The sequence below is a fragment of the Bradyrhizobium sp. B097 genome (genome assembly GCF_038957035.1).
In the GTDB taxonomy this organism is placed as follows: Bacteria; Pseudomonadota; Alphaproteobacteria; order Rhizobiales; family Xanthobacteraceae; genus Bradyrhizobium.
On sequence record NZ_CP152412.1, the window covers coordinates 2,752,524 to 2,807,966 of the forward strand.

Below are 55,443 nucleotides of genomic sequence, written 5' to 3' on the forward strand. Positions count from 1 at the left end.
TTCGTGCCGTTAGGGATTTGTTTCGTCAGTGTTTCGTCGCACGGTTAAGGGCGCGTTGCCGAGGGCTGTCCCATCCCAAGACATCGCTCCTGGCACGGCGCTTGCTGTCCGAAGGCGTGGTTCGGAATGGAGTGGAAATCATGCCAGCGCCTTCGATCGGCAGCATGCTGGATCAGCAGAAGGGCTTTGGTCCGGGGTTCGATTTTCTCCGCGTTGCGCTCGCGATCTCGGTCGTCGCGGGGCATACGTCCTATGTTGCCACCGGGCGCGGCGACTCCGATTTGACGGGGGTCTTCTGGTTTCCGCAATTTGCCATCCTCGTGATGTTTTTCGCATTGAGCGGATTCCTGATCGCCGCAAGCGGGCTGCGGCTCAGCCTGAAGGAATTCCTGATCAATCGCGGCATGCGGATCATTCCGGCGCTCGCGGTCGAGATCGTGCTGTCGGCGTTGATCCTCGGACCGATCTTCACCACGCTGCCGCTCTGGGACTACTTCACCAGCGCCGGCACCTACAAATATTTCACGAACGTCGTCGGCCTCGTGAACTACACCCTGCCGGGCGTGTTCAGCAGCAATCCCGCGCCGGAGGTCAACAGTTCGCTGTGGACCGTGCCGTTCGAGTATGGCTGCTACGCGGTGATGGCGGTCATCATGACCTTGGGGCTGCTGCGCAGGCCGGCGCTGATCGTGCTCGGCGTCGTCGTCCTGGTCGGCATCGGCTTTGCCGTGCAGATCACCGGGCATGCCGCAACGCCGTCGCAACTGCCTCCGGGCGTCGCCGGCTCGCTGTATGACAAGGTCTTCAGCACGGCGCTGTTCCTCGGGCGCGGCGCGAAACTGCCGGTTGCCTGCCTGCTCGGGATCGCGATCTACCTTTACCGCGACCGCATTCCCTATGACGGGCGCATTCTCGCCGTCTGCTGCGCGCTCTGCGTCGGAGCCGCATCGCTCGGACCGGCCGCCTGGATCACCCAGCCAGTCCTCAATGCCGCCATTGCTCCGGCGCTGGTCTACATCACCGTGTTCCTCGGTGTCTCGAAGCTGCCGCGGCTGCCGCTGTTCTCAAGGGGCGACTATTCCTACGGGATCTATCTGTACGGTTTCCCGATGCAGCAGGTGGTGAAGGTGTGGCTGCCGAACGCGTCGCTGATTGCCCAGTTCGCCGTCGCGCTGGTGCTGATTACGGCGTTCGCGGCATTCTCCTGGCACTGGATCGAGAAGCCGGTCCTGAAGCTGCGCCGCCATTTCTCGTTCGTGGCGCGCAAGCGGCTCGAGCCGGAGGACATGGTCGAGATGCTCGAGGGGACCGGGCCGCTTGCCATCAGCGTCAGCGGCAGCAGCAGCAGGCGATCTTCCTGACGAGCGTCAACAACGTCGCCTGCGCTCAGAGCCGGATGTATCCGGCCAGTCCGTCCCACAGCAGCTTGGCCGCGGTGATGACGAGAATGGCGTAGCAGGCGCGGTACAGCGCGCGCTGGTCGAGGCGTTCGTGCAGCCGCCAACCGGCCCAGACGCCGACCGGCACGGCCGGCACGCAAAGCGCCATCAGCATCCACAGGCTTCCCGACGGTGTGGCGAGCACCAGCCATGGGCCGGCCTTCAGCAAATTGCCGACCGTGAAGAACAGGCTGGTGGTGCCGGCGTAGAGCGCCTTCGACATGCCGAGCGGCAGCAGGTACATCGCAAGCGGCGGCCCGCCTGAATGCGCGACCATCGTGGTAACGCCGGAGGAGAGCCCGGCGAGCGTCGCCTTGATCGTCGAGCGCGGACGCGGCTTGATCTCGCCGCCGCCGATGAACCACAACGCGGCGAACGCCAGCGTCACCACGCCCATCACGATCTCGACGGCATGGCGGTCGAGATCGCGCAGCGCGAAATAGCCGAGAACGATGCCGACCACCAGCGCCGGCAGCAGCATCGCGAGGTCGGCGCGCGACCAGGTGCTCGGGCGCCAGAAACGCAGCGCCGTAAGGTCCATGACGACGAACAATGGCGCAAGCAGCGCGCCGGCCGCAATCGGGTCCATCGCGAGCGAGAGCAGCGGGATGCCGACAATGGCAAAGCCGCCGCCGAACGCGCCCTTCATGAAGGCGATCAGGAACACGCCGGCCAGCGCGACCGCGAGCACGAATGGCGCGGGCAGATCGGCGATGATGGACGTGATCATGGTGTCGTGCCGAGCGTTGTGGTCGTACTCAACATGGCCACGCGCGCATGCACGCGCAATCCAAACATTGCTCTCCGTGCACATTGCTCTCGGTGCAATCGGCCTGCGCGCCTAGCCGGCGCGTATCCTCGGCAGGCCCGACCTGTCGCCGTTGATCACCGCGCGGCGGTCGGTGACGGCGTGATGGAATTGCTCGAGTGTCAGCCCGATCGCCGAGAGATCGCCATCTTCGATCGCGCCGTCGTCGTAGCAATCGAGCGCCTCGCGCAGCAGCGCGTCCGCATCGCTCTGCATTGCCGCGAGCTCCTCCGGCGTCTCGGCGCCGCGCACCCGCGAGATCAGCGTCAGCAGACCGTCGCGATGGGTGATGTAACGCTCGCGCTCGTCGCGCTTCACGTAGTGGCGCAACCAGGCGCCCGCCGTGCCGAGGCCGGAGACCAGCAGGATGCCGCCCCAGATGTAGTCGGAGTATTTTTCGAGGAAGGTGCGCTCCGTACCGTCGATATAGGCGGCCGCGCCCTGATGCGCCGGCAGCGCGGCATCCTTGTCGGTGTCCGGCTTCTCGATCTTGGCCGCCGCCGGCACGTCGCGCGCGACCTGAAGCCGCTGCGTGAACAACTGCCGATCGAGTGCGCCGACGGTTGCCTCGTGCAGCGCATGTTGCGCGATGATGAGGTGATTGACGCCGACGGTCTCGATCTTGTCCTCGGGCCGGGCCGGCGAAGAGGAGAAGATGCTGCCGGCGATTTCCTCGGACTCATAGAGCGGATGCTTCTGCGCGATCGCTTCCGAGACATCGACGGGGAGGAATTTCGGTTCGCCGCGCGCCGCCGCTGTCGCCGCGATCGCGTCCGCCGTGATCTTGCTGTCGAGCGGCCCGACGGTCATGTAGGCGTCGAGCGAGGGATCGCGCGCGAGATCGGCGACCTTGTTGACGGCGAACTGGCTGATCGTGACCTTGTCGGGGTTGATGCCGGACTCGGTCAGGATCACGCGCAGCAGCGTGACGTTGGCCGGGGTGCTGCCGATGACACCGACCTTGTGGCCGGGGAGATCGTCGATGCTCTTGATCTTCGCGGACCGCGGCTTGCCTTTCCCGCCCGACGGTGCCCACAGCACAACGACATTCTTGCGCAGGACCGCAACCGCCTCGGCGCCCGCCGGCAGACTGAGATCGCCGCGCACGACCGCGAGGTCGACCTTGTTCGCGGTGAACAGCGCGATGCTTTCGGCGGCGCCCTGTGTCGTGACCGGCTTCAGCCGCACCGAATTGCCGTCACGCGCAAAGGCCTGCGCGAACGCCTGGATGAGCTTGACGTCGTCACTGCCGGTCGGGCCGACCGCGATCTTCAGCGTCACCGGACGCAGCCCGTAGAACAGCAGGCCTGCGGCGACGGCGAACACGAAGATGCCGGCCGCCAGGATCAGGAGCGAGGAGTTTCGCCGTTTGAGCCTGCGGTGCGTGGTGCCGGGATGTTCACTCTGCTGCTCTGACATCTGGCTGTCATGTTACACGAAAAACCGGCAGTTCGCCGTGAAAAACATCCTAACATTTCGATGACGTCATACGTTTGAAACATCCATGTCAGAACGTCGTGCGAGCAGAATCAAGATTAACGATTTGGGTCTCCTGCGATGCGCATACTCGTTGCGACCGATGCCTGGCATCCGCAAGTCAACGGCGTGGTCCGGACGCTGACGTCGCTTGCGCGTAGCGCCGCGACCCTCGGCGCCGAGATCGAATTCCTCACCCCCGACGGCTTCCGTTCCGTCGGCGTGCCGACCTATCCGGGCCTGCGCATGGCGCTGCCGAACCGCCGCGAGATCGCGCGCCGGATCGAGGAGGCCGCGCCCGAGGCGATCCACATCGCGACCGAAGGACCGATCGGCTGGGCGGTGCGCGGCTATTGCCAGCGCAACAAGCTCGCCTTCACCACCTCCTATACAACGCGCTTCCCGGAATATGTTTCGGTGCGCACCGGAATTCCCGACAGCGTCGGCTATACCGTGCTGCGCCACTTCCACGCGGCCGGATCAATGACGATGGTTGCGACCGACTCGCTGCGCACTGAGCTTGCCGAGCGCGGCTTCCGCAAACTCGGCTTCTGGACCCGCGGCGTCGACACCAAGATCTTCAATCCCGACCAGCCGGCGCTGCTCGACCTGCCGCGGCCGATCTTCATGACCATGGGCCGCGTCGCGGTGGAGAAGAATCTCGACGCCTTCCTGTCGCTGGATCTGCCGGGCTCCAAGGTCGTGGTCGGCGACGGCCCGCAGCGGGCCGCCTTGGAACAGAAATATCCCGGCGCGATTTTCCTCGGCGAGAAGAAGGGCCAGGATCTGACCTCGCACCTCGCCGCAGCCGACGTCTTCGTGTTCCCGAGCCTGACCGACACCTTCGGCGTCGTGCAGCTCGAGGCGCTGGCCTGCGGCACGCCCGTTGCGGCGTTCCCGGTCACCGGCCCGAAGGACGTTATCGCGGATCATCCAATCGGCGCGATCGACAACGATCTGCGCAGCGCCTGCCTGCGCGCGCTGACAATGTCGCGCGCCGACTGCCGCAATTTTGCGTTGGAGCGTTCCTGGGAAAACAGTGCGCGTCAGTTCATCGGCAATCTGGCCACGTTGCAGCCGAGCCGCGCGCCGCGGCCCGCCCGCCGCGTTGCCGGCCGCAGTGCGGTTCCGAATTAACAGCTCAAACGAACGAAAGACGAGAGACTTATCTATGGCTGAAATCATCAAGCTGGGCGCCGACCGTTCCATGGACTTCGACCGCGAAACGGTCGAGCAGGCCTATGACCGCTGGGCGCCGATCTACGACCTCGTGTTCGGCGGCGTGTTCAGCAAGGGCCGGCAGGCTGCGATCCAGGCCACCAACAAGATCGGCGGCCGTGTGCTCGAGGTCGGCGTCGGCACCGGCATCTCGCTGCCGCTCTATAGCCAGAATGTGCGCATCTTCGGCACTGACATCTCCGAGGCGATGCTCGAGAAGGCCAAGAAGCGGGTTGCCGAGCAGGGCCTGAAGAATGTCGAGGGCCTCGCGGTGATGGACGCCGAGAAGCTCGAATTCCCCGACGATTCGTTCGACGTGGTGATGGCGCAGTACGTGCTGTCGGCGGTGCCGAACCCGGAAGCCGCGCTCGACGAATTCGCCCGCGTGGTGCGTCCGGGCGGCGAGCTGATCATCCTGACCCGCGTCAGTGCCGATGCCGGCGTCCGCCGCTTCATCGAGCAGAAGCTGCAGCCGGTGGTCCGCCCGCTCGGGTTCCGGACCGCCGAGTTCGCCTGGTCGCGCTACACCAAGTGGCTGGCCGGCGCGCGCGGCATGGAGCTCGCGGAGCGCCGCCTGATCCCGCCGCTCGGCCACTTCTCGCTGGTCCGCTTCCGCAAGGCGGACGTCGCCAAAGCCGCCTGAGGCGGTTGACCAGCCGGCTCAGCCCGCCGGTCCTCCGGGTGAGGTGGCGCACAGCGCGCCCCTGGCCAGGAGGTTACGATCTCCTTCGCCTTATCCCCGCAAACCTCGCCGGGATGAGGCAAGACCCTTCTCCGGTTGCGTCAAGGCGTCGCTCCGCATTGTCATATGTCATTATGATGATGTCACACGCGATACATCGAATCCCTGTAAATCCTGTCCCGAAAGATGTTGGGGGAACCAATGATCAAGAATTTTCTGCAAGAGCTCCGTACCCAGCGCTGGGATGACCACCGCTTCTACCATCACAGCCGGATCAACCAGAGCCTGCACTTCGTCAGCGCGCTGAGCTTCCTGTTCGCCTATGTGATGCTGTTCTTCGATCCGGTCGTGTCGGCACTGGTCGGCTGGCTGGTCTCGATGACCTCGCGCCAGGCCGGTCACTTCTTCTTCGAGCCGAAGGGGTATGACCACGTCAATCAGGCGACCCACGAGCACAAGGAAGACATCAAGGTCGGCTACAATTTGCAGCGCAAGGTCGTGCTGATGGCGATCTGGGCGCTGTCGCCGATGGTGCTGTACTTCGATCCGACCCTGTTCGGCCTGTTCAAGCCCTGGGTCACGATGGGCGACTTCACCCGTCAGGTGGCGAAGGTCTGGCTCGTGGTTGGCGTCGGCGGTCTCCTGTTCCGCACCATCCACCTGTTCTTCATCCGCGACATCGAGACCGGCCTCGTCTGGATGACCAAGATCGTCACCGACCCCTTCCATGACCTCAAGCTCTATCACAAGGCGCCGCTGTTCCTGATGAAGGGCGAGCTGATCGATCCGGGTCTCGAGAAGCACGTCAGGCACGCCTGATCGTTGCTCCAATATCTTTCCGATATGCGTCATGCCCGGGCTTGTCCCGGGCATCTACGTCTCAGGGGTCTTGTGAAGAGCTTACGCTACGCTGCTGGCCACAACGGGACCGCGCTCCCTCTCCCGCTTGCGGGGAAGGGGTGGGGTGGGGGTGTCGCCGCTTGCGACAATCTTTGTGAGGAGAGAGCCCCCACCCGGATCGCATCGAACGATGCGATCCGACCTCCCCCGCAAGCGGGAGAGGTGAAGGATGGGAAAGAGCGGGGCGAGGGAGCGCGAGAGCAGGGCGTTGCCTCGGCGCCCGAACTTGACGACGATGTAAGCACCGTCATTCCGGGGCGCTCGCGGCAGCGAGCGAACCCGGAATCTCGAGATTCCGGGTTCGATGCTGCGCATCGCCCCGGAATGACGGTCTGCTCAGCGCCCGAACCTCACGGCGACCATCTCTTTCAGGATCTGCCGCTTGATGTTCTTGTTGGTGAGGCCTTCCTTGTGCCACCACCAGGCGTCGCGCTTCATCTTCTCGCATGCCGCGACGAAGCGGTCGGCGACCTCGGCGAAGTCGGCGTCGGTGTAGTTCAGGCTGAAGATCAGCCGGCCGGTGCCGACCCAGCTCAGCGCCAGTCCCTCGGCCCGCAGATAGTATTGCAGCATCCAGTTGTAGCGGGACGGCTCCGTGTAAGAGACCGTCCAGATCGACGAGATGTTGCCGACACGAACCGGCAGGCCTTGTGCTTCGAGGCGGTCGTTGAGCGATTTGGCGCGGCCGGTCCAGGTCTCGTCGAGCCCGTTGTAGATCGAGCGGAAATTCGGGCTGGCGAGCCGGCTCAGAAACTCGTCCATCGCCGTCATCACGTAGGGATGCGAGTTGAAGGTGCCGCGGGCGAAGCAGATGTCGGCCGGCCGGTCGTCACGGAAGCGGCGCATCAAATCCTTGCGGCCGCACACCACGCCGACCGGAAGCCCGCCGGCAAGGCTCTTGCCGTAGGTCGCCATGTCGGCCTTGACGCCGAAATATTCCTGGGCGCCGCCGGCGGCGAGGCGGAAGCCGACGAACACCTCGTCGAAGATCAGCACGATGCCGCGCTCGGTGCAGACCTCGCGCAGCTTCTTCAGCCATTCGCTGTAGGCGGCGCGGTCGTACCTCGAGGAGCGCGAGGAGTCGACCAGCGCGGAATCGCCGGGCGCGTTGCCGTTCGGATGCAGCGCCTGCAGCGGATTGACCAGCACGCAGGCGATGTCCTTGCGGGTGCGCAGCACGTGCAGCGTCTTCTCCGACATGTCGGCGAGCGTGAAGGTCTCGTGCGGCGACACCGGGTTGCCGACGCCGGGCTGCACTTCGCCCCACCAGCCGTGATAGGCACCGGCGAAACGGACCAGATGGGTCCGCTTGGTGTGGTAGCGCGCGAGCCGCACCGCCTGCATCACGGCCTCGGTGCCGGACATGTGGAACGAGACCTCGTCGAGGCCCGAGATATCGCAGAGGCGCTTGACGTTGTCGGCAATGATCGGGTGGTAGGGGCCGAGCACCGGGCCGAGCGCGTGCGCCCGCTTCTCGCCCTCGGCGATGCACTCCTTGTAGAAGTCGTTGCCGAAGATGTTAACGCCGTAGGAGCCGGTCAGGTCGTAGGACACATTGCCGTCGAGGTCGGTGACGGTGACGCCGCTCGAGGCCTCGACGAACGCCGAGGTGCCGAGATGCTCGCGTACCAGGCGACTGTACTGGAACGGCACGCGGTAGGTTTCGGTGAACTGCAGGTCGGAGATCCGCTCCGTCACCTCGGCGGTCAGCGCGCGGCCCTTGGGATAGCGATCCGCGTAGAGGCCGGCGAGGCGGAAGAAGCCGTCCTGGCGCTGCATCGCGACGTCCTTCGGTGCTCCGTCCGAGCGGAAGAAGTCGTCGATGTCGAATTCGTAGTGCGGCACCATGCGCGCCACCATCTTGGACATCTTGGAATGTCCGGTCAGCGAGCGGTGCTTGGCCCGCGACAGCGCGAGGCGGGCCTGAATTTTGGGGAAAGCTGCGGCGGCGCCGGCAAGCGCGGCGGCGGACAGCGAGAGAATCGGAAGGGATGTTTCCATGACAGAAGCGCTAGCCTCGGCACCTAACAAATTCATGACAGTCAAGGGCCTGATCTCGGCATTCACCCAGCAGGAAGACCTCAATTTCCTGCTAACCAACCGGATTCCGCGGGCGGCGATCACCCGCTTCATGGGCTGGTTCTCCAAGGTCGAGAACCCCCTGGTGCGCGACGCCTCGATCGCCTGCTGGAAGCTGTTCTCCGACCTCGATCTGTCCGAGGCGAAGAAGACCGAATTCAAGAGTTTGCACGATTGCTTTACCCGCGAGCTCAAGCCCGGCCTGCGCCCCGCGGCTGCCGATCCCGCCATCATCGCGAGCCCGTCGGATGCGATCATCGGCGCGCATGGGCGGATCGAGGACGGGCAGTTGTTCCAGGTCAAGGGCGCGCCTTACTCGCTGCTCGATCTGGTTGGCGATCCCGCGCTGGTGGAGCAGCACAGGAACGGCCGCTTCGTCACGCTGCGGCTGACCTCGAGCATGTATCACCGCTTCCATGCGCCGTACGATCTTGCGATCGACAAGGTCACGTTCATTCATGGCGACGTCTGGAACGTCAATCCGATCGCGCTGAAGCGGATCGAGCGGCTGTTCTGCAAGAACGAGCGCGCGGTGCTGCGCGCGAAGCTTCCAACCGGCGAGGCGCTGACACTGGTTCCGGTCGCCGCCATCCTGGTGGCGAGCCTCCGCCTGCATTTCCTCGACGTCACGCTGAACGCGCAGTCGCGCGGCCCGGTGGATTTCCCCTGTGACGCGCATGTCAAGAAGGGCGACGAACTCGGCTGGTTCGAGCACGGCTCGACCATCATCGTGCTCGCGCCCGGCAATTTCGAATTCTGCGACAATGTCGCGGAGGGAACGCGGATCAAATGCGGCGAGCCGCTGTTGAAAAAGCCTACGAACTGATCTCGCTGTTTCCTGCGCGCCATTCTTTGGGCACGATCTGCTCGGAAAACCGGTTTCCACTTTTCCGGATCATGCTTTAAGATACGCGGGATCGTCGCGACGATCCTAAATCGCAAACCTGATGGACACGAGATGGCGCGGACGCCTGTTCTGGCGGCGGGAGGCATTGTGCTGCGGCGGGACGCACCGCAGTGCTTCGCCGTCGTGCGCCTGCGCAAGCGCAATGAGTGGGTGCTGCCCAAGGGCAAGCTCGACGATGGCGAGACGCCGCGCGCGGCCGCCGAGCGCGAGGTGCTGGAGGAAACCGGCCACGACGTCGAGGTGCACGAATTCCTCGGCACGCTGGTCTATGATTCAGGCGGCCGTTCCAAGGTGGTGCATTACTGGCGCATGGATGCCGGCGGCAAGCCGGTGCGCGCGTTGATGAGCGACGTCAGAGAAGTCGACTGGCTGCCGCTCGATGAAGCGCTCGATCGCCTGTCGCGCGGCTATGAACGTGCGTTCCTGGAGAATGTCGGCCCGATCGCGTTGCAGGCCGCGGCGAACGCCGAGCGCGAGCGGCGCGCGCGTGCGCGGGCCGCCGCTGCAGAGCGACGACGCGTGCAGCTTGCCGAAGACGAGCCGGTCGCTGGCGCGCCGGTGGTCATCGATACGCCTGCAAACCCTGAAGCTCCCGCTGGCGCAGAGATACCGGCGGTCGCTGAAGCGTCCGTGGGCACTGAAGTGACCGTGGATGCCGAGATGCCCGTCGTCGTCGACGCGCCGGCGCCCGCTGAGGTGCCGGTCATGGCGGAGATGTCCGATATTGCGGGGGCGCCGGCGGCGGATGCATCCGAAAAATCGCCGTCATCCGCGCGCCAAATCGCGCCCGTTGCCACGGCCGTGCAGCCTATCCCGCGCAAGAACCTGATCGAGCGCGTACGTGACTGGCTGCGCCGCGCGGCCTGATCACCCGCACATCTGACGTCGCGCGGTCGGCTGCCAGGCGTCGATGTCGCGCTGCAAGGCAAGACATTCGGCAACGCGCTTGGGCGAACCCAATTCATTTGCCAGAAGCTGTGCCGCGTGAACTTCGGCCGCGGCGCCGCGAACGTCGCCGCGCTCCAGCTCGAGCCTGGAAATCTGCAGCCTCAGCCGCACGATCTGGACCCGCCCTTCGATGCTGGACCACAGCTGGCGGGCGAGATGGAGATGTCGCATGGCTGCTTCATGGTCCTGCCGGGAAAGCGCGAGGATCGCCTGCGCTTCGTTGGTGAGCGCGCGGATCGAGGGCATCGGCCAGCGATCCGGACTTCCGGAAAGTTCGCAGATCAATGCCTTGGCCTGGCCGCTCCGATGCGTGTGTGCCGCAACCAGCGCCAGATGTGCGAGCAGGATTCCCCGTCGCTGCAGGGTCCACCAGGTCTTGCCGATCAAGCTGCGTTCGAGGCTCGCATGGGCGGCCTCCGCTTCGCCTCTTGCGAGCAACAACATCGCGCGGCCTGGCTCCGGGCACCAACCCATCGTGTAAGCCCTGTCGTAGGCTTCGAGCGCTGCATCGTCATTGCCGATCGCAGACAGAATGTCGCCCAGCACCCGGTTGGCATCGCCCATCGACCATGGCGCATCGCTGGTCAGGCGCGCGAGCGCGTCTTGAATCCGAGCCAGCGCTTCGTCGAGCGAGCCCCTGATGCCGAGCACCTCGGAGCGATGCAGCTGGCATGAACCTGTCAGTTCCATACCGCTGCTCGAACAGAAATTCTGGTAACTCCGTGTCCACTGGTCGGCCCGTGCCCAATCTCCGAACATCCGGGCTGCCCAGAGAATGTTGCAGTAGAGGCTGCCGCCCATGATCGGATCCAGGTTGGTGCTGGACAGTGCGACCGCGGCGGCATGGTCCTGATCGGCCAGTCCGCCGTGCGTGTCGCCGAGACATAGCCGATAGAAGCCGCGATAGGCCAGGCTCAGAGCTTCGATGTTGAGCGCGTCCTTGTATCTGACGGCGGTGTAGGCCGTGTCGGCCAGCGCAAGTGCCTGTTCCGGCTCGCCATCGAAGGCCGCCAGTTTGGACTTCATCCATAACAGCAGGGCCGTCGTCGGAGGATCATCGAGCCTCGAGGCCCAATCTTCCGCGCGCGCGAGCCAACCTTTTCCGATGGCGGCCTGACCGCTCTCGAAATGCAGGCCCGAGAGCGCGATGGCGTCGACCGCTGCTCCGGCAGCGTCGCCGGCCTCGCTGCGCGCGGCGACCGCGCGAACCAGAATCGGAATCGTTGCCGCGGTCCTGCCGAGGCATTGCAGGGCGAGCGCCCATTGGTGCAAGTCTTCAGCGTTGAGCCGGCCGTCTTCATCCGCGCTCGCGAACAGTGTGGCTGCCTGCAGCCACAATTGCCCTGCGGCCGCGCGTCGGGCAAGGCCGATTGCACCGACGGCGTCATCGACTTGCTTGGGGTCAATGCGTTCCGGCTGCCTGATCTCGGAATCAACGAACAACCGATATCCCTTGCCCGGCAGATTCCGGATCGCGCCCTCCATGCCGCCCTTGCGCAGCGCGGCGCGCAACGAACTCACCGCCCGCTGCAGCGAGTTGTCGGTGACCGTGACGTCCGGCCAGACAGCCTCGAGCAACTCGTCTTTGGAGACGACCCGGTCGCGGTGGTGGACAAGGTAGACCAGCAGATCGAACACACGCGGCTGCAAAGCGACTTCCTGCCGCGCGCACAGCAGCACGCGTCCAGCTTCATCAAGCTCGAACAGTCCAAATGAGAATGCCATGTGTATGGGTCCGGGGGCGCCGGAAAAGGTTCAGACAAAGATCAGACAATGATCAGTCCGCGGTAAGGACAGTCGGCATCGACAGCGCCTATAGCTCATCATGGCCCGAGATCATCGTGGCCGCTGTCCAACAGTCGTAAACTGAGGAGATTTCGATGGAACTCTATGTCATTCGCCGTCCGAGCGCCTGGGCAAACATGGGCGAGCTGGAGCTTGCAGGCGCAACGTCCGCCAGGATCGGCGACGAGCAGATGCCGGACCGCGTCCGCTGGATCCGCAGCTACGTCGTGCATGAGGCAGATGGTCGCATTGGCACTTTCTGCATCTACGAGGCGCGTGACGGTGACTCGATCCGCGATCATGCGCGCTGCGTCGGCATGCCGGGTGAGGAATTCTACAAGGTCGCGACCACAGTGGTGGTGCGTGGCGATCCCATCCAACCGCCCATTGCAGCCGAATGACGCCTGCGAGGCGTCGCATGGCGCATCCCGGCCCAACCATTATCCGGGGCGCCATCACACTTCGATCAAGGGAACGATAATGTCGATTTCATCCATGGAGTCCTTCTACAATCCGGTGCGAAGGCATTTTTTCATTCTGCTTTTGCGCATCCGCCGGATCGTCAATCAGTCGGTCGCAGGGATGCTCGCACGCCGCGAGCGTCAGGCAAATTGCTTGATGTCGCGCGATCTCGGCGGCCGGCGGTCGAAGGGCGCCGGCAACCGCGGCTCTCGGCCGATCATTCGCAGCGCATTGCTCGGGCTGATGATCGCGGGTCTGTCGTCACCCGTGTTCACGCGAGCGGAGGAGCCTGTGGTTCGGGAGCATCATGTAGCTCCGGCGCAGCAGGCGGCCTGGCCTCAGCGCAGTGGGCCCGGCTGCAGGCATCGTTCGGATTGGAGCATTGTTGCCGCGTCCACCATCCCGGTCCTTCTCGACCGTCGCAGCTAGCTCGCAGCACATTGAAGTCATTGCACGACGCCCATTGGCGCAACTCGCGGACATCAGGCGAAGCCAGCAGCTTCGCCGCCGGCCGCGCGACACATTTTTCAAAGGAGATACACATGAACGTTCAGACCAAAATGCCCACCGTCGATCTCGCCGCCGTCAAGGCGCGCCAGCAAGCCGCCTGGAGCTCGGGAGACTACGCGATCGTCGGCACCACGCTTCAGATCGTCGGCGAAACGCTCTGCGAGGCGGTCGACTTGCGCAGCAATCAAATGGTGCTCGACGTCGCCGCCGGCAACGGCAATGCGACGCTGGCCGCGGCGCGGCGTTTTGCCGACGTGGTCTCGACCGATTACGTCGGAGCGTTGCTCGAGCGCGGCCGCGAGCGTGCGGCCGCGGAGCGGCTGCCGGTTACGTTCCAGGAAGCGGACGCGGAGAGGCTGCCGTTTGCGGATGCGAGCTTCGACGTCGTGCTGTCGACTTTCGGTGTCATGTTCACCGCCGACCAGCAGCAGGCGGCGAATGAATTGCGCCGTGTCTGCCGCATCGGCGGCAAGATCGGCCTTGCGAGCTGGACACCGGAGGGTTTCATCGGCCAGCTGTTCAAGACCATCGGCAAATATGTGCCGCCGGCGCCGGGCGTCAAATCTCCCGGGCTATGGGGCACCGAAGCCCATCTCGCCGCCCTGTTCGGCGCGCAGGCCAGGGTTGACGCCAAACGCAGGCACTTCAATTTCCGGTACAGATCGCGCGAGCATTTCCTCGAGATCTTCCGCACCTATTACGGTCCGGTGTTGAAAGCCTTCGGGGCGATCGATGCCGTCAAGCAGCAACTGCTCGCCGCCGACCTGTTCGGCCTGATGGACCAGTTCAATGCCGCCAGGGATGGAACGCTGGTGATCCCCAGCGAATATCTGGAGGCTGTGATCACCAGGCAGGGTTGATCTGCCGCTCGCTGTTCGTCGATTGGAGCGTGGTGCCGGCGTTCTCGCCGGTGCCACGCTCGCGCGTCGGATCGCAGAAGCTCGTCAAAGAAGCTCAGATGAGCATGACATTGCTGCGATCGATCAATTGTGACGCTTGTCCTTGGGCGGCGGCCTCGCGGCGCGCGGCGGCGGCGCGCGCCGTTGCTGGAAGGCGGGGCGTGCCTGCACTGCGGGCCGTTGTACGCCCGGACGCGGACCCGGTGCGTCCTGCTGAATGCCGGGCCGCGCCTGGCCGGGTGCCTGCGGCGCAGGCTGGGCCGCGCCCTGTCGCGGCACGCCTGGCTGACCCGGTTGACCTGGCTGACGCACGCCGCCCGGCGCCGGTGTGCGACCGGGTTGCAGACCGCCTTGACGTGCAGGCGATTGTTGCCCGCCGGGTGACGTCGCGCCGCCTTGGCGCGTGGGGTCTTGGCGCGCAGGTTCTTGGCGCGCAGGCTGTCGCGCAGGCCGTTGTCCGGCTGGCGTCTGGACACCGGGCGTGTGTGGCAGCGTCGTGCCGCCGGGCTGGCCGGGCAGCGCGTGTTGTGCGCCGCCTTGCTGCTGCGTGCCCGGCTGCTGCTGCGAGCCCTGCCGGCCAGGTGTGCCCGGTTGCTTGCCCGGTTGCTGCGGCTGGCCCGGACGGTTCGGCTGGCCGGGCTGCTGCAACTGGTCCGGACGGTTTTGCTGACCCGGCTGCTGCGGCGCATTGCGGTTCTGGCCCGGCAGGCCGTTCTGACGCTGCGGGTTCGGCTGCACCGGCTGGCCACGATTCGGATAGGGCGCGGCCGGATTAGTGCGGCGGAAGTCGGGGTTGGCGCGGCGGAAGTCGCGCTGCTCGGTCACGACCTGACGGCCCAACGTCTGTGCGGAATGTACCGCGCGCACAAAGCCCTGGTCGCGCGTCATCTGTTGCGGCGAGATCGTCAGCGGCACCGCGGCGAAGCGCGCGCCGCCAGTGCCTGGACGAATCGCAAATCCGCTCGCCCCGCGCGTCAGCACGCCGAGCGAGGCGCCGCCGCGGTCGTTGACCTCGATGCGGCCGACATGTCCGTCGGCGTCGGGATAGAGCTTGATGCCGACATTGTTGCTGGTCGCGGTCGCGCCTTCCGGCACTTCGACAAGGCCGGTGGTGCCGCGGATGCCGAGGGTTGCGGTCGGCGTCGAGATCTTCATGTCGCCGGTCTTGGCGACGGCGGCGGCGACGAACGCCGCCGTGCCCTTGGCGACGTTGAACAGCGCGCTGTTCTGCTGGCCGCCGTCCTCGTAGACATAATTGTCGATCGTGATCCTGGCGTTGGCCCGCAGGTTGAAGGTGGTGCCGTCGTTGAAGGTGATGCCGAGCGAGGAGGTCGCGGATGTGGCGACGTCGTCATTGGCAAAAATGTCGTCGCGGATTTGCAACGGCGTCGTGGTGTTGTTGCGCGTGACGGTGGCGGTGCCGGTCAGCGTCGCGACGTTGCCGATCGGCTCGGGCGCGGTGGCCTGCGGCGCGGCGGCCGGAGCGGGTGCAGGCGTGGCAGGCGCTGGCGTTGACGGTGTCGCACTCGGCGCCGGGGCGGCCGAAGGCGCCGGAGCAGGCTGCGCTTGCGCGAGCTGCGTCAGGTCCGGTGCGGCATTGGCCGTTGCATGCCAACCGATCGTGACGCCGGCACCAAGCAGAAGCGCATAAAGGAAGGCGCGGCGCATCACCATCGATTCCCGGGAGGCATTGGGGATCGGCAATTGAGCCGCGTCAGGCTGAATGCCGAATGAACGGTCCTGCCTTGTTGTCATGGCGGCCCCGAACGATCAAGCGCCGCACTCCCGGAAGGAAGCGCGGCGCTTGGTCGTTGTTGGGGTTTTGGTTAGCCGCGCTTGTGGGGAGCGATGTTGAGTGGCTTCGCAGGCTTGGCCGTGGGCGCATAGCTTGCAGGCTGCGCGGCGGTCGCCGGCGGCACGTAGTGGAACACCGCCTTGCAGCCGTCGCTGAGCAGCGCGCGCTGCCGGACCATGCAGGCGGTGACGCGATCGACATCGGGGATTTCCGAGCTGCACAGCCGCATCGCATCGCCAGTGCACATCTGCTGCTGCTCGTCGGTGTAGGCATAGGACGCGGAGGTCAAGAGACCGAGCGTGAACGCGGTTGCCGCCAGCAGTTGGCCGTGACGAAGCGTCGAAGCGGTGAAAGCCATGATGTCCCCCTTGTGGTGAGCGCGCCGTTGCAGCGCGTCGTCGAAGGCATCATGAGGGAGGCTTGGTTTCGGCAATTCTTCGTGCGCACGGCAAAATGGTTTCGTCGCACGCCGGTTTGTTTCGTTAACCACACGCCGACGGGTAACGTCAGCGCCTACGGTGTCGCCGCCGCCGGAGCCCCCTCGAGCGCGAGCACGGCCTCGCGCTGGGCTTCGGGCATGGCGCGGATGCGGCGCCTGGCGGCGAGGCGGATCGCGGCAAATCCGCCGAGGAACACCACGATCTTGCTGACGATGCCGAAGATCGGCATCACGACAGCCCATGTCGTGATCTCGCAGGTCAGCGCGACGAAGGCGTTCACGGCGGCGGAGGTGAACATCAGGGCTGCCCAGGCGTAGCCGACCATGACGGCGACATCGGGCACGACGGTCTGCGCGATCTCGGGCAGATAGCGGTTGAGCCAGCCGGGCTTCAGCATCACGACGCCGACGATTGCGTAGATCACGCTCGGCTTGAACAGCACGAAGCGCGGGTCATTCGTGAGCAAAGTCGCGGTGCCGGCGGTGACCACCAGGAACAGGCTGAGCCATTCCATGGTGTCGATCCGTCTCCGGCGCACCATCTGGATGCCGATCTGCGTGGCGCCGAACGCGATGCCGATACCGACCGAGAGCGCGGTGTTGTGCGTCAGCAGGAACAGAACAAGAAAGACGAGGGTCGATGCCAGGTCGAGGGCCAGCAGCTTTGCCGCGGTCAAAAAGTGCTTCATCGGCCGTCGAACTCCGCTTGCCGTGTTACGCCCTGGCGCGATCCGCGCCTGTGTCGGCACAGCTAGGCAGGTTGTGGGGCCGCAAGCCTATCGATTTCTGAAATCGAGGAGTGAATTCTCACCCCGACCGGGCGATTTCCGCAGCGTCCGTTGTTTGCGCGGCCGTCGCCCGGCGCCGAAACTCGGTCGGCGTCAGCCCGGTGTCCGCCTTGAAGGCGCGGTTGAACGGCGCCAGCGACTGGAACCCGGCATCGAGCGCAATCGTCAGCACCGGCACCTCGGCCTGGCCGGCATCGGCGAGCGCCGCCTTGGCTTCGTCGAGCCGGTAGCGGTTGAGGAAGGCGTTGAAGTTGCGGTGGCCGAGCCCGTCATTGATCAGCGTGCGCAGCCGGTATTCCGGCATGCCGAGCTTGACCGCCAAGACGCCGATGGTCAGCCCCTCCTGCCGGTAGGTCCGCTCGGTCGCCATCAGGTGCTTGAGGTGATTGAGCGCGGCCTGGCGGGAGGCAGGCGGACCGGTATTGGCGAGCGAACGCGCGACCGGTGCCGCCTGGCCGGTTCTGCCGCCAGCAACCGCCGGCTGGCTCTCGGGCGGATCGAACAGCATCATCCAGATCGCGATCAGCGCGAATGCGCCAAGCGCGAGCGCGGCGCTGAGGCTGATCGACCGGGTCGGGATCGCGGCGAGCCCGGCCGCCGCGGCGAACATCATCTGAAGGCCGATGCCGATCAGCAGCGCGATCAGGATCCGGCCGCGTGCCGTCGTCACGGCGGTACGCCATCCCTTCGGAAGTTGCGCGATCCCGAGCACGGCGAAGGCGATCGTCGCCAGCGCCAGGGCGCGGCCGCACGGCCCGGCGAGATCGGGCCAGATCGTCCAGCAATTATGGCTCACAACGCCAAGGCCGGCGAGCAGCGTCCACACCGCCGCATGCCAGGGCCGCAGGGCAAACCGCTCGTCGAACATCGCGCGCGCCCACAGCCAGAAGATCACCGGCGAGCCCATCGCGAAGGCGACGAACGGAGAGCTCCAGCCGAATGACGACGAAGGGAAGAAGGGTGCGGTCGTAATCGCGTAGGCCGCGCCGGCCACGCCCATCGCGGCACCGAGATGCGCGGCGCGATGCACCGCCGCGTAACGCAGCAGCAGCACCGCGCAAACCACCAGGAACAGCGCGACCACCGCGCCGCGGAGACCGAGTTCAAGAGCCGTCATCGCCATCGCAAGCCGCCCGCAGGTTCGATTCAACTTCGACACGGCGGCACGTATAGCGCGTCCGGCGACCGACATGAAGCGACCGCCGGACCGGCAATCACCTGGACACCGCCCCATGCACAAACTCGGTGTCGTCCCTGCGAAAGCAGGGACCCATAACCACCAATGGGCATTGTCGAACGGTCCTGTAACGACAAGTCCCGTTCATCACATCCGCCGCGGCGTATGGGTCCCTGCTTTCGCAGGGACGACGGCTGTGATGAGGTCCGCCAACCGGTTCCTTCTCGGAGATCGAAGGCCTTAGCTGACCCGCTTCCAGGTCTGGCCGCCGCAGAACATGCCGCCGAAGGCGCAGCCCTGCACGCGCATCGCATTCGGGCCCTTCATCGCGATCGTCGAGTCGTAGTTGCGGCCGGAGTCGGGATCGTGGATGCGGCCGCTCCACTTGCTGCCATCGGGCTTCATGTTGATCAGGATACGTTCGTTGGTCTTCTCGGAGTAGCCGCACAGATTGGTGCCGCAGGCTTCGACGCGGACGTTGCCCTTGTTCTCCTCGGTGGCCCAGACGCCGATCGGTCCGGTCGCCGGTGCAGGTGCGAGGGCAACCGGAGCGGCTTGCGGCTGCGGCGCAGGCTGCGCGGTGGCCGAGACCGGTGCAGGCGCAGCGGGCGCGGAGTCAACCGGCGCGGGGGCTGCCGTCGCAATCGTTGCCGGTGGCGCAGGGGGCGGCGGAGGCGGCGGGACAGCGGCAGCGACCGGCGCGGCCGGCTGCGGCGCGGCGGCCTGAACCGGCGCAGCTGCGGGCACAGGCGGCGGCGCGGGCGGCGGTGGGCTCGTCGAGGCGACATCGTCATCGTCGTCGGACTTCGAGCCGAGATTCTTGCTGATGCCGCCGATCGTGCCGCTATAGCCCGGCGCCGAGATGCGGATGCAGGACAGCGCGCTGCAATTGCGCGGCGCCTCGACATGGATGCGCTGGCCGTCGATCTGGAAGGTGATGCCGGTGCCGCCGGCATACGCTGATGTGGTGGCCATCAGCAGCGCGGCGATCGCAACGAGCTTCTTCATCTTAAGTCTCCATGGCGTTGAGCGGGGCTGGATCGATTGGTCCGGACGCTACGTGCCGCCGGCTCCGGTTTCCGTGATGTGCATCACGTTGCGGGGCTGAGCCGAATGGCTCGCCACGGTGACGGAGATCACTGCGCCGCGAGCACGGCGACCTTAAGCGTCATCGGATGTTTTGGAGGCTTCGATGAAGCGCTTCTGCCTGCTCGTCGTGCTGATGCTGTTCACGCCGTTCGCCCATGCCGGTGAGGGCATCTCGTTCTCGGTTGGCGGCCACCGCGTCTATCTGGATTCGATGCGCTGCCGCTCCTTGTCGTGCATCTCGGTCTCAGGCGGCTCCAGGCGCGACGACGGCGGTGACAACGGTCGCACGCTGAAGCCGGTGCGCGCGCCGGCGGCAACAGCAGCGATCCCTGCCACGCCGGCTGCGAGCGTGCTGCCCGCGCCTGTGCCGGCAGCACCTCCCGCGCCTCTGCCAGTCATCGTTTATAAGCCCGCCCCAGTCGCGCCTGCTGCCGCTCCGCCACCGTCAGCACCGTCGCAGCCGCGGGTGATGACGCCGCAGCCACCGCCGGTTGTCGCAGCTCCGCCGCCGGCCGCGGTGCCCGCGGCGCCTGCGCGTCCGGCGCCGCCGGTGATACGTGTCTCGCGCGAGGCCGACGAACCCGACGACGGTCCGATCGGCGACTGGCAGACCGAAACCAACAATCTGGTGCGCATCTGGCTCTGCGGCACGGCGTTGTGCGGCTATGCGCTCGACAGGACCACGCGCGATCTCGGTGAAGTGGTGCTGATCAACATGAAGCCGAAGACGGACGCGCGCTGGAACGGCGGCGTCTACAGCCAGGACAGCGGCAACATCCGTTACGGCACGATCGAGTTGAAGGGCGCCGACAGACTGCGGGTCTCGTCCTGCGCGCTCGGCCGCGTCTACTGCACCGGTGCCGACTGGGTCCGCGTCTCGCACGCACGGCAGCGCGTGATCACGCAGGGCCAGTTCCGGGGCGAGCCGCGCTCCTGAACGCGCAGCTGTCCAATTTGTAACCGGATGCCTTCGAACCGTTTGCCGCCTCGCACGCGACCGATAGAGGTCAACGCTGTCCTCGCAAGCGATGGAGGCAAACATGAAACGCCTGAGCCTGGTCGCGCTGCTGCTCGCCGGCAGCGTCGCCGCCGCCCATGCCGACAGCGACATCTACACCAACATCTTGAAACAGACGCGCGGCGACGACGCCCTGCATGCCGACGCCGCGGTCTGCGATGCAGAATTCGGCGCGCCGCAGAACGGCATGCCGACGTCGCGGCAATACAAGAGCTGCATGCGCGCCCGCGGCTGGCGCTTCAGCCACACCATTCGCGAGCCGCGCCGACGCGACGACGGCTATCCCGACCCTGATAATCCCGGCCTCGTCTGCCACGATTTTACGATCGGCGGCGTCACCGGATCGAGCTGCTCGAATTTTTGAGATGACGACGGGTGTAAGGCACTCCATCACCGTCATCCTGAGGAGGCCGCGCAGTGGCCGTCTCGAAGGATGAACGGCCCGGCTGGTGGCCGTCGACCCTGCGAGACGCGCTTCGCGCTCCTCAGGGTGACGGAATCAGCTATCGCAAGAAAGCAAAGCGCCCGGCGGGGGCGGCCGCCGGGCGCTGAACTCATGGCCTGGTCGAATGCTTTAGAACACGCCGAGAATGATGGCGCCGACGAAGGCGAACGCGATGTACGCGGCCACAATGCTCAGCTTGCTCAGCAGAGGACTCGCGAAATCCATTGGGAAGCTCCCTTGGCTCACAACGTGCCCGCATTAACGCAAAAGCTAGCAAGAGGTTCCTGGCCGAAAAAGTCAGCCTTGCTGCCAAGCTCGATGTTCCCACGCGATGCCGCATTGCGATGCGTGGCTCAAACAGGCGGCGAATCAAGACGTTGAAGCGCCCGCAAATAAATTCCGCGGCGTTGCGGGTTGCGGTCAGGCTGCCGGTTCCGAATACCGTCTGTCATGTCTCAGAAAGATTGTGGTGCTTTGAAACACAATCAAAAGGTCAATAACGATGCCGCAGGATGTCGAACCTCAATGCCTTCTCGACCACAACAATGCGGTGGCGTCGCTCCGCTGCGACGTGATGCGGAGCGTTCGCCACAGTTGATGACACAACGAGAACGATGCGGTCGCGCGAATTGCGCTGCCGGGTTCCGCCGCATGGTTAAAGGCACCTGAAATCAAACAGTCGAAATGCGTTGAAGAGTCTTTAATCAAATTCGCAGAACCTCCGCGCCATGACGCGTGGAGTTCGTTTGTATCTCGTCGGCTCCCTTGTCCTTGTGTCGCTTGCTGGTTGCGGCCGCGGTCTGTTTCAGACTGCCGAGCGCGAACCGTGGCGGGCCGAGGCTGAGGCCGCATGCCTGAAATCAGGCGCGGTCAAGGAAGGCCCGGACCTCGTCCGCATCGATCCGATTTCCGGCCCCGGCGTCTGCGGCGCCGAGTTTCCGCTCAAGGTCGCCGCGCTCGGCGAAGCCAGTTCGGCTTACGGATTTGCCGACGACAGCCTGCGTCCGCCGGCGTCGGTCGGCAACCAGCCACGTTGGCCGATCAATCGTCAGCCGAGCCCGCCGCCCGCGCAGGCGCCGTACTCCGAACAGGCCGTCGGGCAGCCGAACTATGGCAGCCAACCGAACGGACCGGTGTCGCTGTCGGCGCCCGGCGTCCCGCCGCAGCAGGGCGAGATCGACCTGCCGCCGGACGGCTCGCCCGATGCCAGCGGCGAGCGACCTTATTATCCTGGCCTGCGCAGTAATCCGCAGCGCGAGGGCGCGACCGCGCCTTATTCACCTGCGCCGTATTCGCAGCAACCGCCAGGCGCGCCACCGCCGCCACGGCTCGGTCCGTCGGGCGGCAATCCGGTGATGACGGTCGGCCCGGTTGCAGTGAAGCCTGCCGCAACGCTGGCGTGTCCGATCGTCTCGGTGCTGGAGCGCTGGCTTGCCGAGTCCGTGCAGCCGGCGGCGCAGCGCTGGTTCGGCGCGCGCGTCGTCGAGATCAAGCAGATCTCGGCCTATTCCTGCCGCGGCATGAACGGCAATTCGCACGCGCATATTTCCGAGCACGCCTTCGGCAATGCGCTCGATATCGCGGCCTTCACGCTCTCTGACGGCCGACGCATCTCGGTGAAGGATGGCTGGAAGGGTCTGCCGGAGGAGCAGGGCTTCCTGCGCGATGTCCAGGCCGCTGCCTGCCAGCAATTCACCACGGTGCTGGCGCCGGGTTCAAACGTCTATCACTACGACCACATCCATGTGGATCTGATGCGCCGGGCCAGCCGGCGCCTGATCTGCCAGCCCGCTGCCGTCTCAGGCGAAGAGGTCGCGGCGCACGCCGGCGGCCGTAGCCCCTATGCAGCGCGCGAACCTTATGTCACAGGATCGCTTGGCGGCAGAAAGCCGACTCCGCGGGGTAAGGCGGGGGTCAACGAAGAAGACGAATTCGCCGACGAATAGGGACGCGTCTGATACCCGTATTTTTACTGGGGATGCCGTGCAAACGGTAGCCACTATTTGCTGCATATGCTCGCTGAACCGGGCGCACCCGGCTGATTTCTGGGGGATAGCTTTGCAAGACGTGCCGATCATTCTCGTCATCGAAGACGATCGTGATCTTCAGATGATGGTAGAGGACGCCCTGAGGGACGGCGGCTATGAGCCGGCGATCGCAGGCTCGGGCGAGGAAGCCCTGACGCTGCTGAAGGCGTTCCGCACCAAATACAGTGCACTGGTCACCGACATCCGCCTGCTTGGCCGGCTCGACGGCTGGCGGGTGGCGCGCGGCGCCCGCGAGATCGATCCGTCATTCCCGGTGCTCTACATCACCGGCGGCGGCGGCGACGAGTGGCCGACCCGAGGCGTGCCGGACAGCGTGCTGCTGAACAAGCCGTTCTCGCCCGACGAGCTGGTTGCCGCCGTGGCGAAGCTGCTCAAGAACGGCGCGCCGGCCTGACGGCGGCTTCGCGCGGCCTGCCGCGCGTGGTGGGCTGTTTGGGGCGGGCGCCTATTCCGTCTTTATAAGATCTCGTCGCGGCTCTTCTCGAATTCATACGTCCTCGCGCTCATCTTCGCCGCAGCAGCCGGAGAACGAAGATGACGACCTATCGCGCCTATATCGTCGGACCGCACAGCCGATCCATCGGCGTGGTCAACATGGATTGCAGCGACGACGATGCGGCCGTCACGTCGGCCAGCCGTCTTGTCGACCGCCATGATGTCGAACTGTGGCAGATGGATCGGCCGGTCGCCAGGTTCGACGCCTGTTCGAAGCAGGTGTTCCGGAAGTAGTGCGACACTGCGCGCAGACCAGCGCGCAGACTCATAAGCGCACAGCCGTCATCCCAATGCGCCGAAGCCGTCCTTCGACCGAACGGCCTCAGTCGCCAGTACGCGGGCTTTTTCCTGACACGACGATCGCTCGCACAATTAGCGTGATGCGCTCGTTGCGCGCGCTGGGCCGAATTCTGCCTGAACGTTCGAGTGTGGCGACCCCATGAAGGGCTGCCCAAAAAGTCTCGGTCACATCAGCTACCTCGACGCAAAACGGCGCGACGACCGCCGCGAGTGCTTCGAAACCGGCCCGCAGTTCGGGTCTGGTGCCAGCTTCGGCGAACCGCAAATCCGTTGGCAGGACAAACATGGCGTCGTAAAGCGCGGGACGATCCAGCGCAAAGGCGAGATAGGCCAGGGCGACATTCTTGAGGGCGCTTCGCCCTGTCGATCCGCTCGCTGCTTCGCGAAGTGCGACCGTGAGCTCCTTGAAGCCCTCGACTGCAACTGCCGCAACAATCGCATCCCGGTTCTTGAAATGTGAGTAGAGGACGGGCTGGCTATATTCGATCTCGTCGGCGAGACGGCGGACCGTAACGGCATCCCATCCTTCACGCTCTGCGATCACCCGAGCTGCCGCGACAATGCGATGCTCGCGCTCAGCCCGGTCCCTGCCTTTTCGCTCCGTGATACCCAATCCTCGATCTCTCGCACCTGGAAGGCCCAGATATGTCAATATCATATCGATGCTTGATATTCTAGCAATGCTATTTATCTAGCAGTGCTAGATATGGTTCTTAAGCTGGATGAGGACGTGTGATGCATTGGCTTGCGCTCGGAACGGGATTGCTGCTGGCCCTGGGAATTATCGCGATCGGCACCCTCTATGTCGCGAGCCCGACAACCGCGACACGCAGTTTCGGCCTGCCGCTTCCTGAAAATGGTCCCAACGTCGCCTGGTGGCTTCGCCTCAAGGGGGTGCGCGACATTGCGGCGGGACTGGCCGTATTGGCGTTCATGGTGTTCGGCGCGCCGCGCGAGGTCGGCATCATCCTGCTGGTTGAAGCCATCATCCCCATCGGCGACATGCTGCTCATTCTTGCCGCGAAAGGCTCCACCAGCAGCGCCTTCGGCATGCACGGTGTCACGGCGGTGATCATGGTCCTTGCGGCGATGCCCCTGATCATTGGGGTGCCCTGAGATGATGCATGCTCTCTCAATCTGGCTGCTCGCTGCTGGCTTCTTTGGCGCAGGCCTCTTCAACGCGATCAGCACCTCAGCGACGCAAAGCGATTTCGCTCGGTGGGGCTACCCGCGCTGGTGGGGCATTTTGACCGGTGGATTGGAGGTGATCAGCGCTGTTCTGATTGCAATTCCCGCCAGTCGGGTTGTTGGCCTCGTGCTTGGGGCGGCCATCATTGCGGCCGCGGTTTTCACCGTTATGCGCCACCGTGATTTTTCTCATCTTGTGCCACTTGGCGTCTTTGTCGTCTTGATCGCTCTTGCCGCGACCTCGTCCTGAGCGCCGCCCCGCCTGTCGCGCTGCCCGATCCCTGATGATAGACCTTGCTTCAGGTTCGTCATCAAATGGGATCTCGATCATGACAGCAGAGAAGGTCGCACTCGTCACCGCAGGCGGCAGCGGCATGGGAGCGGCGGCGGCGCGGCGGCTTGCCGCAGATGGATTTCGCGTTGCGATCCTGTCGTCGTCGGGCAAGGGCGAGGCGCTGGCCGGCGAGCTCGGCGGCATCGGCTTCACCGGCTCGAACCGTTCGAACGACGATCTGAAGCGCGCCGTCGACGGCGTGATGGCGCGGTGGGGCCGCATCGATGCGCTGGTCAACAGCGCCGGCCATGGCCCGCGTGCGGGCGTGCTGGAATTGACCGACGACCAGTGGCACACCGGTCTCGACGTCTACCTGATGAACGTGATCCGCCCGACACGTCTCGTCGCACCTCACATGCAGGCGCAGAAGTCGGGCGCGATCGTCAACATCTCCACCGCCTGGGCTTTCGAGCCGAGCGCGATGTTTCCGACCTCTGCGGTGTTCCGCGCCGGGCTCGCCGCGTTCACAAAACTGTTCACCGACAGCTACGCGGCCGACAACGTCCGCATGAACAATGTGCTGCCGGGCTGGATCGACAGCCTGCCGGCAACCGACGCGCGCCGCGACAGCGTGCCGATGAAGCGTTACGGCAAGGCGGAGGAGATCGCCGCGACGATCGCGTTCCTCGTCTCCGACGGCGCGGGCTACATCACCGGCCAGAACATCCGCGTCGATGGCGGCTTGATGCGGTCCGTGTAGAACGCAATCGCGAACCCGTCATCCTGAGAGCAAGTGAGTTCGTGATTTACAAGCGGCACCAAATATTCGGTGTCGTCCCGGCCGAGTGCGCGCTTGCGCACGAAGCCGGGACCCATAACCACCGATGGTCATTGTTGCGCGTCGTTGGAATGACGAGTCCCGTCCACAACATCCGCCGCGGAGTATGGGTCCCGGCTTTCGCCGGGACGACATTGAAGTGTGTGGCGCCGTTCGTACCCGTGGCGTCGCCACAACTTATGTCAACACTTGCGTCTACGCGCTGCGCGTCGCACTCCAGGCCGCGCACGCCATAATTGCGGCGACCTCAGATTGCGTTTGTCGTGATGACAAACTGAAAGCGCAGCGCTAGCCTTCCGTCAAATCAAAACATACGGGAGGAATGGCATGCCAGACGCAGCAGTTGCAGCACGCGCTTCGGACGCCACGCGCAGCGGAACCACGCAGCAGGTCGACGTCGCGGTCGTCGGCGCCGGTTTCGCCGGTCTCTATCTGCTGCATCGGTTGCGCAAGGCGGGCTTCTCGGCAGTTGCCCTCGAAGAGGGCGGCGACGTCGGCGGCACCTGGTACTGGAACCGGTATCCCGGCGCGCGCTGCGACATCCAGACCATCGATTACAGCTACACGTTCGACCCCGAGCTCGATCAGGCGTGGACCTGGTCGGAGAAGTACGCGACCCAGCCGGAAATCCTGCGCTATCTCGGCTTCGTCGCCGACCGCTACGATCTCCGCCGCGATATCCGCTTCGGCACCAAGGTGACGCAGGCGACCTGGGATGATGCGACTGCGCGTTGGCTGATTGCGACCAACAACGGCGCCAACGTCTCGTGCCGCCATTACATCATGGCGACCGGCTGCCTGTCGTCGCCGAAGCCGCCGGAGATCGACGGCGTCAAGGATTTCAAGGGCGAGATCTATTTCACCGGCCGCTGGCCGCATCAGGGTGTCGACCTGAAGGGCAAGCGCGTTGCCGTGATCGGCACCGGGTCATCGGGCATTCAGTCGATCCCGTTGATCGCCGAGCAGGCCGCGCAACTCACCGTGTTCCAGCGCACGCCGAACTTCGCATTGCCGGCCGGCAACGGCCCGGCGCCGGAAGATCGCAAGAGCTTCTTCGAGACCGACCGCGCGGCCTATCGCGACCAGGCGCGCTGGTCGATGGCCGGGGTGCCGTATCCGCAGCAGACCGTGGTGAGCTGGCAATTGAGCGACGCCGAGCGCCGCGAGCGGTTCGAGAGGGCGTGGGCGGCGGGCGACCTCGTCCACATCCTGACCCAGCTCTGGGCCGACCAGGCGGTCGATGTCGACGGCAACCGGCTGGTCGGCGATCTGATCCGCGAGAAGATCGGTGCCGTGGTCAAGGATCCGGAGACGGCCGCGGCGCTGGCCCCGCACGATCATCCGTTCGGCGCCAAGCGTCCCTGCCTCGATACCAATTACTACGCGACCTACAATCGTCCGAACGTGACGCTGGTCAATCTGCGGCAGGAACCGATCAAGGCGATCACCGCCGGCGGCATCTCGACCGACAAGCGCAGCTTCGATGTCGACGTCATCGTGTTCGCCACCGGCTTCGACGCGATGACCGGCGCGATCATGGCGGTGCATCCGATCTCCGGCCGCGGCGGCAAGTCGCTGTCGGATGTCTGGGCGCACGGACCGCAGACCTATCTCGGCGTCACCGTCGCGGGCTTCCCCAATCTGTTCATGATCACCGGTCCCGGCAGCCCGTCGGTGCTGTCGAACATGGCGGTGTCGATCGAGCAGCATGTCGACTGGGTGGTCGAGCGCATCGCCGCGTTGCGCGACGCCGGCTTTACCACGATGGAAGCCACCGAGACCGCGCAGGCCGGCTGGGAACGCCACATGGCCGATTGCGCGACGCTGACGCTGCACCGGCTCGCCAACACCTGGTACACGGGCGCCAACGTGCCCGGCAAGCCGCAGGGCGTGATGCCCTATACCGGCGGCGTCGGTCCGTATCGCAGCATCTGCAACGAGGTGGTCGGGCGCGGCATGCTCGGCTTCAAGCTCTCCGGTCCCGGCGTTGCCGAGCAGTGCAATGACGGCGAGGTGGTGCGTTTGCAGCCGGATGTTCGGCTGGTGCTCAATATGCTCGGTGAGATGAACCTGCCGCCGATCGAGACGATGGGGGCGCAGGGCGCACGCGACTTCCTCAACGAGTTCAACAAGGGCCGTCCTGCCGGCCGTCCGGTCGGCGAGGTCGGCACCGGCGTGCTGCAGGGCGCCGATGGTCCGCTGCCGTACAAGCTGTATCGTCCGGCGACGCCGGGGCCGCATCCGATCGTGGTGTATTTCCACGGCGGCGGCTGGGTGCTCGGCGACGAGCTGTCGGACGATCCGTTCTGCCGCGATCTGTGCCGACGCACCGGCATGATCATCGTCAGCGTCGGCTATCGCCACGCGCCCGAGCATCGCTTCCCGGCTGCGGCCGAGGACGGCTATGCGGCGACGCGCTGGATCGCAGCCCACACCGCCGAGCTCGGCGGCAGGGCAGGGCCGGTGCTGGTCGCGGGCTGGAGCGCCGGCGGCAACATCGCGGCCGTGACCTGCCAGCTCGCGCGCGATCGCGGCGGGCCCGAGATCGCAGGCCAGCTCTTGATCTCGCCGGTCACCGACTCCTCCTTCGACCGGCCGTCCTATGTCGACAATGCGGCCGGCTACTTCCTGACCCGCGGCCTGATGTTCTGGTTCTGGGACCTGTACTGCTCACCGGCCGACCGCACCGATCCGCGCGTCGCGCCGTTGCGCGGCAAGCTCGAGGGACTGCCGCCGGCGTTCATCGCGACCAGCGAGTTCGATCCGCTGCGCGACGAGGGCATTGCCTATGGCGACGCGCTCGCGAAAGCGGGCGTCAAGGTCGAGCAGCTCAAGGCGCACGGCCACTTCCACTCGTCGTTCGTGATGGTCGACGTCATCATCACCGGCGTTGCCGGGCGCGTGAAGATGGCGAAGGCGCTAAGGCGTTTCGCCGGACTGCCCGAGGAGCTGGAGCAGGACAACGTCGCCGCGCCGCGGGTCAACGCGGCGGCGAACTAGAGCATGATCCGGAAAGTGTGAAGCGGTTTTCCGAAGAGATCATGCTTAAACAATGAGCTAAAGCGCGATGACGATTGAACCTGATCTCATCGCGCTTTAGGGCGCGCAAATCCCCGCGGCTTGCCCGCGGGGATTTCGCACGGCTCTGCAGCTCCAGTTCTGATTCAATCAGAACCGGAGGCTCTAGAGGAAGGCGAGGTGCTCCACCTTGTTCACGACGTCGTCAAGCGTCTGCTTGGTGGCCGCGGTATCGCCGCCGGCCATGAACACCTGCCAGAACTGGCGATCGACATTGTGCAGATGCAGGATGGACACGCGAACGCCGTTCTTGTTGCCGGCAACCTCTGACTGGGTATTGACGACATCGGTGAAGCCGTTCTGCTTCAGCGTATTGGCGACGACGCCCTTGAGCTCGCCGACATTGGCGAGTGCCTCGCTGAGGCCCATGCTGCGAAAATTGAAAAACAGGAACGCCATGCGACACCTCCTTCTGTTGCGGACGAGCGCAGCGCGCGGAAGTGCGCCGAACTGGCTCTCTCGCTCAACCAGAGGTGTATTCCCTATCGAACAATCGCGTTATGAGCCGCTTCACAGGAACCGCGTTCGCGAGCGTGCGTCATTTGAACGCACGGGCTCCTCTAGCCGAGCTCGAACGTCGTGACGCCGAACACGCGGTCGATCCGCAATGGCGGGATCGCGCCGGTGTACATCCGCGCGGTCTCGAACACCGGCGACAGCCCGAGGCCTTGCGCCAGCGCCACGGCGTCACGGTTGACCGCGGGGACATCGAGGAAGATGTCGCCGCCGCCTGCGCTCGCAAGTAATGCCGAGAGGATGGTCTCGGCGCTGGCGCGGTCGTCGGCGACAAGCGGACCGATCTTGCGGCCGGTGCGACACGGACGGATCACACCCCAGCCGGCCAGCCTGCCGTCGCGCATCAGCGCGCGTCCGATGTGTCCCGGCCCGTTGATCCAGGCGCGCAGGAAGGCCGGGCGCGGTGCGGGAAACACCGTGGCGTCATCGGCCTCGACCAGCGCGATGGGCAGATCGGTCAGCGCGACGATGCTGGCGTTCGGCGCCGGAGGTGCTGCGACCGTGCCGCCGTAGCGCACATTGGCGTAAGCGAGCGCGAAGCCGGACTTTTGGTAGTTCGCCTGCTGCGCCACCACGCCATCGAGCCCGATCACGCGCGGATGCGCATGCGCGATGGCCGCATTCCAGATCTTCAGGCCATGGCCGCGGCCGCGCAGATCCGGACGCACGATGTAGAAGCCGAGGAAAGCGAAACGCGCGCCGTAATTGACGCAGGAGATCACCGCCGCAGGCTGGCCGTCCAGCTCGCCGATGAAGAAGCCCTGCGAGTCCTCGGCGGCAAAGCAGGGCGCATCGGCGAGACCGGGATTCCATCCCTCCGCTGCGGCCCAATCCACCGCGAGCGCGATCTCGTCCGGCCGCATATGTCGGATGATGAGATCGCTCATCGACGATGATCCCGTGTGATTGGAGTCACGGACCGTGCCTCCTTATCTGTGACGATCACACTACCCTCACATAATGTGACTGCCCACAGAACGTAACCTGACACGCACAAAATTTTCGACGAATTCATCTAACAATTTATAGCTTTGTCATAGTTAGAAACACGTTTGACTTGTAGTTGCCACAAGCCTAACAATCTCGCGCGCCGCCGCGGATTTCAGGTGCGGTGCTCGTGAATCCCGGATCCAGCGGCCTTAGCGTCGCAAATTTCGAAATCGGAATCACCCTCAGCAGAAAGGATTGCATCTCGCGCCAGCACGACAACTGAACGGAATTGGGGACGTTTTTCATTTCACCCAAGACGGAGTTTTCCCATGACTCAAGTTGTTAATCTGTCCGGCAATCAAGATATCGATGGCATTCTCTGGGGATGGGAGTGGGGATCTGGCGGCGCGCAGGATCTGACGTTTTCGTTTCCCACCAGCAGCGCTGAATACGGTTACCAGGAGATCGACAATTTCAGCGCGTTCACCGCGGCACAGCAGACGGCGGTGCGTACGGCGCTCGCCAACGTCGCAAGCTTCACCAATCTCACCTTCACCGAGACGACGAGCGCCGGCGCGACGCTGCGCTACGCCAATGCCGACAAGATCGACTACACTGACGACAGTAGTGTCGCCTTGCACACTGGACTGCATGTTCCCGGCAACGCGCCCGGCACCGCGGAGGCCAATCCGCCCGAACTGGGCTACAACGGCAGCGCTCCGTTCTCCGCGATGGGCGCGCAAGGCGACGCATGGTTCGTCACCGGCGGCTACACCAATCCGGTGCTCGGCAGCTTCCAGGATGCGGCCGGCATCATGCACGAGACCGGCCATAATCTCGGATTGAAGCACGGCCACGTCACGCAGGACGGGCACGGCGTGACGTTTCCCGCGCTGCCGGCCGATCACAATTCCTACGAATACTCAGTGATGACCTACAGCCAGTTTCCTGGCGACAATGCGACCAATGGTGACAACGCGCCCGATCATCCGACCACCTACATGCAGGATGACATCGCCGCGCTGCAGTATATGTACGGCGCGAACTATGGCGCCACGGCGCACAACGGCAACACCACCTATACCTGGAGCGCGACCACCGGCGAGGAGTTCATCGATGGCGTCGGGCAGGGCGCGCCGCAAAGCAATTTCGTGCTGATGACGCTGTGGGATGGCGGTGGCACCGATACCTACGACTTCTCCAACTACACGACCAACCTCTCCATCGATCTCAATCCCGGCGCCTGGACCATTCTGGACACCAGCGCGGCGCACGCGCAGCGCGCCGATCTCGGCAATAACGGGGCGGGCGGTGCCGAGTATTTCGCGCGCGGCAACATCGCCAATGCGCTGATCGATCCGACTAACCCGACCGAGACCGCATCGCTGATCGAGGACGCCAATGGCGGCTCGGGTAACGACACGATCGTCGGCAACGCCGCCGACAACGTGCTTCGCGGCAATGGCGGCAACGACACGATCGATGGCGGGGGCGGCACCAACACAGTCGTCTACAGCGGCAGCCGGCTGCAATACATCGCGACCCTGCTCGGCAGCGGCGCGATTCAGATCGCCGACCAGCGCGGCGGGTCACCTGACGGCACCGACACCGTCACCAACATCCAGAAATTCGAGTTCGCCGACGGCACATTCAACGAGACCGAAGTGCTGAACCGTCCGCCGGTGCTGTCGCCCGATCCGGGATCGCCGCATCCGCTGACCGAATTGGCCAACACCACCAATTCCGCCTCGCTGCAGGAACTTCTCGGCACACTGACGTTCACCGATGCGAATGCCGGCGACACTCACACCGCGAGTGAGGCGTTTGATACCGCGACCTGGTCCGGCGGCGTCACGGTTCCGCTCGCGACGCAGGCGGCCCTCGCAACGGCGCTGACCGATTCGATTGGCGTCGACGGCATCAGCGGGACGCTCAACTGGCAGTTCGACCTGGCGGACAGGAATCTGGACTTCCTCGCGACGGGCGAGACGTTGACCGTGGTCTACGACGTCACGGTGGCCGACCACCACACCGGCTCGAGCGTCAGCGACACTTCGACCCAGCAGATCACGGTCGTCTTCACCGGCACCAATGATCCCGTGTCGGTGGTGCCGGCACTGTCCAACTTGACGGGGACGATCAGCGAATTGCCCGGCGTCACCGGAAGTTCGACGTTGGATGCGACCACCGGCGCGATCGCCTTCACCGATCCCGATCTCAACGACCGGCCGACTGCGACGATCGATACCGCCGGCGAGACGGTGACCTGGCAGGACGCGACGCACGACTACACGTCGGAACTCACACCGGCGCAAATCGCCTCGCTCGAGGCAGCGTTCACGATCATGCCCGAGGTCGGCAACACCAACGCAGGCAAGATCGACTGGAGCTACAGCATCGTCGACAAGGATCTCGATTTCCTGTCGGTCGGCGAGAGCCTCACCGTCACGCTGCCCGTCGTCATCGACGATGCGCATGGCGGGGCCGTCACGCAGGATGTCGTCGTCACCATCAACGGCGCCAACGACGCGCCGATAGCGGTCGCGGACAGCAACGGCACGGCGAAGAAGTCGACGCTGTCGGTTGACGCGTCGCACGGTGTGCTGTCCAACGACACCGATCCTGACATCCACGATCAGGGCCACTCGGTGGTCAGCGCCGTGGACGGGGCGGCCGGCGATGTCGGGCACACCATCGCGGGCACCTACGGTTCGCTGACGCTGAATGCGGACGGCAGCTATGTCTATGTCGCCAACAAGGGGGGCTTGCCATCGCAGATCGTCGCGCAGGACACCTTCGATTACACGATTGCCGATCCGCATGGCGCAACGGCGTCGTCGACGCTGAGCATCGTCGTGTTCAATCCCGGCGTCGATTACCAGGCCGGAAGCCATACCACACTGAATGGCGGCAACGGCCAGGACGTGCTCGACGGCTCGGCGGGGCACGACATCCTGATCGGCGGCAATGGCCCGGACGTCCTGATCGGTGGCGATGGCGACACGCTGACCGGCAACAACGGACCGGACACGTTCCTGTTCCGCCCGCATTTCGGCACCAACGTGATCACCGATTTCGTTGCGCACAATGACGCCGTGCAACTCGACAAGTCGATCTTCACCAGCGTGAACGACATGCTATCCAATCACACGGCCGATACCGCCGCCGGCGCTGTCATAACGGACGCGTTCGGCGATACGATCACCTTTGCCGGGATCAAGGCGGCGGAGCTGCAAGCGCACGCAGGCGATTTCCATCTGGTCTGAGCCGGAGGAGGTCGTCCTGCCGCTTGATTCATGAAACCACCCGCTGCAATCTGCTTGCGGCGGGTGGATGATCGGAACATTCGAAATGACGTGGCGTTTGCCGGCATTTGCCATCTCCGCAATCACCCTTGGTGTGATCGACATGACCGCGACGACGCAGATGAACGCGACAAGTGCTCTTGCCGTTTCGCCGATCTCGGGCGCGGCGCCACTCGAAGTGACCTTCACCGGCATGGGGCCGGGGATGCCGGAGGCGGTGGTCGTGCTCGATTTCGGCGACGGCCGGACCGATGACACGATCTCACCGATCCGCGGCTTTCGACGGACGCACGTCTATAGCGCGGCTGGATCGTATACGGCCGTGCTCAAGAGCGGCGCGTACGGCGGTCAACGCCCGGCCGTGCTGGGCGAAATCGGGCGGGTGAGCATCATTGTGGATTGAGTCGAATCTCTCTCAGGCGATCCGAAGGACGAGGTTGACCAGTTCGGGCTGGCGGTGCGTGCCGGTTTTGGCGAAGGCCGACTTCAACTGGTTGCGTGCCGTGTCGCGAACGATCCCGAGCCGTTCGGCAGCGTCGTCGATCGAGAGGCCGCCCGCGAGCAGCGCCACCAGCCGCGCTTCTGCCGGCGTGAGGCTGAATGCCTGCGCGATCATGCCGGGCTCGGGCAGCGCGCGTGGCGTCAAATTGACGAAGATCAGCATCGCCCGCGCGCCGAGGAAGACGTTGCGTGCCGCACCGTCGATCGGCAACACGCGCAAAACCACCGGCCCCTTGTGCGTACGGCGGATCACGATCGGTTCGATCGGCAGCGCCGCGCGCTCGGGTGCGGCGCGGATCAGATCGACGACTTGATCAAGCCGCGCCTGTGCCGCTTTGTCGCGCACGATCAGCCGGCGGTCCCTGATCCTGATGTCCGCATCGAAGCCGGCATCGGCGGCTTCGTTGCGATCGATCACGAGGCCCGCGCGATCGAGTGCGACCGCCGGCTGCCGCACCCGGTCGAGAATGCCGGTCATGGAGGCGAGCGCGATGCGGCCGACCGCAGTCGACAGTGTCGCTGTCTCCGTCAGGCGCGGCCCCAGCTGCGCCAGCAGCCGCGTCTCGCGTGTCTCGAAATGTCCTTCCTCTCCGGTGCGCTGCAACGTCAGCACCCACGGTGCGCTGTCGGCCCAGAAGCCGATGCCGGCGAACCACTTGAAGCCGAACGGATACAGCACCTCATTGTACATCGGATCCGACCGGATCTGCTCGGGCGTCAGCAAATCCTGATCGGTGATCACTTCGCCGGCCATTGCTCGCGGAACGCCTGGAGCGCGCGAGTCCTGCTCTTGCCAGTTGTGTGCGAAGTAGAACTGCACCATCTCTTCGGTCGACGCGGTGCGCGGCACGTCCGGGGTCCGCACGTCGCTTTGCAGCAGCACGGCGCCGGTTGCGCCTACCGCTTCGCAGATCGACGTCATGATATCGGTCCACGCCGTCGGGTCGACCACTGCCTCCCCCAGCCGCGCCATCACGCTGGACATTTGATCTGGGTCGATATCCCCGCTCATACAGGGAATTGTCGCGCGAGGTGGCGTCGCGCGACAAGCGCCAAGTTGCGGTCCTACCAAAAGAAATAGTCGGATTGGACCGTCACTCGCCCATCTTGCGACGGCGGGGGATCAATTCGCCTGCTTCGGCCGGTATGCCGCGAAGAACACGCGCGTCGCGCTGTCGACGACGGTTGCGATCCGCTCCGGCGAGGGTGACGGATTGGCCTGGAAGATGAACGCCTGGAACAGCGTTGCCTGGCACATCTGCATGAACTGCCAGGCCGCGAGCTGATAGTCGTCGATCTCGAGCTCGCCGAGCGCGGCGCGCGCCTCGAGATAGGCGGCGAAGCGGTCGACGGTGTGGGCGATCACATGGGTGTAGAACCGGCTGCCGAGCTCGGGCATCCGCTCGGCGATCGCCATCACAGTGCGGATCGCGGAGCCGCCGCCGGGCCGGCACAGCACCGCGACATAGGCACGGCCGAATTCGGGGAGGGTGGTGTCGACGTCGCGTGCCGGATCGAAGTTGAAGGCGACCTTGCCCTGCTCGCGCTTCTCCTCCTCGACGATCGCCGCGAACAGCCCGGCCTTGTCGGGGAAATACACGTACAGGGTGCCCTTGGAGACGGCAGCGGCGCGGGCGATCTCGCCCATGCTGGCGCCGTCGAAGCCGAGCTCCAGGAATACCTTGCGGGCACCGTCCAGGATCTGGCGGCGCTTCGAGGACTCCTCGTCGCCGACGACGAGGTGGAGGGGGTTTGGGGGCGCTGCAACCATTGATTTAGCTTCTCGCGAACGAACTCAACCCGGAATCAGTCCGGGAAGAATCGAAGCCTTATAATCCGCTGGGCGGGAATGTAGATTGACCGAACCGTTCGGTCAATGGTATTAGCGAGAGTGACGATGCGCCGCACGGCCCTTCTTCCGCCATTGCGCGCGTCAAGATTTTTGGTGGGGAGCCTTGGTTATGGCCGCAGCACGGGATCAGGCTGCACGCATTGTTCGTTCCGGGCCTGAGATGGCCGCGGACGCGGTGGCGCGCGACGCGTCTGCCGACCTCGGCGAGCAGGCCAGAACCGACGAAGCAAAAAGGGCCGACGAAGCCAAGAGTCCCGGCGACAAGAGTCCCGGCGACAAGCTTCCCGGCGACAAGCTTCCCGCCGAGGCGCCGCCCGCTTCTGCGCCCGAACAGCCGGCGGCGTCGCCCGCCGCCGCGGCGCCGAAGTCCGGCAAGCGCAGATTCGTGATGATGGGCGTGCTCGGGCTGCTCGCGCTCGCCGCCGCGAGCTATGCCGCTTACTACCTGATGGTCGGGCGCTTCTACATCTCGACCGACGACGCCTATGTCCGCGCCAACAACACCATGCTCGGCGCGCGCGTCGCGGGCCATATCGCGGCGATCCTGCCCGGCGACAACGCGGTGGTGCGCGCCGGCGATGTGATCTTCCGGATCGATGACGGCGACTATCGCATCGCGGTCGACGCCGCGCGCACGCGGATCGCGACCCAGCAGGCGACGATCGAGCGCATCGGCCGCCAGGTCGCTGCGGCCGAAAGCGCGGTCGAGCAGGCGCAGGCGCAGCTCGTCTCCGCCGAAGCCGGCCTGAAGCGCGCCGATCTCGATTTCGATCGCCAGCAGGCGCTGAGCACCAAGGGCTTTGCCTCGCGCGCCACCTTCGAAGTCTCCGAAGCCGGCCGTGATCAGGGCGCGGCCGCCGTGCGGTCGGCGCAGGCCGCCTTCGACGCCGCAAAGAGCAACGTCGATGTCACCAAGGCGCAGCAGGCCGAGGCCCGCGCCCAGCTCGCCGAGTTGCAGACCCAGCTCGCCAAGGCCGAGCGCGATCTCGATTTCACCCAGGTGCGCGCGCCGGTCGACGGCACCTTCTCCAACCGTCTCGTCAACACCGGCGATTACATCAACGTCGGCCAGCGGCTCGGCAATGTGGTGCCGCTCGACGGCGTCTTCATCGACGCCAACTACAAAGAGACCCAGCTCAAGCGCATCCGCACCGGGCAGCGGGTGACGATCAAGGTCGACGCCTACGGCTTCCGCAAGTTCACCGGCATCGTCGACAGCATCTCGCCGGCCGCGGGCTCGGTGTTCACGCTGCTGCCGCCCGACAACGCCACCGGTAACTTCACCAAGATCGTGCAGCGTCTGCCGGTCCGCATCCGGGTGCCGAACAGCGTTGCGAAGCAGGGCATGCTGCGCGCCGGGATGTCGGTCTACACCACCGTCGACACGCGAGAGGGCGCGGCCGATGCCGACGCCGATACCGACCTCGACGCGCCGATGATGATCCATCCGCAGTGATGCCTTGAAGCTTCGAACCGCAGGTTCGAAGCGCGGAGCCTGATGAGCCCATGGCCGACGCGACCACTGCTTCGCCCTCGATGATGACCGGCGCTTCGGAGACCGAGCGGCTCCAGCCCAAGCGGGTGGTCGCCTTCATCATCATGGTGTTCGGCATGTTCATGTCGATCCTGGACATCCAAATCGTCTCGGCCTCGCTCACCGAGATCCAGGCCGGCCTGTCGGCGTCGTCGACCGAAGTGTCGTGGGTGCAGACCGCCTATCTGATCGCCGAGGTGATCGCGATCCCGCTGTCCGGCTTCCTGTCGCGCGCGCTCGGCACCCGGCTGTTGTTTGCGATCTCGGCGTTCGGCTTCACGGTGTCGAGCCTGTTGTGCGGCTTCGCCTCCTCGATCGAGCAGATGATCCTGTGGCGCGCGCTGCAGGGCTTCCTCGGCGCCGGCATGATCCCGACGGTGTTCGCCTCGGCCTACACCATCTTCCCGCGCTCCAAGTTCTACATTGTGGCGCCGATCATCGGCCTGGTCGCGACCCTGGCGCCGACCGTCGGGCCGACCGTCGGCGGCTACATCACCGATCTGATGTCGTGGCACTGGCTGTTCTTCATCAACATCGTGCCCGGCGTCATCATCACCGTCGGCGTTCTGGCGCTGGTCGATTTCGACCAGCCGAACTTCGCGCTGCTCGAGCGCTTCGACTGGTGGGGCCTGATCTTCATGGGCGGCTTCCTCGGCTCGCTCGAATATGTGCTGGAGGAGGGCCCGCAATATGAATGGCTGCAGGACACTTCGGTGGCGATCTGCGCCGCGATCGGCTTCGTCTCGGCGGTCGCCTTCTTCTGGCGGGTGCTGACCGCGGAGGAGCCGATCGTCGATCTCTATGCCTTCTCCAACCGCAACTTCGCGGTCGGCTGCGTGCTGCAGTTCTGCATCGGTATCGGGCTCTACGGCCTGACCTATGTCTATCCGCGCTATCTCGCCGAGATCCGCGGCTACAGCGCGCTGATGATCGGCGAGACCATGTTCGTCTCCGGCGTCACCATGTTCTTCATGGCCCCGGTGGTCGGCCGGCTGATGCAGAAGGTCGATCTGCGCTACATCATCGCCTTTGGCCTCGTCACCTTCGCGCTCGGCTCCTGGCAGATGACCTGGATCACGCGCGAGTACGATTTCTACGAGCTCCTGGTGCCGCAGATCCTGCGCGGCATCGGCATGATGTGTGCGATGGTGCCGACCAACAACATCGCGCTCGCCACGCTGCCGCAGGACCGCGTCAAGAACGCCTCCGGCCTGTTCAACCTGATGCGCAATCTCGGCGGCGCGGTCGGGCTCGCTTTGATCAACGAAGCGCTCAACGACCGCACCGATCTGCACATCTCGCGGCTGCAGGACCGCGTGACCTGGGGCAACGCGACCGCGGTCGAGACCCTCAACAATTTCACCCAGCGCCTGCAGGGCATGGGCGATTCCGCCACCATGGCGATGAAGCAGCTCTCGCAGCTCGTGCACCGCCAGGCCCAGGTGATGAGCTATGGCGACGCCTTCTTCATGCTGTCGCTGTTCTATGTCGGCCTCAGCCTGCTGGTGCTGTTCGTCAACAAGCCGCCGTCGATGACCGCAGGCGGCGGCGACGCGCATTGAGCGCGTCGGCTTCGCGTGCGGTGTGCGCCCGGTCGCGGGCAGAGCGTTGCATCGCCGACACATTGACGCACTCACGCGCTTGTCATCTTGCCAATCGCGCGTGATGCATTTATAAGCAGCGCATTCCTTACTCGAACCCGGGAGATGCGCATGAAGTCGTTTATTTCGCAGATCGCGCGCCCGCGTTCGACGGTGCTTGACGCGCCTTCGCGTTAGCTCCCGGCGCTGATCGGGCCTGATCCCCGATCACCCAAACTTCCCAACACGTTATCTACAATTTCCAGCGACATCAGCGGCCGGATTCCGTCCGCCTGTCGCCTCAGATGGAGCCGGCTTGCGCTGCAGAAGCGTGGCCGGAATGTGCCATGACCTCTCTGACATCAAAGCGACCGGCCGCGATCCGGATCGTCCTGCCATTCGTGTTCCGCCATTGGCTGGAGCAGCCGCTGCGCGCCTTCGCCGTGACAGCGGGCTTCCTCGGTGCGACCGCGGCCGACCTGTTCATGCCGGTGTTCTCCGGCCATCTGGTCGACGCGTTGACCGCGGGCGCCGCCGATACCGCCGCGCGCCATGCGGCGATGCTGGCGTTCGGTGCCATCGTCGGCCTCGGCGCGCTATCGCTGCTGCTGCGGCTGGTCGGTATCCAGACCATCGTGCCGTTCACGCTGAAGACGATGTCCGATGTCGGGCAGCAGGCCTTCATGCGCGTGCAACGCTTCTCGACCGACTGGCACGCCAACTCGTTCGCGGGCTCCACCGTGCGCAAGATCACGCGCGGCATGTGGGCGCTCGACCTGTTGAACGACACCATCCTGATGGCGCTGTTGCCGTCGCTCGTGGTGCTGCTCGGCTCGATGATCCTGCTCGGGCTGCACTGGCCGCAGCTTGGCGCGGTGATCGCCGTGGGTTCGGTGATCTATGTCGCGATGACCATGGTGTTCCAGGTGCGCTACGTCGCGCCTGCCGCGCGCGTCTCCAACGCGTGGGACACCAAGGTCGGCGGCACGCTGGCCGATGCCTTGACCTGCAACGCGGTGGTGAAGTCGTTCGGCGCCGAGACGCGCGAGGATATGCGGCTTGACGGCGTCATCAGCCGTTGGCGCCGACGGGTGTGGCGGACCTGGTTGCGCTACAACCACACCTCGACGGCGCAGCTCCTGGTGCTGCTGTGCTTCCGCGCGTCGGTGATCGGCGGCGCGATCCTGCTGTGGGCGGCCGGCCACGCCACGCCGGGCGACGTCACCTATGTGCTGACCAGCTACTACATCATCCACGCCTACTTGCGGGATGTCGGCATGCACATCAACAACCTGCAGCGTTCGGTGAACGACATGGAGGAACTGGTGCAGATCCATGGCGAGCCGCTCGGCATCGTCGATGCGGTCGATGCCAGGACGATCGACATCCAGGGCGGCAGCATCGTGTTCGACGACGTCACGTTCCACTATGGCGGCCATCGCCGGCCGCTCTATGACGGGTTGTCGGTCGACATCGATGCCGGCGAGCGCGTCGGCCTGGTCGGGCGCTCCGGCTCCGGCAAGACGACCTTCGTCAAGCTGGTGCAGCGGCTCTACGACGTCACCAGTGGCAAAATCCTGATCGACGGTCAGGACATCGCCAAGGCGACGCAGCAATCGTTGCGCAGCCAGATCGCGATCGTGCAGCAGGAGCCGATCCTGTTTCACCGCACGCTGGCGGAGAACATCGCCTACGGCCGGCCGGGCGCCAGCATGGAGGCGATCGAGCAGGCGGCGCGGCTTGCCAATGCGCACGACTTCATCATGCGGCTGCCGAAGGATTACGGCACGCTGGTGGGTGAGCGCGGCGTCAAGCTGTCGGGCGGCGAGCGGCAGCGCGTGGCGCTGGCGCGCGCGTTCCTGGCGGATGCGCCGATCCTGATCCTGGACGAGGCGACCTCGAGCCTCGATTCGGAATCCGAGGCGCTGATCCAGCAGGCGATGGAGCGGCTGATGAAGGGCCGGACCTCGATCGTGATCGCGCACCGGCTGTCGACCGTGCGCAGCATGGATCGCATCCTGGTGTTCGATCGCGGTGAGATCGTCGAGCAGGGCACGCATGAGGCGCTTGCCGCACGGCAGGGCGGCATCTACCGCGGCCTGTTCGAGCGGCAGGCGACCGAGTTCGGCCAGGCCGCGGCGGAGTAGGCGATGGCGCGTGGCTGATGGACCGATGTCCGTCAGCCGCGCGCTGTCGGCTATTTCGGCGCCAGCCCGTTCCACACCAGCGCCACGCCGGACAGGAACAGCAGCACCAGCACGACGTCGGAAAAATTGCGGTCGCTAAGCGCGTGGTAGAGGCGCGCGCCGAGCCAGGCGCCGAGCAGCGTTCCTGGAAACGCACAGGCCACGAGCCAGATCAATTCGGGCTTCACCAGGCCGCTTGCGATCTGGACCAGAAGCGCGGCCGCCAGGATCGTGAAGTTGAAGATCTGAAACACGCCGCGACGCTGCTGCTTGCCCCAGCCGCGCAGGCTCGCCCACAGGATCGGCAGCGGGCCGGACAGTCCGGCGAGGCCGCCGAGGATGCCGCCGGCAAATCCGATCGCGCCGTCGGCCCATTTGCCGCCGAAGGCGATCGACATCGGCTTGCGCTGCAAGAATAGCAGGGTCGGGAACACCAGGAGGAAGACGCCGATCGCCAATTTGAAGACCGCGGGGTCGGCGCGGGCGATCAGCAAGATGCCGATCGGCACACCGGCGAGTCCGCAGATCACGAACGGCCAGACCAGGCGGAAATCGATGGTCTTCCAGATCGACGGCAGCGTCGACACCTGCGCGATCACCGAGCAGACCAGCACCAGCGGCACCGCAAGCGTCGGCGGCAGCACATAGAGCCAGATGCCGAGCGCCATCAGCGCGGTGCCGAAGCCGGCAAGACCGGAGACGAAACCGCCGGCAAGCGCGCCGAAGAACAGGACCGCGTAGCTTGCCGCGTTCAGTTGCTTTCTCCTTCGTCGTCATTCCGGGGCGATGCGAAGCATCGAACTAAGGCGCGCAATTGCGCGCCTGAGAATCTCGAGATTCCGGGTCTGGTCCTTCGGACCATCCCGGAATGACGATCATGTTTTGCCGCGACGTTTACACGACGCGAGCGGCGGGTACACTTCAAAATCGCGGCTCATCGACGATAATCGAATGGAAGCACCCCCATGACTGCGAGTGTGTCGACTGCGAATTCGCAAAAAACCTTTCTGGTCTGTCACGGCGCCTGGTCAGCCGGATGGGCGTGGAAGAAAATGCATCCCCTGATGCAGGCCGCCGGGCACAGGCTGGTCACGCCGAGCTACACCGGGCTCGGCGAGCGCGTGCACCTTGCGCATCAAGGGCTCGACCTGGAGGCGCATATCCAGGACGTGCTCAGCGTCATTTCATACGAGGATCTGCGCGACATTGTGCTGGTCGGCCACTCCTATGGCGGCATGGTCGCGACCGGCGTCGCCGACCGGGTGCGCGAGCGCATCGCGCAGCTGATCTATATCGACGCCTTCGTGCCGCGCGACGGCCAGTCGCTGTTCGATCTCAACGAGGTGGCGATCGAGATGCGGGGGGCGGCGGCCAATGGCGACGGCTGGCGCATTCCGCCGATGCCGACGCCGCCGGATACGTCTCCCGCGGACGTCGAATGGCTGACCGCGCGCAGGGTCGACATGCCGATCAAATGCTTCGAGCAGAAACTGAAGCTGCAGCACGGCGAGACGACTTTGCCGCGCAGCTACATCTACGCCACCCGCATCACGCCTGCGGACACCTTCGGCCAGTTCGCCAGGCGCACGAAGAACGAAGCCGGCTGGCGCAGCTTCGAGATCGACGCCAGCCACTCGCCGAACGTCACCGCGCCGGAAGCGCTGATGGCGTTGCTGCAGGAGATTGTCTCGTAGCCGTCGTCATTCCGGGGCGAGCTTCGCATTTGCGGCCGTCACACCGCCAGGAATGGCGCGGGAGCCGGCGAAGCCGGTGCATCACGCTTCGGTCCCATCGTCGCACGCACCTCAATCCGGCACGCCGGCCTGGCGCAGTGCCTCGGCGTATTTGGCAAACCGTTCGGGGAGAAGGGGGCCTATGCGTGACTTCAGATTGGAGAGGCTGAGATCGGGATCGAGCTGAAGCGCGCGGGCTGCGAACGCCCGCGCCTCCACAAGGCGTCCGGCGGCGGCATTGCTGGCCGCAGCGGTGCGTAACGCCAGCAGGAAATGGGGTTGATCGCGGCACGCCCGTTCCGCGAGCGGCCACGCCGCATCGGCATGACCGGCGAGGAAATTGGCGAGTGCCAGGTAGCTCAGCGTGCAGAAGCTGAGCGGATCAAGCGGACTGAGCCGCAGCGCATGCGACAACCGCTCGATTGCCTGGTCCAGCGGACCCCGCGGGACACAAACCGTGCCGGAGGCATGCCAGGCGATCGCGAGATTGGTGTTCAGCAGCCGCGCTCGGTCGGCGAGCGCAAGACCGGCCTCGGCCTCGCCGACAACATGGCCAAGAGCCATGCCGGCGTAGGAAAGGGCGATGGCATCGTCCTGGCCGAACGCTGCTGCGCTGGCTGCGAGGTGCGCGGCGTCGCGGGTCTCCTGCTCATGCTCGGTGGTCCAGCGATTCACCCGACGCCAGTAGTAACACCAGGCGCCGAGGCCGTACGCGGTCGCGAATTCCGGGTCGAGCTCGGTCGTCTTCCGCACCAATTCCATCGCCTCGGCGATACTCTGCCGGTCCATGCGATAGGAGCAGGCGAGGGCACGCAGATAATGGTCGTAGGCATCGAGGCTGCTGGTCGGCTTGCGCCGCGCGCGCTCGATCTCGGCCTGCTCGAGCCGGGGCGCGATCGCACCGACGACGTCACGGGTCACCCGGTCTTGCAGCTCGAAAATCTCGGCCAGTTCGCCGTCGTAACGGTCGGCCCAGATATGCGTGCCGGTGTCGGCCTTGATGAGCTGGCCGGTGATCCGCACGCGGTTGCCCGCCTTGCGCACGCTGCCTTCGAGCACGTAGCGCACGCCGAGCTCGCGGCCGACCTGCTTGATGTCGACGGCACGGCCCTTGTAAGTGAAGGTCGAGTTCCGCGCGATCACGAAGAGTGACTTGAAGCGCGACAGCGCGGTGATGATGTCCTCGACCAGGCCGTCGACAAAATACTCCTGCTCGGGATCGCCGCTCATGTTCTGGAACGGCAGCACCGCGATTGACGGCCTGTCGGGAAGCCGCAGCGGCTGAGTGGTCTCGGCGGGGGAGGAACGAGGGGCGCTATCCAGCCGTGCACGCCAGGCGCGCATCGGCTCGGCGATGTTCTTCAGCACCTGCGGTCCGATGTCCTCGAATGCGGTGTCGATCTTGCCGCGGATCTGGCGGTGCGCGTCCTCGGACAGGCAGATGCCGCCGGGCTCGGCGATGCCTTCGAGACGCGCGGCGATATTGACGCCGTCGCCAAAGATATCGTGGTCGTCGACGATGATATCGCCGACGTGAATGCCGATCCTGATGTCGATCCGGTCCTCTTGCGGCAGCTCGGCGTTGTACGCGGCCATGCCGCGCTGCAGCTCAACCGCGCATCGTGCCGCATCGACCGCGCTGGCGAACTCGACCAGCATGCCGTCGCCCGTGGTCTTGACGATGCGGCCACGGTGCGTCGCGAAGGTCGGATCGATCAGCCTTTGCCGCAGCGATTTCAGCTCGGCAAGCGTGCGCTCCTCGTCGCGGCCCATCAGGCGGCTGTATCCCACCACGTCGGCCGCCAGCACCGCAGCCAGTCGCCGCTCGACACGTGATTCCGGACCGCGCTGCTCCATCGCCGACCTCTGAGGGTTGCTCGACAAGAATGTCACGATGCACGGTCGATGCCAACTCGCATGGCGATTCCGGCGCGGTCCGCGTCGCGATCTTCCCCCTTGGGTTGGCGCTGCTGCAAGCGATCGTGGCCGTAACCCTGATCCGCAAAAGTGCGAAGCACGTGGCTAACGCAAAGCGTTTGCGCGGAGATCAGGCTCGGACAACGGACGAAAGCGCGACGACGATCCAGCCGAGCGGCATTGCGCGCCCCAGCGTTCGAGACGGTGGCAGCTACTCTTCCGCGTCGTCGTCCTTCAGCCGAATTCCCTCGGCGCGCAGGGCCGTAAAAAGAGTCGCGATATCATCGGGCCCCATGTTGTTCGGGCACAAGCCGTTGAGTTGTTCGGTCGTGATCGTGCCGGTGCTCTTGGCGATATCTCGCGCCTTCGCCATGATCTTCTGAAGGTCCATCTGCGATCCTCCGCAAGGGACACTCTAGCAAATGGGACGAATTCATGGTCACGAATATGGCGAGGGGCCCGGCGCATTACGCCGAGCCCCTCATGGTAGAAGCATCAGCCGGCCTGTAAGCCGGGTTCTGTAGGGCACCATTCTTGCGAATGGTACGCGACGGCCATTCCTCTGGGACAAGGTTTGCACCTCGCCTCGAGCAACCTACCCGGACAGCGGGCCTGACATCGCCCTGCGGTGTTATCGCGCGTGCGCGAACTGACCGCGTTGCCGTCCCTATTCGGTTTTGCTCCCGGTGTGGTTTGCCATGCCGTCTCCGTTGCCGGAAACGCGGTGCGCTCTTACCGCACCTTTTCACCCTTACTCGTCCCCTCCCTTTCGGAAAGGGGGAGCGGTTCGTTCTCTGTGGCACTTTCCCTGGGGTCGCCCCCGCCGGACGTTATCCGGCACCGCATGTCGATGGAGCCCGGACTTTCCTCTCCCGCGGCCTTTCGGCGCTTGCGGGAGCGGCCGTCCGGCCGACTGACGACCTGTGCATGCGGGCTTTGGCCGCCCGCGTCAAGCGCTTGCGATGGTTAACCGGTCGCCGGTACTCGATTTTGACATCCGCGAAGGAGGGGCCTTTGATATCGATTTGATCGAACCAAAGGGTGAGGCGCCATGGACACCGAACTGGCCCGGACGTTCCTGACGGTGGTGAGCGCCGGCAACTTCATCACCGCGGCGGAACGGCTTCATGTCAGCCAGTCGACGGTCAGCACCCGCATTCACACCCTCGAGCAGCAGCTCGGCTGCGTGCTGTTCGTGCGCAACAAGGCCGGCACCACGCTGACGCCGGCAGGCCGGCAGTTTCAGCGCCATGCCTCGGTGCTGGTCCGCACTGTCGAGCAGGCGCGCCACGATGTCGGAATCCCCAAGGGGTTTTCCGCGACGCTGGTGGTCGGCGGCCGCATCGGGCTTTGGGAGGAGTATTTGCTGCGCTGGCTGCCGCTGATGACGCGGGCGCATCCCGACATCTCGATCCGCGCCGAGAGCGCGCTCGAGCCCGAACTGATGCAGGGGCTGGTCGAGGGACGCATCGATATCGGTGTGATGTACACGCCGCAGAGCCGCCCCGGCCTCAAGGTCGAGCAGCTGTTCGAGGAACAGCTCATCCTGGTGTCGACCGATCCCAAGAGTGCACCGGAGCCGGGGCAGGGCTATGTCTATGTCGATTGGGGACCGGAATTCTACGCGCGTCACGCGACGCTGTTTCCGAACTTCGCCGGCCCTGCGCTGACGGTGAACATCGGCTGGCTCGGATTGCAGCATCTGCTGGAGAATGGCGGCTCCGGCTTCTTCGCGCGCCGCATCGTGGAGCCGCTGCTGAAGACGCGGCGGCTGCACGCCGTCGCCGGTGCTCCCGCCTTTGCGATGCCGGCCTATGTCGCCTATCCGGCCGATCGCCAGGACGACCATCTGGCGCGGGCGGTCGCGATGATGCATCGCCTCGCCGCATCTCAGGTCCACGCTGCGACCGAGGTCCCGCGGTCGAGGCCCGGCACCCGGCGGCGGCGCTGACCGCGATTGCTATCGGCATTGCCGATCGGTTGCATCGGCATTCTTCGCTTGTCAGCGCGGTCCTCCGAGTCCAGAGCAGGATCGGGATCAGCAGGAGGTCAGGCGATGGACATTGCGGCAGCGGTGGGAGATGCGTTGCTCAACGGAGCGTCGGACGCGATCGTTGCGACCGATGCGGGAGGCCGCATCACCCTGTGGAATCCCGGCGCGGTCAGGGTATTCGGCTTCACGCCTGAGGAAGCCGTCGGACAATCGCTCGACCTGATCATTCCGGAAGCCTTGCGCGGGCGTCACTGGGCCGGCTTCCGACATACGATGGCGACCGGGACGAGCCGCTACGGTCAGGGTGATCTGTTGTCGGTGCCAGCGCTGACCAAGAATGGTGCGCGCATCTCCGTCGAATTCACCATCGTGATGCTGCATGACGCGGAGCATTGTGTCGCCGGCACCGTGGCCGTGATGCGCGACGTAACGAAGCGTTTCGAGGAGCTCAAGGACCTGCGGCGCCGCGCCGCGCAGCAGGGCGGGCCATCCTCCTAAGGCCGCTGGCGGCAGCGCCAGCTATTTTTCCGATCGCAGGCGGGTTTCCGCCAACGCGGTCACAAGGCTGATGATCAGCATCGACGCGACAATGTCGGCTTCCGCACTGAAGCCAAACGCGATTGCCGTCGCCGAGGCGACCGCCGCAAGGATTGCGATGGTCAGCCCTTCATCGGCGATCAGCTGACGCAGCGCCTTAAGGCGCGTGGCCCATTGCATGGCCTGTTCACACGCCGAGCGGATTGCCGGCCGCGGCGATCGCCGAAGCGACCTGGCTGGCACGGTGGCCCGCTTGCACCACGGTCCGGGTGCGCAGGATCCGGTACAGCGTCCACAGCAGGTGCCGGGAAAGGCGCGTTGCTGATTGCAGCAGTAATGTCATGGCCAGTCCTCCTGATATCCCGTCCAAGGCTACCCGCGGCCATGAATTTAACAAACGAAGAATAATGGCGGATGATATCGGATTGTCAGATATAAAGCGTCGACCAGGTTCGGCCGCCACCCGGCAGGAGAAGCGCTCACGCGGGACGTCCAAAATAATTTATCCTGAAGATGTCGTTTGACCTGCCGCCCGTTCGACTGGGTGTCGGCGATCCAGCCGATTAAGAGGAGAGACGAGATGCAATATTTGCTGCTGATCTACCGGAGCGACGCGGAATACGCCCACATGACCGCTAACGACCGCAAGGCCGTGACGGCGGAGTACGGCGCCTACACCCAGTCGATCATCCAGAGCGGGCACTTCAAGGCCGGCGACGGGCTGCAGCCGGTGTCGACGGCAACCACCGTGCGGGTGCGTGACGGCAAGACGCTGACGACCGATGGGCCGTTCGCGGAAACCCGCGAACAGCTCGGCGGCTACTATCTGGTCGAGGCCAAGGATCTCGACACCGCACTCGGCCTTGCGGCGCGGATTCCCGGCGCCAAGACCGGCTCGATCGAAGTCAGGCCGGTGATGATCTACGACAACCCGTGATGGCGGCATTATCGCATCATGAATGCAGCGGCCGCGTCGCCTGGCGCGGCCGCTGAGCAACGATTGATGGCCATGACCCCGAGCCAGATCGAGAAAATCTTCCGCGACGAGGCGGGACGGGCGCTCGCAACGCTGATCCGTCTCGTCGGCGATTTCGATCTGGCCGAGGATTCCCTGCAGGAGGCCTTCGCGGTCGCGCTGCAGCGCTGGCCGATCGGTGAATTCCCCGCCAATCCGCGCGCCTGGTTGGTTAATGTCGGCCGCAACAAGGCGATCGACCGCGTCCGCCGCGCGGTTTCGTTTCGCGGCAAGCAGCAGGAATTGACGCATCATTTGTTGTTGGATGCGGAGCCATCGCCAGAGCCGGCCGATGCGACGCTCGACGACGACATGCTGAGGCTGATCTTCACCTGCTGCCATCCGTCCTTTGCCGCCGAGGTGCAGGTTGCGCTGACCTTGCGCACGGTGTGCGGCCTGACCACGGCGCAGGTCGCGCGCGCGTTCCTGGCGAGCGAGGACGCGATGGCGCAGCGGCTGTTGCGCGCCAAGCAGAAGATCAAGCTCGCCGGCATTCCCTATGAGGTGCCGGAGCGCGAGGCGCTGGAGCCGCGCCTTGAGGGCGTGCTTGCCGTGATCTACCTCGTCTTCACCGAAGGCTATGCCGCGACCGCCGGCGAGGATCTGATGCGGCCCGATCTCGCGCGCGAGGCGATCCGGCTGGCGCGGCTGCTCGATCGGTTGATTCCGGCCCGCGGCGAGATCAAGGGCCTGCTGGCATTGATGCTGCTGCACGACGCGCGCCGCGCCGGCCGCCAGACCGCAGGAGGCGACATCGTGCTGCTCGAGGAGCAGAACCGTTCGCTGTGGGATTTTCAGCAAATCGCCGAAGGTGTGAGGCTGGTCGAGGAGGCGCTGCAGATGCCGGGCCGGCCGCAATCCTACGCGGTGCAGGCCGCGATCGCCGCGCTGCATGCGCGAGCGCCCAGCTATAAGGACACCGACTGGCCGCAGATCGCCGGTCTCTATGAGGTGCTGCTCCGCATCAGCCCGTCACCGGTGATCGAGCTCAATCATGCCGCTGCGGTGTCGATGGTCGACGGCCCGGCGCGAGCGCTCGATCTGATCGACGCGCTGGACGCGCGCGGCAGCCTGAGGGGATACGACCAGCTGCCCGCGGTGCGCGCCGATCTGCTGCGCCGCCTCGGCCGCAAGGACGAGGCGCGGCAGGCCTATCTTGCCGCGACCGCGGCGACGCAGCTCGAGCCGCTGCGACGGCTCTACGCACGCCGGATCGCCGAGATGGGCTGACATCGCCTCATCTCGTGCGTGGTCCGTGACGGTGCGCCGTTCACGTCAACGATCGTCAGCGCGCCGCGCGGCGTTGAACGCTCAGTACCCTGTCTTGGCCTTGGCGCCGGTCGATTGCCCGGTCGTCGTTCCACTCGACATGCCGGTCGTGGTGCCGGGCGCCATCATCTTCTTCTGCGCATGATGGACCTTGTGGGTCTTGTGATGGGTCGACATGGACTTGTCCTGGGTCGACATCGCACCTGCGGCAACTGGAGCTGCGATGAGGCCGATCGCGACAGCTCCGGTGATGAGTGCTTTGAACATGGACGAATCTCCACTCAGACCGCCCCAATTAAGAAGCCGGCATATGGCGAAAAGTTCCATTTTTTACGCATGCACTTGGCCGGAAAAGCAACGCGCAGCAGGTCGATCTTGCCGCCACCGCTGCGACGTCGCGCGAGCCGCAGTGTCGGCTCCATGCGCGGCGGCTCGCGGCGATGGGGTGATCTCGCCGCCGCAGCATCAGCGCAAATCGGGCTCCACAACGCTCCAGCCATGCCCCGGGACGGTGATCTCGGTCCCGCGTCCTTTTTGTGATGCGACGCCGTAGCCAGCGATACAATGAGCCCTTGCATCGAGCACGCGCATGATGGGCTCGTCTGCCAAATTCAGCACGATCCAGAGCCGGCTCTCGGCGTCCGACAGCTCGAGCAAGAGGTTGGTGTTTTGGACCTCGAGAATGCGACTTCGCGCGCGATGAAGCCAGCGATGACGTCGCCTCAATCCGATCAGCGCCTGATGCAGGCGATAGGTTCGCCAGCCGTATGGTGCCAGGTCGGACGACGTCGCGGGAAACGGCGGACGAATGGCGTCATCGCCACCCGCCCGGTGCTCCTTGACGCCGCGGAACGCCTGCTCGTCACCGGAGTAGATCGAGGGCGTGCCGCCTGAGGTCAGCAGGATGACGAGTGCATGGGCGAGATGTCGCTCGTCGTGGAGCTGTGTAGCAATGCGCGTGACATCGTGGTTTCCGATGAACGTCTGCGGCACGAAGTGATCGAGCATCGCGTCGTGGCGCTTCAAGGCCCAGGACAGTTCAAAAAGATTGCGGTCGTTCAACGAACTCCAGATCGCCTTCCAAAGCTCGTATTGCGTGACCGCATCGATGCCCGTCTCGTGCACGAATGCCGCATAGTCGCCGTGGATCACCTCGCCGAAGATGTAGGCGGCAGGATGCTTGGATCGCACGTCCGGCAGCACCTTTCGCCAAAACGTGCGCGGTACCGCGTAGGCCGCATCGAGGCGCCACCCGTCGATGCCGCGATAGAGCCAATGGTTCATTACCCTTGTCACGTGATCGATCACCACGGGCTCATCATGGTTCAGCGTAACCAGATGGCTATGGCCCTCAAAGGTGGCGTAGCCCGGCGGTTCATCCGTGCGGCCGTCTGCTGGCCACGCGAAGCGGAACCAGCGGGCGTCCGGCGATGCCGGTCCACCGCGAAGCGCGCGTTCGAAGGCCGGGAAGCTGCGGCCGACATGATTGAACACGCCGTCGAGGACGACCCGCAGGCCGCGTCGGTCGGCTGCGGCCATGAAGGCATCAAAATCCGCATCGTCTCCGAGACGTGGGTCGATGCGGAAGTGATCGACGGTGTCGTAGCCGTGAGTGGAGGACGCGAAGATCGGCCCCAGCAGGATGCCGGAGGCGCCAAGCTCGACCGCATAATCGAGCCAGGCCGTCAAGCGGTCCAGGCGATGCGCGACGCTGCCGTCCGCCCGCGCGTCGCACTCGGCGCCGACGAAGCCGAGCGGATAGACGTGCCACCACACGGTGGTTTCAATCCAGTCTTGCATCGGCGGACTGCCTACGCCACCGCCGGCTTTGCAGCATCCGGCGGCAGGCTCTCGAGCAGCGCGTGCAGCGTCGCCATGGTGGAGCGGTCGGCGATCCCGTCGACGCGCTCGGGGCGGAAGTGACGCTGGAAGGCGGTGACGACCTCCATGGTCGGGCCGTCGAACTTGCCGTTGGTCGGGATGTTGTAGCCGTAGCGCCGGAACGCGGCCTGCATGTTGGAGACGCTGTCGCTGATCGCGCCGAGCTGCAGCGCGTCGCCGCGCACGATCGGCGCCGGCTGCACCCAATGCCCGACGCCGGAATTGGCCAGCGAGTGCCAGGGGAATTTCTCGCCGGGATCCTTCTTGCGCCCCGGCGCCACGTCGGAATGGCCGAGCACGCGATGCGAGACCACCTTGCGGCGAAGCATGATGCCGCGGCACAGCGCGATGACGGCCGCGATCTGCCGCAGCGGGAAGTCGGGATAGCCCCAATCGTGGCCGCGATTGATGATCTCGACGCCGATCGAGCAGGAATTGATGTCGTCCTCGCCGGCCCAGGTGGAGACGCCGGCGTGCCAGGCGCGCTTGCTCTCCGGCACGCATTGCACGATGCGGCCGTCCTCGAGCACGATGTAATGCGCCGAGACCTCGGTGCCGGCCGTGCAGAGCTGGGTGATCGCGCCCTCGACGTCGGGCATGCCGGTGTAGTGCAGCACGATCATGTCGGGCTGCCGGCCATTGGCGCGATCGCCGAAATTCACCGACGGGATCACGTCGGAGGCGATCGAGGAATCCGGCGTGAACGTCTTCACGTCGGCCACGCCCTTCGGAACAGGAAGGACGCGCTGACGCTTCGAATCAGCGTTGCCGGACGAGGACGAACCAGAAGCCATACGAATCACTCAAAACCCGAACCAGGAGAAGGCATTTTGACATATGGATAAACAAATAGGCGTTTACTATTCCTTTACCGTGAGGGCCGCGCAATCGGCCCTGCCGGTTCCAGGGTCTGCTCCATGAGCCGCGCAATAATGATGCCCGGAGCGGGGGCCGAGGCTATCACTCGAATGCGGATCAAAGTCGCGCGATTCCGCAAACCGATCATCAACGTTTTCTTAACGTTAAGTGCCGTTACTGAGAGGTGAAGTGCCGAACCGGTTTCGGGGGACGGCCAAAGGACGGCCACGGCCCGCTGTTGCGCGAAATCCCATGGAAACCCTCCCAATTCCGGTCGGATATCAGGATTTGCGGCCGAGGACGGGAGTTGGCGCTGGTATCACGCAGCTGCCATTTTACCGGAACAACCAGCGCGAGGATTCGAGACGCAATGAGTCGGCGCGCAGCCAGCTTGCATGCCAGTTTCGCGGCCCTGCCCGGGGGCGGCGCATGAGCGAGCGTGCTCCTCGTCACATTTCCGTGCTGGGCCGCGAGGCGGTCGCCTATCTCGATCCGCGCGCCGGCGGCATCTATGTCGACGCGACCTTCGGCGCCGGCGGCTACAGCCGCATGCTTCTCGATGTCGCCGATACGCGCGTCATCGGCATCGATCGCGATCGCACCGCGATAACAGGCGGCTTCGATCTGGTCGACGGTGCGGGCGGCCGGCTGACGCTGGTCGAGGACCGCTTCTCTGATCTCGCCGAGGTCTGCGCATCGCAGGGGGTGGATCAGGTCGACGGCGTCGTGATGGATGTCGGCGTCTCCTCGATGCAGCTCGACCAGGCCGAGCGCGGCTTCTCGTTCCGCTTGGGCGGTCCGCTCGACATGCGGATGGCACAGAGCGGCCCGACCGCGGCCGATGTGGTCGCAACCGCCTCCGAGAAGCAGCTCGCCGACATCATCTATATCTTCGGCGAGGAACGGCATTCGCGCGGCGTCGCGCGCGCCATCGTCGCCGCGCGCAAGGACGCGCCGATCACGACGACCGAGGCGCTCGCCGACATCGTCGGGAAAGTCGTGCGCGCCAAGCCGAACGAGATTCATCCGGCGACGCGGACCTTTCAGGCGCTGCGCATCTTCGTCAATGAAGAGCTCGATGAGCTGCATCGGGCGCTCGCTGCGGCCGAGCAGGTGCTGAAGCCGGGCGGCCGGCTTGCCGTGGTCTCGTTCCATTCGCTGGAAGACCGCATCGTCAAGAATTTCCTGAGTGAGCGCGGCAAGGTTTCCGGCGGCTCGCGGCATCGGCCTGAAGTGGCGCAATCCGCGCCGAGCTTTCAGATCCTGACCAAGCGTCCGGTGACACCTGGCGAGGCGGAGATATCGGCCAATCCGCGCGCGCGATCGGCCAAGTTGCGCGCAGCCGAGCGCACTGCGGCGCCGGCGCATGCGGACGACGACCTGCCGTCCTGGCCACGGCTGTCCGACCTGAAGCGGGGAGGTTGACGATGCGCCTCCTCCATCTCCTCGTCATCGGCATGCTGATCTTCGCGGCATCCTACGTCTACCGCATCAAGATGGAATCGACCGCGCGCGTCGAACGCGTGCTGCAGCTCAATGCCGAGATCCGCGAGCAGCGCAACGCGATCGCCACCTTGCGCGCCGAATGGGCCAAGCTCGATGCGCCGCTGCGGCTGCAAGGACTCGCTGAACGGCATCTGCCGCTGAAGCCAATCAACGCCAACCAGTACGATTCCCTGAAGAACCTGCCGGAGCGGCCGCCGAGCTTCACGCGGCCGGGTTCGCGCGATCCGATCGGCGCGATGATCGACACCATCGAGGCCGCCGCCGCGCCCGATAGCACGACCGGATCGATTGACAAGCCGGCGACCGACCAGCCGGCCGCCGACCAGCCTGCGCCCGCAGAAGATTCCGAGCAGGGCGGGGGAGACCAGCAATGACGGGACCTGCCATGACCGATCCGGCGCCCGCCAGCAAGCCGGCCGAAAAATCCGCTGAACCCTGGCGCACGCGGCTGATCCGCACGCTGCTGTACGGAAGCAATGTCGACCGCGCCGCGAAGGCGCGCGCGCGCGTCGGTCTTGCGATCCTCGCCTTTGCCGCAGTTTATTGCGTGCTGGCCGGACGGCTGGTGCTGTTCGCCGTCGGTGCCGACAGCCATGGCGCGCGGCGCACCGCCTCGCAGGACGCGATCGCCACCGCCAGGCCCGACATCACCGACCGCAACGGCGAAATCCTCGCCACCGACGTCAAGGCGCCGAGCCTGTTCGCCGAGCCGCGCCGCCTGATCGACAAGGACGAGGCGATCGAGCTCTTGACCGCGGCCTTGCCCGATCTCGACACCAGCGAAGTGCGCGACCGCCTGTCGTCGCGCAAGGGTTTTGTCTGGCTGAAGCGCGAGATCACGCCGAAGCAGCAGCTCGACATCCACCGCCTTGGCCTTCCCGGTGTCGGCTTCCTGCGCGAGAACAAGCGCGTCTATCCGACCGGCAACGAGGTCGCCCACCTGATCGGCCTCGTCAACATCGACAACCAGGGCATCGCCGGCATGGAGAAGTGGCTGGACAATAACGGTCTGGCCGATCTGCATCGCGCGGGCTTCGCCACCGACCGGCTGCAGAAGCCGGTCGAATTGTCGATCGACCTGCGCGTCGAGCATGCGCTGCGCGACGAACTGATCAAGGCGAAGGAGAAGTTCAGGGCCAAGGCCGCTTCCGGCCTCGTCTCCAACGTGCGCACGGGCGAGATCGTGGCGATGGTGTCGCTGCCGGATTTCGATCCGAACAATCCGAAGGAAGCGCACGATCCTGA

At 65.1% G+C, this 55,443-nt stretch carries 54 protein-coding genes and 1 other RNA gene (1 of these 55 cut by a window edge); 31 read left to right on the forward strand and 24 right to left on the reverse strand.

The window, feature by feature from the left end; genetic code table 11:
- The first annotated feature begins 140 nt into the window (after positions 1-140).
- Positions 141-1,361: an acyltransferase gene (locus AAFG07_RS12750; RefSeq protein ID WP_342727572.1), complete on the forward strand. Its 1,221-nt coding sequence runs from the start codon at positions 141-143 to the stop codon at positions 1,359-1,361.
- A gap of 25 nt (positions 1,362-1,386) precedes the next feature.
- Here AAFG07_RS12750 and AAFG07_RS12755 read toward each other — a convergent pair whose 3' ends face one another.
- Positions 1,387-2,169: a sulfite exporter TauE/SafE family protein gene (locus AAFG07_RS12755; protein WP_342727573.1), complete on the reverse strand. Its 783-nt coding sequence runs from the start codon at positions 2,167-2,169 to the stop codon at positions 1,387-1,389.
- A 111-nt stretch (positions 2,170-2,280) separates the two neighbouring features.
- Complete coding sequence (locus tag AAFG07_RS12760) at positions 2,281-3,666, reverse strand: TAXI family TRAP transporter solute-binding subunit (RefSeq protein WP_342727574.1); 1,386 nt, start codon at positions 3,664-3,666, stop codon at positions 2,281-2,283.
- Positions 3,667-3,804: 138 nt separating this feature from the next.
- On the opposite strand from AAFG07_RS12760, the gene AAFG07_RS12765 reads away from it, so the two are divergent.
- The 3 genes from AAFG07_RS12765 (at position 3,805) to AAFG07_RS12775 (ending at position 6,442) form a co-directional block, all read left to right on the forward strand.
- Positions 3,805-4,860, forward strand: a complete 1,056-nt coding sequence (locus tag AAFG07_RS12765; RefSeq protein WP_342727575.1) for a glycosyltransferase family 1 protein — start codon at positions 3,805-3,807, stop codon at positions 4,858-4,860.
- A 34-nt stretch (positions 4,861-4,894) separates the two neighbouring features.
- A complete protein-coding gene (locus AAFG07_RS12770) occupies positions 4,895-5,584 on the forward strand; it encodes a methyltransferase domain-containing protein (protein ID WP_092115972.1) in 690 nt (229 codons plus the stop codon).
- Between the two features lie 240 nt (positions 5,585-5,824).
- Positions 5,825-6,442, forward strand: a complete 618-nt coding sequence (locus AAFG07_RS12775; protein ID WP_342727576.1) for a hypothetical protein — start codon at positions 5,825-5,827, stop codon at positions 6,440-6,442.
- 417 nt (positions 6,443-6,859) lie between these two features.
- On the opposite strand, the gene AAFG07_RS12780 is transcribed toward AAFG07_RS12775, so the two are convergent.
- Positions 6,860-8,524 carry an aminotransferase class III-fold pyridoxal phosphate-dependent enzyme gene (locus AAFG07_RS12780; RefSeq protein ID WP_342727577.1) on the reverse strand — a complete coding sequence of 555 codons (1,665 nt, stop codon included), beginning with the start codon at positions 8,522-8,524 and terminating at the stop codon, positions 6,860-6,862.
- Positions 8,525-8,558: 34 nt separating this feature from the next.
- On the opposite strand from AAFG07_RS12780, the gene asd reads away from it, so the two are divergent.
- Positions 8,559-9,428 carry an archaetidylserine decarboxylase gene (gene asd / locus AAFG07_RS12785; protein ID WP_342729138.1) on the forward strand — a complete coding sequence of 290 codons (870 nt, stop codon included), beginning with the start codon at positions 8,559-8,561 and terminating at the stop codon, positions 9,426-9,428.
- A 132-nt stretch (positions 9,429-9,560) separates the two neighbouring features.
- Entirely contained in the window at positions 9,561-10,376 is an 816-nt protein-coding gene (locus AAFG07_RS12790; protein WP_342727578.1) for an NUDIX domain-containing protein, read from the forward strand.
- Here the strand turns inward: AAFG07_RS12790 and AAFG07_RS12795 are convergent, their stop codons facing one another.
- A complete protein-coding gene (locus tag AAFG07_RS12795; protein WP_342727579.1) occupies positions 10,377-12,137 on the reverse strand; it encodes a winged helix-turn-helix domain-containing protein in 1,761 nt (586 codons plus the stop codon).
- 200 nt (positions 12,138-12,337) lie between these two features.
- Between AAFG07_RS12795 and AAFG07_RS12800 the strand changes: the two genes are divergently transcribed.
- From AAFG07_RS12800 to AAFG07_RS12810, 3 genes are all read left to right on the forward strand, one after another.
- Complete coding sequence (locus AAFG07_RS12800) at positions 12,338-12,643, forward strand: nickel-binding protein (RefSeq protein WP_092125941.1); 306 nt, start codon at positions 12,338-12,340, stop codon at positions 12,641-12,643.
- A 94-nt stretch (positions 12,644-12,737) separates the two neighbouring features.
- Positions 12,738-13,133, forward strand: coding sequence for a hypothetical protein (locus AAFG07_RS12805; protein ID WP_342727580.1), 396 nt, complete (start codon positions 12,738-12,740; stop codon positions 13,131-13,133).
- Positions 13,134-13,246: 113 nt separating this feature from the next.
- Positions 13,247-14,074, forward strand: coding sequence for a class I SAM-dependent methyltransferase (locus AAFG07_RS12810; RefSeq protein WP_342727581.1), 828 nt, complete (start codon positions 13,247-13,249; stop codon positions 14,072-14,074).
- A 123-nt stretch (positions 14,075-14,197) separates the two neighbouring features.
- Here the strand turns inward: AAFG07_RS12810 and AAFG07_RS12815 are convergent, their stop codons facing one another.
- From AAFG07_RS12815 to AAFG07_RS12835, 5 genes are all read right to left on the reverse strand, one after another.
- Entirely contained in the window at positions 14,198-15,787 is a 1,590-nt protein-coding gene (locus AAFG07_RS12815; RefSeq protein WP_342729139.1) for a FecR domain-containing protein, read from the reverse strand.
- Between the two features lie 152 nt (positions 15,788-15,939).
- Positions 15,940-16,266 (reverse strand): hypothetical protein, encoded by a 327-nt coding sequence (locus AAFG07_RS12820; RefSeq protein ID WP_342727582.1) that lies wholly within the window; start codon positions 16,264-16,266, stop codon positions 15,940-15,942.
- Between the two features lie 155 nt (positions 16,267-16,421).
- Positions 16,422-17,036, reverse strand: coding sequence for a septation protein IspZ (locus tag AAFG07_RS12825; RefSeq protein ID WP_342727583.1), 615 nt, complete (start codon positions 17,034-17,036; stop codon positions 16,422-16,424).
- Positions 17,037-17,154: 118 nt separating this feature from the next.
- Positions 17,155-18,258 carry a helix-turn-helix domain-containing protein gene (locus tag AAFG07_RS12830; protein WP_342727584.1) on the reverse strand — a complete coding sequence of 368 codons (1,104 nt, stop codon included), beginning with the start codon at positions 18,256-18,258 and terminating at the stop codon, positions 17,155-17,157.
- A 294-nt stretch (positions 18,259-18,552) separates the two neighbouring features.
- Positions 18,553-19,320, reverse strand: coding sequence for a DUF2147 domain-containing protein (locus tag AAFG07_RS12835; protein WP_342727585.1), 768 nt, complete (start codon positions 19,318-19,320; stop codon positions 18,553-18,555).
- A 184-nt stretch (positions 19,321-19,504) separates the two neighbouring features.
- Between AAFG07_RS12835 and AAFG07_RS12840 the strand changes: the two genes are divergently transcribed.
- The 5 genes from AAFG07_RS12840 (at position 19,505) to AAFG07_RS12860 (ending at position 23,641) form a co-directional block, all read left to right on the forward strand.
- Positions 19,505-20,338, forward strand: coding sequence for a DUF2147 domain-containing protein (locus AAFG07_RS12840; RefSeq protein WP_342727587.1), 834 nt, complete (start codon positions 19,505-19,507; stop codon positions 20,336-20,338).
- A 103-nt stretch (positions 20,339-20,441) separates the two neighbouring features.
- On the forward strand, positions 20,442-20,783 hold the full coding sequence (locus AAFG07_RS12845) for a hypothetical protein (protein ID WP_342727588.1): 342 nt from the start codon (positions 20,442-20,444) through the stop codon (positions 20,781-20,783).
- Positions 20,784-21,592: 809 nt separating this feature from the next.
- A complete protein-coding gene (locus AAFG07_RS12850) occupies positions 21,593-22,810 on the forward strand; it encodes an extensin family protein (RefSeq protein WP_342727589.1) in 1,218 nt (405 codons plus the stop codon).
- A gap of 112 nt (positions 22,811-22,922) precedes the next feature.
- Positions 22,923-23,306, forward strand: a complete 384-nt coding sequence (locus AAFG07_RS12855) for a response regulator (protein WP_092115949.1) — start codon at positions 22,923-22,925, stop codon at positions 23,304-23,306.
- A gap of 140 nt (positions 23,307-23,446) precedes the next feature.
- On the forward strand, positions 23,447-23,641 hold the full coding sequence (locus AAFG07_RS12860) for a hypothetical protein (RefSeq protein WP_342727590.1): 195 nt from the start codon (positions 23,447-23,449) through the stop codon (positions 23,639-23,641).
- An 88-nt stretch (positions 23,642-23,729) separates the two neighbouring features.
- Here the strand turns inward: AAFG07_RS12860 and AAFG07_RS12865 are convergent, their stop codons facing one another.
- On the reverse strand, positions 23,730-24,320 hold the full coding sequence (locus AAFG07_RS12865; protein WP_342727591.1) for a TetR/AcrR family transcriptional regulator: 591 nt from the start codon (positions 24,318-24,320) through the stop codon (positions 23,730-23,732).
- A 122-nt stretch (positions 24,321-24,442) separates the two neighbouring features.
- Here AAFG07_RS12865 and AAFG07_RS12870 point away from each other — a divergent pair, with 122 nt between their 5' ends.
- From AAFG07_RS12870 to AAFG07_RS12885, 4 genes are all read left to right on the forward strand, one after another.
- On the forward strand, positions 24,443-24,823 hold the full coding sequence (locus tag AAFG07_RS12870; protein ID WP_342727592.1) for a DUF4267 domain-containing protein: 381 nt from the start codon (positions 24,443-24,445) through the stop codon (positions 24,821-24,823).
- 1 nt (position 24,824) lies between these two features.
- The gene (locus AAFG07_RS12875; RefSeq protein WP_342727593.1) at positions 24,825-25,145 is read left to right on the forward strand and encodes a DoxX family protein; all 321 of its coding nucleotides are present in this window, start codon (positions 24,825-24,827) and stop codon (positions 25,143-25,145) included.
- Between the two features lie 79 nt (positions 25,146-25,224).
- Positions 25,225-25,929 (forward strand): SDR family oxidoreductase, encoded by a 705-nt coding sequence (locus AAFG07_RS12880; protein WP_342727594.1) that lies wholly within the window; start codon positions 25,225-25,227, stop codon positions 25,927-25,929.
- Between the two features lie 405 nt (positions 25,930-26,334).
- Positions 26,335-29,007, forward strand: a complete 2,673-nt coding sequence (locus AAFG07_RS12885; protein WP_342727595.1) for an alpha/beta hydrolase fold domain-containing protein — start codon at positions 26,335-26,337, stop codon at positions 29,005-29,007.
- Positions 29,008-29,190: 183 nt separating this feature from the next.
- Here AAFG07_RS12885 and AAFG07_RS12890 read toward each other — a convergent pair whose 3' ends face one another.
- Both AAFG07_RS12890 and AAFG07_RS12895 read right to left on the reverse strand, forming a co-directional pair.
- Positions 29,191-29,484: a hypothetical protein gene (locus tag AAFG07_RS12890; RefSeq protein ID WP_092115942.1), complete on the reverse strand. Its 294-nt coding sequence runs from the start codon at positions 29,482-29,484 to the stop codon at positions 29,191-29,193.
- Between the two features lie 161 nt (positions 29,485-29,645).
- Positions 29,646-30,488, reverse strand: a complete 843-nt coding sequence (locus AAFG07_RS12895; protein ID WP_342727596.1) for a GNAT family N-acetyltransferase — start codon at positions 30,486-30,488, stop codon at positions 29,646-29,648.
- A gap of 372 nt (positions 30,489-30,860) precedes the next feature.
- Between AAFG07_RS12895 and AAFG07_RS12900 the strand changes: the two genes are divergently transcribed.
- Together AAFG07_RS12900 and AAFG07_RS12905 are read left to right on the forward strand one after the other, a co-directional pair.
- On the forward strand, positions 30,861-33,797 hold the full coding sequence (locus tag AAFG07_RS12900; protein WP_342727597.1) for an Ig-like domain-containing protein: 2,937 nt from the start codon (positions 30,861-30,863) through the stop codon (positions 33,795-33,797).
- Between the two features lie 67 nt (positions 33,798-33,864).
- Entirely contained in the window at positions 33,865-34,239 is a 375-nt protein-coding gene (locus tag AAFG07_RS12905; protein ID WP_342727598.1) for a hypothetical protein, read from the forward strand.
- A gap of 12 nt (positions 34,240-34,251) precedes the next feature.
- On the opposite strand, the gene AAFG07_RS12910 is transcribed toward AAFG07_RS12905, so the two are convergent.
- Positions 34,252-35,322, reverse strand: a complete 1,071-nt coding sequence (locus AAFG07_RS12910; protein WP_342727599.1) for a helix-turn-helix transcriptional regulator — start codon at positions 35,320-35,322, stop codon at positions 34,252-34,254.
- Positions 35,323-35,460: 138 nt separating this feature from the next.
- Positions 35,461-36,108, reverse strand: a complete 648-nt coding sequence (locus tag AAFG07_RS12915; protein WP_342727600.1) for a TetR/AcrR family transcriptional regulator — start codon at positions 36,106-36,108, stop codon at positions 35,461-35,463.
- 190 nt (positions 36,109-36,298) lie between these two features.
- Between AAFG07_RS12915 and AAFG07_RS12920 the strand changes: the two genes are divergently transcribed.
- From AAFG07_RS12920 to AAFG07_RS12930, 3 genes are all read left to right on the forward strand, one after another.
- A complete protein-coding gene (locus AAFG07_RS12920; RefSeq protein ID WP_342727601.1) occupies positions 36,299-37,645 on the forward strand; it encodes an HlyD family secretion protein in 1,347 nt (448 codons plus the stop codon).
- Between the two features lie 50 nt (positions 37,646-37,695).
- On the forward strand, positions 37,696-39,285 hold the full coding sequence (locus AAFG07_RS12925; protein ID WP_342727602.1) for a DHA2 family efflux MFS transporter permease subunit: 1,590 nt from the start codon (positions 37,696-37,698) through the stop codon (positions 39,283-39,285).
- Positions 39,286-39,650: 365 nt separating this feature from the next.
- The gene (locus tag AAFG07_RS12930; protein ID WP_342727603.1) at positions 39,651-41,450 is read left to right on the forward strand and encodes an ABC transporter ATP-binding protein; all 1,800 of its coding nucleotides are present in this window, start codon (positions 39,651-39,653) and stop codon (positions 41,448-41,450) included.
- A 50-nt stretch (positions 41,451-41,500) separates the two neighbouring features.
- Here the strand turns inward: AAFG07_RS12930 and AAFG07_RS12935 are convergent, their stop codons facing one another.
- The gene (locus AAFG07_RS12935) at positions 41,501-42,244 is read right to left on the reverse strand and encodes a sulfite exporter TauE/SafE family protein (protein WP_342729140.1); all 744 of its coding nucleotides are present in this window, start codon (positions 42,242-42,244) and stop codon (positions 41,501-41,503) included.
- 210 nt (positions 42,245-42,454) lie between these two features.
- Here AAFG07_RS12935 and AAFG07_RS12940 point away from each other — a divergent pair, with 210 nt between their 5' ends.
- Complete coding sequence (locus AAFG07_RS12940; RefSeq protein WP_342727604.1) at positions 42,455-43,183, forward strand: alpha/beta hydrolase; 729 nt, start codon at positions 42,455-42,457, stop codon at positions 43,181-43,183.
- A gap of 111 nt (positions 43,184-43,294) precedes the next feature.
- Here the strand turns inward: AAFG07_RS12940 and AAFG07_RS12945 are convergent, their stop codons facing one another.
- The 3 genes from AAFG07_RS12945 to rnpB all read right to left on the reverse strand — a co-directional run bounded on the left by AAFG07_RS12945 (position 43,295) and on the right by rnpB (position 46,056).
- Complete coding sequence (locus tag AAFG07_RS12945) at positions 43,295-45,079, reverse strand: adenylate/guanylate cyclase domain-containing protein (RefSeq protein ID WP_342727605.1); 1,785 nt, start codon at positions 45,077-45,079, stop codon at positions 43,295-43,297.
- A gap of 271 nt (positions 45,080-45,350) precedes the next feature.
- Positions 45,351-45,530 (reverse strand): hypothetical protein, encoded by a 180-nt coding sequence (locus AAFG07_RS12950; protein ID WP_342727606.1) that lies wholly within the window; start codon positions 45,528-45,530, stop codon positions 45,351-45,353.
- Between the two features lie 100 nt (positions 45,531-45,630).
- Positions 45,631-46,056, reverse strand: an RNA gene (gene rnpB / locus AAFG07_RS12955) — RNase P RNA component class A.
- A 134-nt stretch (positions 46,057-46,190) separates the two neighbouring features.
- On the opposite strand from rnpB, the gene AAFG07_RS12960 reads away from it, so the two are divergent.
- Both AAFG07_RS12960 and AAFG07_RS12965 read left to right on the forward strand, forming a co-directional pair.
- The gene (locus tag AAFG07_RS12960) at positions 46,191-47,090 is read left to right on the forward strand and encodes a LysR family transcriptional regulator (protein ID WP_342727607.1); all 900 of its coding nucleotides are present in this window, start codon (positions 46,191-46,193) and stop codon (positions 47,088-47,090) included.
- Between the two features lie 105 nt (positions 47,091-47,195).
- Complete coding sequence (locus tag AAFG07_RS12965) at positions 47,196-47,630, forward strand: PAS domain-containing protein (protein ID WP_342727608.1); 435 nt, start codon at positions 47,196-47,198, stop codon at positions 47,628-47,630.
- A gap of 21 nt (positions 47,631-47,651) precedes the next feature.
- On the opposite strand, the gene AAFG07_RS12970 is transcribed toward AAFG07_RS12965, so the two are convergent.
- Complete coding sequence (locus AAFG07_RS12970; RefSeq protein ID WP_342727609.1) at positions 47,652-47,849, reverse strand: hypothetical protein; 198 nt, start codon at positions 47,847-47,849, stop codon at positions 47,652-47,654.
- A gap of 7 nt (positions 47,850-47,856) precedes the next feature.
- Positions 47,857-48,012 (reverse strand): hypothetical protein, encoded by a 156-nt coding sequence (locus AAFG07_RS12975; RefSeq protein ID WP_342727610.1) that lies wholly within the window; start codon positions 48,010-48,012, stop codon positions 47,857-47,859.
- 237 nt (positions 48,013-48,249) lie between these two features.
- Here AAFG07_RS12975 and AAFG07_RS12980 point away from each other — a divergent pair, with 237 nt between their 5' ends.
- Positions 48,250-48,606: a YciI family protein gene (locus AAFG07_RS12980; protein ID WP_342727611.1), complete on the forward strand. Its 357-nt coding sequence runs from the start codon at positions 48,250-48,252 to the stop codon at positions 48,604-48,606.
- Between the two features lie 72 nt (positions 48,607-48,678).
- Positions 48,679-49,914 carry an RNA polymerase sigma factor gene (locus AAFG07_RS12985; protein ID WP_342729141.1) on the forward strand — a complete coding sequence of 412 codons (1,236 nt, stop codon included), beginning with the start codon at positions 48,679-48,681 and terminating at the stop codon, positions 49,912-49,914.
- 81 nt (positions 49,915-49,995) lie between these two features.
- On the opposite strand, the gene AAFG07_RS12990 is transcribed toward AAFG07_RS12985, so the two are convergent.
- From AAFG07_RS12990 to AAFG07_RS13005, 4 genes are read right to left on the reverse strand one after another with little or no spacing between them, the layout of a single operon-like run.
- A complete protein-coding gene (locus tag AAFG07_RS12990; protein WP_342727612.1) occupies positions 49,996-50,220 on the reverse strand; it encodes a hypothetical protein in 225 nt (74 codons plus the stop codon).
- A gap of 14 nt (positions 50,221-50,234) precedes the next feature.
- A complete protein-coding gene (locus tag AAFG07_RS12995; RefSeq protein ID WP_342727613.1) occupies positions 50,235-50,375 on the reverse strand; it encodes a hypothetical protein in 141 nt (46 codons plus the stop codon).
- A gap of 43 nt (positions 50,376-50,418) precedes the next feature.
- Complete coding sequence (locus AAFG07_RS13000; RefSeq protein ID WP_342727614.1) at positions 50,419-51,753, reverse strand: alpha-amylase family glycosyl hydrolase; 1,335 nt, start codon at positions 51,751-51,753, stop codon at positions 50,419-50,421.
- Positions 51,754-51,764: 11 nt separating this feature from the next.
- On the reverse strand, positions 51,765-52,628 hold the full coding sequence (locus AAFG07_RS13005; protein WP_342727615.1) for an N-acetylmuramoyl-L-alanine amidase: 864 nt from the start codon (positions 52,626-52,628) through the stop codon (positions 51,765-51,767).
- A 493-nt stretch (positions 52,629-53,121) separates the two neighbouring features.
- Here AAFG07_RS13005 and rsmH point away from each other — a divergent pair, with 493 nt between their 5' ends.
- The 3 genes in view from rsmH to AAFG07_RS13020 are tightly spaced (at most 11 nt apart) and all read left to right on the forward strand, a layout consistent with a single transcriptional unit that may run on beyond the window.
- Positions 53,122-54,117: a 16S rRNA (cytosine(1402)-N(4))-methyltransferase RsmH gene (gene rsmH, locus AAFG07_RS13010; protein ID WP_342727616.1), complete on the forward strand. Its 996-nt coding sequence runs from the start codon at positions 53,122-53,124 to the stop codon at positions 54,115-54,117.
- Between the two features lie 2 nt (positions 54,118-54,119).
- Entirely contained in the window at positions 54,120-54,572 is a 453-nt protein-coding gene (locus AAFG07_RS13015) for a hypothetical protein (protein ID WP_342727617.1), read from the forward strand.
- A gap of 11 nt (positions 54,573-54,583) precedes the next feature.
- Positions 54,584-55,443, forward strand: partial view of a penicillin-binding protein 2 gene (locus tag AAFG07_RS13020; protein ID WP_342729142.1) — the start only. 898 nt of this gene lie beyond the right edge of the window; 860 of the gene's 1,758 nt are visible here — the first part of the coding sequence; its start codon is at positions 54,584-54,586; the stop codon falls past the right edge of the window.

What these genes read in the sequence shown, in the direction of transcription:
- AAFG07_RS12985 (WP_342729141.1), top strand. Translation starts at nt 48,679, where the DNA reads ATGACCCCGAGCCAGATCGAGAAAATCTTCCGCGACGAGGCGGGACGG.
- AAFG07_RS12765 (WP_342727575.1), top strand. Translation starts at nt 3,805, where the DNA reads ATGCGCATACTCGTTGCGACCGATGCCTGGCATCCGCAAGTCAACGGC.
- AAFG07_RS12960 (WP_342727607.1), top strand. Translation starts at nt 46,191, where the DNA reads ATGGACACCGAACTGGCCCGGACGTTCCTGACGGTGGTGAGCGCCGGC.
- AAFG07_RS12970 (WP_342727609.1), bottom strand. Translation starts at nt 47,849, where the DNA reads ATGCAATGGGCCACGCGCCTTAAGGCGCTGCGTCAGCTGATCGCCGAT.
- AAFG07_RS12750 (WP_342727572.1), top strand. Translation starts at nt 141, where the DNA reads ATGCCAGCGCCTTCGATCGGCAGCATGCTGGATCAGCAGAAGGGCTTT.
- AAFG07_RS12995 (WP_342727613.1), bottom strand. Translation starts at nt 50,375, where the DNA reads ATGGAGCCGACACTGCGGCTCGCGCGACGTCGCAGCGGTGGCGGCAAG.
- AAFG07_RS12755 (WP_342727573.1), bottom strand. Translation starts at nt 2,169, where the DNA reads ATGATCACGTCCATCATCGCCGATCTGCCCGCGCCATTCGTGCTCGCG.
- AAFG07_RS12925 (WP_342727602.1), top strand. Translation starts at nt 37,696, where the DNA reads ATGGCCGACGCGACCACTGCTTCGCCCTCGATGATGACCGGCGCTTCG.
- AAFG07_RS12990 (WP_342727612.1), bottom strand. Translation starts at nt 50,220, where the DNA reads ATGTTCAAAGCACTCATCACCGGAGCTGTCGCGATCGGCCTCATCGCA.
- AAFG07_RS12805 (WP_342727580.1), top strand. Translation starts at nt 12,738, where the DNA reads ATGGAGTCCTTCTACAATCCGGTGCGAAGGCATTTTTTCATTCTGCTT.
- AAFG07_RS12975 (WP_342727610.1), bottom strand. Translation starts at nt 48,012, where the DNA reads ATGACATTACTGCTGCAATCAGCAACGCGCCTTTCCCGGCACCTGCTG.
- AAFG07_RS12815 (WP_342729139.1), bottom strand. Translation starts at nt 15,787, where the DNA reads ATGGTGATGCGCCGCGCCTTCCTTTATGCGCTTCTGCTTGGTGCCGGC.
- AAFG07_RS12980 (WP_342727611.1), top strand. Translation starts at nt 48,250, where the DNA reads ATGCAATATTTGCTGCTGATCTACCGGAGCGACGCGGAATACGCCCAC.
- AAFG07_RS12950 (WP_342727606.1), bottom strand. Translation starts at nt 45,530, where the DNA reads ATGGACCTTCAGAAGATCATGGCGAAGGCGCGAGATATCGCCAAGAGC.
- AAFG07_RS12775 (WP_342727576.1), top strand. Translation starts at nt 5,825, where the DNA reads ATGATCAAGAATTTTCTGCAAGAGCTCCGTACCCAGCGCTGGGATGAC.
- AAFG07_RS12905 (WP_342727598.1), top strand. Translation starts at nt 33,865, where the DNA reads ATGATCGGAACATTCGAAATGACGTGGCGTTTGCCGGCATTTGCCATC.
- AAFG07_RS12845 (WP_342727588.1), top strand. Translation starts at nt 20,442, where the DNA reads ATGAAACGCCTGAGCCTGGTCGCGCTGCTGCTCGCCGGCAGCGTCGCC.
- AAFG07_RS12920 (WP_342727601.1), top strand. Translation starts at nt 36,299, where the DNA reads ATGGCCGCAGCACGGGATCAGGCTGCACGCATTGTTCGTTCCGGGCCT.
- AAFG07_RS12835 (WP_342727585.1), bottom strand. Translation starts at nt 19,320, where the DNA reads ATGAAGAAGCTCGTTGCGATCGCCGCGCTGCTGATGGCCACCACATCA.
- AAFG07_RS13000 (WP_342727614.1), bottom strand. Translation starts at nt 51,753, where the DNA reads ATGCAAGACTGGATTGAAACCACCGTGTGGTGGCACGTCTATCCGCTC.
- AAFG07_RS12930 (WP_342727603.1), top strand. Translation starts at nt 39,651, where the DNA reads ATGACCTCTCTGACATCAAAGCGACCGGCCGCGATCCGGATCGTCCTG.
- AAFG07_RS12885 (WP_342727595.1), top strand. Translation starts at nt 26,335, where the DNA reads ATGCCAGACGCAGCAGTTGCAGCACGCGCTTCGGACGCCACGCGCAGC.
- AAFG07_RS12875 (WP_342727593.1), top strand. Translation starts at nt 24,825, where the DNA reads ATGATGCATGCTCTCTCAATCTGGCTGCTCGCTGCTGGCTTCTTTGGC.
- AAFG07_RS12850 (WP_342727589.1), top strand. Translation starts at nt 21,593, where the DNA reads ATGACGCGTGGAGTTCGTTTGTATCTCGTCGGCTCCCTTGTCCTTGTG.
- AAFG07_RS12770 (WP_092115972.1), top strand. Translation starts at nt 4,895, where the DNA reads ATGGCTGAAATCATCAAGCTGGGCGCCGACCGTTCCATGGACTTCGAC.
- AAFG07_RS12900 (WP_342727597.1), top strand. Translation starts at nt 30,861, where the DNA reads ATGACTCAAGTTGTTAATCTGTCCGGCAATCAAGATATCGATGGCATT.
- AAFG07_RS12825 (WP_342727583.1), bottom strand. Translation starts at nt 17,036, where the DNA reads ATGAAGCACTTTTTGACCGCGGCAAAGCTGCTGGCCCTCGACCTGGCA.
- AAFG07_RS13005 (WP_342727615.1), bottom strand. Translation starts at nt 52,628, where the DNA reads ATGGCTTCTGGTTCGTCCTCGTCCGGCAACGCTGATTCGAAGCGTCAG.
- AAFG07_RS12810 (WP_342727581.1), top strand. Translation starts at nt 13,247, where the DNA reads ATGAACGTTCAGACCAAAATGCCCACCGTCGATCTCGCCGCCGTCAAG.
- asd (WP_342729138.1), top strand. Translation starts at nt 8,559, where the DNA reads ATGACAGTCAAGGGCCTGATCTCGGCATTCACCCAGCAGGAAGACCTC.
- AAFG07_RS12860 (WP_342727590.1), top strand. Translation starts at nt 23,447, where the DNA reads ATGACGACCTATCGCGCCTATATCGTCGGACCGCACAGCCGATCCATC.
- AAFG07_RS12910 (WP_342727599.1), bottom strand. Translation starts at nt 35,322, where the DNA reads ATGTCCAGCGTGATGGCGCGGCTGGGGGAGGCAGTGGTCGACCCGACG.
- AAFG07_RS12895 (WP_342727596.1), bottom strand. Translation starts at nt 30,488, where the DNA reads ATGAGCGATCTCATCATCCGACATATGCGGCCGGACGAGATCGCGCTC.
- AAFG07_RS12820 (WP_342727582.1), bottom strand. Translation starts at nt 16,266, where the DNA reads ATGGCTTTCACCGCTTCGACGCTTCGTCACGGCCAACTGCTGGCGGCA.
- AAFG07_RS12870 (WP_342727592.1), top strand. Translation starts at nt 24,443, where the DNA reads ATGCATTGGCTTGCGCTCGGAACGGGATTGCTGCTGGCCCTGGGAATT.
- AAFG07_RS12945 (WP_342727605.1), bottom strand. Translation starts at nt 45,079, where the DNA reads ATGGAGCAGCGCGGTCCGGAATCACGTGTCGAGCGGCGACTGGCTGCG.
- AAFG07_RS12940 (WP_342727604.1), top strand. Translation starts at nt 42,455, where the DNA reads ATGACTGCGAGTGTGTCGACTGCGAATTCGCAAAAAACCTTTCTGGTC.
- AAFG07_RS12840 (WP_342727587.1), top strand. Translation starts at nt 19,505, where the DNA reads ATGAAGCGCTTCTGCCTGCTCGTCGTGCTGATGCTGTTCACGCCGTTC.
- AAFG07_RS12915 (WP_342727600.1), bottom strand. Translation starts at nt 36,108, where the DNA reads ATGGTTGCAGCGCCCCCAAACCCCCTCCACCTCGTCGTCGGCGACGAG.
- AAFG07_RS12880 (WP_342727594.1), top strand. Translation starts at nt 25,225, where the DNA reads ATGACAGCAGAGAAGGTCGCACTCGTCACCGCAGGCGGCAGCGGCATG.
- AAFG07_RS13015 (WP_342727617.1), top strand. Translation starts at nt 54,120, where the DNA reads ATGCGCCTCCTCCATCTCCTCGTCATCGGCATGCTGATCTTCGCGGCA.
- AAFG07_RS12790 (WP_342727578.1), top strand. Translation starts at nt 9,561, where the DNA reads ATGGCGCGGACGCCTGTTCTGGCGGCGGGAGGCATTGTGCTGCGGCGG.
- AAFG07_RS12800 (WP_092125941.1), top strand. Translation starts at nt 12,338, where the DNA reads ATGGAACTCTATGTCATTCGCCGTCCGAGCGCCTGGGCAAACATGGGC.
- AAFG07_RS12780 (WP_342727577.1), bottom strand. Translation starts at nt 8,524, where the DNA reads ATGGAAACATCCCTTCCGATTCTCTCGCTGTCCGCCGCCGCGCTTGCC.
- AAFG07_RS12965 (WP_342727608.1), top strand. Translation starts at nt 47,196, where the DNA reads ATGGACATTGCGGCAGCGGTGGGAGATGCGTTGCTCAACGGAGCGTCG.
- AAFG07_RS12830 (WP_342727584.1), bottom strand. Translation starts at nt 18,258, where the DNA reads ATGGCGATGACGGCTCTTGAACTCGGTCTCCGCGGCGCGGTGGTCGCG.
- rsmH (WP_342727616.1), top strand. Translation starts at nt 53,122, where the DNA reads ATGAGCGAGCGTGCTCCTCGTCACATTTCCGTGCTGGGCCGCGAGGCG.
- AAFG07_RS12890 (WP_092115942.1), bottom strand. Translation starts at nt 29,484, where the DNA reads ATGGCGTTCCTGTTTTTCAATTTTCGCAGCATGGGCCTCAGCGAGGCA.
- AAFG07_RS12760 (WP_342727574.1), bottom strand. Translation starts at nt 3,666, where the DNA reads ATGTCAGAGCAGCAGAGTGAACATCCCGGCACCACGCACCGCAGGCTC.